Origin of the sequence: Demequina sp. (assembly GCF_047975725.1) — a bacterium.
Taxonomy (GTDB): Bacteria; Actinomycetota; Actinomycetes; order Actinomycetales; family Demequinaceae; genus Demequina.
Genome location: NZ_JBKEED010000003.1, coordinates 1 through 57,671 on the forward strand (window position 1 = coordinate 1; position 57,671 = coordinate 57,671).

The 57,671-nt window shown below is 67.8% G+C and carries 44 protein-coding genes and 1 pseudogene (1 of these 45 running past the window's edge); 34 read left to right on the plus strand and 11 right to left on the minus strand.

Annotated features, from left to right (window positions below):
• The 3 genes and pseudogenes from ACK5NO_RS00190 to nucS form a co-directional block, all read left to right on the plus strand.
• Positions 1 to 647, plus strand: a pseudogene (locus ACK5NO_RS00190) (F0F1 ATP synthase subunit beta); the annotation flags it as partial.
• Between the two features lie 2 nt (positions 648 to 649).
• Positions 650 to 919, plus strand: a complete 270-nt coding sequence (locus ACK5NO_RS00195) for a F0F1 ATP synthase subunit epsilon (RefSeq protein ID WP_416810643.1) — start codon at positions 650 to 652, stop codon at positions 917 to 919.
• Positions 920 to 922: 3 nt separating this feature from the next.
• Positions 923 to 1,618, plus strand: coding sequence for an endonuclease NucS (gene nucS, locus ACK5NO_RS00200; protein WP_416810644.1), 696 nt, complete (start codon positions 923 to 925; stop codon positions 1,616 to 1,618).
• Between the two features lie 147 nt (positions 1,619 to 1,765).
• Here nucS and ACK5NO_RS00205 read toward each other — a convergent pair whose 3' ends face one another.
• Positions 1,766 to 2,530 (minus strand): alpha/beta hydrolase, encoded by a 765-nt coding sequence (locus ACK5NO_RS00205; RefSeq protein WP_416810645.1) that lies wholly within the window; start codon positions 2,528 to 2,530, stop codon positions 1,766 to 1,768.
• 185 nt (positions 2,531 to 2,715) lie between these two features.
• On the opposite strand from ACK5NO_RS00205, the gene ACK5NO_RS00210 reads away from it, so the two are divergent.
• The 4 genes from ACK5NO_RS00210 to ACK5NO_RS00225 all read left to right on the plus strand — a co-directional run bounded on the left by ACK5NO_RS00210 (position 2,716) and on the right by ACK5NO_RS00225 (position 6,145).
• Positions 2,716 to 4,182 (plus strand): GH1 family beta-glucosidase, encoded by a 1,467-nt coding sequence (locus ACK5NO_RS00210; RefSeq protein ID WP_416810646.1) that lies wholly within the window; start codon positions 2,716 to 2,718, stop codon positions 4,180 to 4,182.
• 89 nt (positions 4,183 to 4,271) lie between these two features.
• Positions 4,272 to 4,583 (plus strand): hypothetical protein, encoded by a 312-nt coding sequence (locus ACK5NO_RS00215; RefSeq protein WP_416810647.1) that lies wholly within the window; start codon positions 4,272 to 4,274, stop codon positions 4,581 to 4,583.
• A gap of 1 nt (position 4,584) precedes the next feature.
• On the plus strand, positions 4,585 to 5,310 hold the full coding sequence (locus tag ACK5NO_RS00220) for an alpha/beta hydrolase (protein ID WP_416810739.1): 726 nt from the start codon (positions 4,585 to 4,587) through the stop codon (positions 5,308 to 5,310).
• A gap of 37 nt (positions 5,311 to 5,347) precedes the next feature.
• Positions 5,348 to 6,145 (plus strand): alpha/beta fold hydrolase, encoded by a 798-nt coding sequence (locus ACK5NO_RS00225; RefSeq protein ID WP_416810648.1) that lies wholly within the window; start codon positions 5,348 to 5,350, stop codon positions 6,143 to 6,145.
• Between the two features lie 11 nt (positions 6,146 to 6,156).
• Here the strand turns inward: ACK5NO_RS00225 and ACK5NO_RS00230 are convergent, their stop codons facing one another.
• Entirely contained in the window at positions 6,157 to 6,561 is a 405-nt protein-coding gene (locus tag ACK5NO_RS00230; protein WP_416810649.1) for a hypothetical protein, read from the minus strand.
• Between the two features lie 20 nt (positions 6,562 to 6,581).
• Positions 6,582 to 9,407 (minus strand): hypothetical protein, encoded by a 2,826-nt coding sequence (locus tag ACK5NO_RS00235; protein WP_416810650.1) that lies wholly within the window; start codon positions 9,405 to 9,407, stop codon positions 6,582 to 6,584.
• Between the two features lie 139 nt (positions 9,408 to 9,546).
• Here ACK5NO_RS00235 and ACK5NO_RS00240 point away from each other — a divergent pair, with 139 nt between their 5' ends.
• The 3 genes from ACK5NO_RS00240 to ACK5NO_RS00250 are packed head-to-tail and all read left to right on the plus strand — an operon-like array spanning position 9,547 to position 12,557.
• Positions 9,547 to 10,632, plus strand: a complete 1,086-nt coding sequence (locus ACK5NO_RS00240) for a hypothetical protein (RefSeq protein ID WP_416810651.1) — start codon at positions 9,547 to 9,549, stop codon at positions 10,630 to 10,632.
• Complete coding sequence (locus ACK5NO_RS00245) at positions 10,629 to 11,615, plus strand: hypothetical protein (protein WP_416810652.1); 987 nt, start codon at positions 10,629 to 10,631, stop codon at positions 11,613 to 11,615. Before ACK5NO_RS00240 ends, ACK5NO_RS00245 begins: the two co-directional genes overlap by 4 nt.
• A gap of 6 nt (positions 11,616 to 11,621) precedes the next feature.
• Positions 11,622 to 12,557, plus strand: a complete 936-nt coding sequence (locus tag ACK5NO_RS00250) for a tetratricopeptide repeat protein (protein WP_416810653.1) — start codon at positions 11,622 to 11,624, stop codon at positions 12,555 to 12,557.
• A gap of 77 nt (positions 12,558 to 12,634) precedes the next feature.
• Here ACK5NO_RS00250 and glgB read toward each other — a convergent pair whose 3' ends face one another.
• The 3 genes from glgB to ACK5NO_RS00265 form a co-directional block, all read right to left on the minus strand.
• The gene (glgB, locus tag ACK5NO_RS00255) at positions 12,635 to 14,800 is read right to left on the minus strand and encodes a 1,4-alpha-glucan branching protein GlgB (protein WP_416810654.1); all 2,166 of its coding nucleotides are present in this window, start codon (positions 14,798 to 14,800) and stop codon (positions 12,635 to 12,637) included.
• Between the two features lie 180 nt (positions 14,801 to 14,980).
• The gene (locus ACK5NO_RS00260; RefSeq protein ID WP_416810655.1) at positions 14,981 to 16,981 is read right to left on the minus strand and encodes an alpha-1,4-glucan--maltose-1-phosphate maltosyltransferase; all 2,001 of its coding nucleotides are present in this window, start codon (positions 16,979 to 16,981) and stop codon (positions 14,981 to 14,983) included.
• 74 nt (positions 16,982 to 17,055) lie between these two features.
• Positions 17,056 to 18,069, minus strand: coding sequence for a LacI family DNA-binding transcriptional regulator (locus tag ACK5NO_RS00265; RefSeq protein WP_416810740.1), 1,014 nt, complete (start codon positions 18,067 to 18,069; stop codon positions 17,056 to 17,058).
• 386 nt (positions 18,070 to 18,455) lie between these two features.
• Here ACK5NO_RS00265 and ACK5NO_RS00270 point away from each other — a divergent pair, with 386 nt between their 5' ends.
• From ACK5NO_RS00270 to ACK5NO_RS00295, 6 genes are all read left to right on the plus strand, one after another.
• Positions 18,456 to 20,480, plus strand: coding sequence for a beta-galactosidase (locus ACK5NO_RS00270; RefSeq protein WP_416810656.1), 2,025 nt, complete (start codon positions 18,456 to 18,458; stop codon positions 20,478 to 20,480).
• Positions 20,481 to 20,634: 154 nt separating this feature from the next.
• Entirely contained in the window at positions 20,635 to 21,906 is a 1,272-nt protein-coding gene (locus ACK5NO_RS00275) for a sugar ABC transporter substrate-binding protein (protein ID WP_416810657.1), read from the plus strand.
• A 102-nt stretch (positions 21,907 to 22,008) separates the two neighbouring features.
• On the plus strand, positions 22,009 to 23,613 hold the full coding sequence (locus ACK5NO_RS00280) for an ABC transporter permease subunit (RefSeq protein WP_416810658.1): 1,605 nt from the start codon (positions 22,009 to 22,011) through the stop codon (positions 23,611 to 23,613).
• Positions 23,614 to 23,615: 2 nt separating this feature from the next.
• A complete protein-coding gene (locus tag ACK5NO_RS00285) occupies positions 23,616 to 24,503 on the plus strand; it encodes a sugar ABC transporter permease (protein ID WP_416810659.1) in 888 nt (295 codons plus the stop codon).
• A 17-nt stretch (positions 24,504 to 24,520) separates the two neighbouring features.
• A complete protein-coding gene (locus tag ACK5NO_RS00290; RefSeq protein ID WP_416810660.1) occupies positions 24,521 to 26,467 on the plus strand; it encodes a glycosyl hydrolase 53 family protein in 1,947 nt (648 codons plus the stop codon).
• 79 nt (positions 26,468 to 26,546) lie between these two features.
• Positions 26,547 to 30,104, plus strand: a complete 3,558-nt coding sequence (locus tag ACK5NO_RS00295) for a glycosyl hydrolase 53 family protein (RefSeq protein ID WP_416810661.1) — start codon at positions 26,547 to 26,549, stop codon at positions 30,102 to 30,104.
• A 115-nt stretch (positions 30,105 to 30,219) separates the two neighbouring features.
• Here ACK5NO_RS00295 and glgX read toward each other — a convergent pair whose 3' ends face one another.
• Positions 30,220 to 32,343, minus strand: coding sequence for a glycogen debranching protein GlgX (glgX, locus tag ACK5NO_RS00300; RefSeq protein WP_416810662.1), 2,124 nt, complete (start codon positions 32,341 to 32,343; stop codon positions 30,220 to 30,222).
• 79 nt (positions 32,344 to 32,422) lie between these two features.
• Entirely contained in the window at positions 32,423 to 33,058 is a 636-nt protein-coding gene (locus tag ACK5NO_RS00305) for a DUF5701 family protein (RefSeq protein WP_416810663.1), read from the minus strand.
• A gap of 218 nt (positions 33,059 to 33,276) precedes the next feature.
• Here ACK5NO_RS00305 and ACK5NO_RS00310 point away from each other — a divergent pair, with 218 nt between their 5' ends.
• Genes ACK5NO_RS00310 through ACK5NO_RS00345 form a run of 8 tightly spaced genes read left to right on the plus strand, consistent with a single transcriptional unit; the run spans position 33,277 to position 41,424 of the window.
• Entirely contained in the window at positions 33,277 to 36,252 is a 2,976-nt protein-coding gene (locus tag ACK5NO_RS00310) for a Na+/H+ antiporter subunit A (RefSeq protein WP_416810664.1), read from the plus strand.
• Positions 36,249 to 36,818, plus strand: a complete 570-nt coding sequence (locus tag ACK5NO_RS00315) for a Na(+)/H(+) antiporter subunit C (RefSeq protein ID WP_416810665.1) — start codon at positions 36,249 to 36,251, stop codon at positions 36,816 to 36,818. Before ACK5NO_RS00310 ends, ACK5NO_RS00315 begins: the two co-directional genes overlap by 4 nt.
• Complete coding sequence (locus ACK5NO_RS00320; RefSeq protein ID WP_416810666.1) at positions 36,815 to 38,401, plus strand: Na+/H+ antiporter subunit D; 1,587 nt, start codon at positions 36,815 to 36,817, stop codon at positions 38,399 to 38,401. The genes ACK5NO_RS00315 and ACK5NO_RS00320 overlap by 4 nt, the downstream gene beginning before the upstream one ends.
• A complete protein-coding gene (locus ACK5NO_RS00325) occupies positions 38,394 to 38,981 on the plus strand; it encodes a Na+/H+ antiporter subunit E (RefSeq protein ID WP_416810667.1) in 588 nt (195 codons plus the stop codon). Before ACK5NO_RS00320 ends, ACK5NO_RS00325 begins: the two co-directional genes overlap by 8 nt.
• Positions 38,978 to 39,241, plus strand: coding sequence for a monovalent cation/H+ antiporter complex subunit F (locus ACK5NO_RS00330; protein WP_416810668.1), 264 nt, complete (start codon positions 38,978 to 38,980; stop codon positions 39,239 to 39,241). Before ACK5NO_RS00325 ends, ACK5NO_RS00330 begins: the two co-directional genes overlap by 4 nt.
• On the plus strand, positions 39,241 to 39,645 hold the full coding sequence (gene mnhG, locus ACK5NO_RS00335) for a monovalent cation/H(+) antiporter subunit G (protein WP_416810669.1): 405 nt from the start codon (positions 39,241 to 39,243) through the stop codon (positions 39,643 to 39,645). The genes ACK5NO_RS00330 and mnhG overlap by 1 nt, the downstream gene beginning before the upstream one ends.
• Before the next feature lie 43 nt (positions 39,646 to 39,688).
• The gene (locus ACK5NO_RS00340; RefSeq protein ID WP_416810670.1) at positions 39,689 to 40,477 is read left to right on the plus strand and encodes an electron transfer flavoprotein subunit beta/FixA family protein; all 789 of its coding nucleotides are present in this window, start codon (positions 39,689 to 39,691) and stop codon (positions 40,475 to 40,477) included.
• On the plus strand, positions 40,474 to 41,424 hold the full coding sequence (locus ACK5NO_RS00345) for an electron transfer flavoprotein subunit alpha/FixB family protein (protein ID WP_416810671.1): 951 nt from the start codon (positions 40,474 to 40,476) through the stop codon (positions 41,422 to 41,424). Before ACK5NO_RS00340 ends, ACK5NO_RS00345 begins: the two co-directional genes overlap by 4 nt.
• A 21-nt stretch (positions 41,425 to 41,445) precedes the next feature.
• Here the strand turns inward: ACK5NO_RS00345 and ACK5NO_RS00350 are convergent, their stop codons facing one another.
• Positions 41,446 to 42,276: an oxidoreductase gene (locus ACK5NO_RS00350; protein ID WP_416810672.1), complete on the minus strand. Its 831-nt coding sequence runs from the start codon at positions 42,274 to 42,276 to the stop codon at positions 41,446 to 41,448.
• Between the two features lie 151 nt (positions 42,277 to 42,427).
• Between ACK5NO_RS00350 and ACK5NO_RS00355 the strand changes: the two genes are divergently transcribed.
• The 8 genes from ACK5NO_RS00355 (at position 42,428) to ACK5NO_RS00390 (ending at position 53,281) form a co-directional block, all read left to right on the plus strand.
• The gene (locus ACK5NO_RS00355; protein WP_416810673.1) at positions 42,428 to 45,460 is read left to right on the plus strand and encodes an ExeM/NucH family extracellular endonuclease; all 3,033 of its coding nucleotides are present in this window, start codon (positions 42,428 to 42,430) and stop codon (positions 45,458 to 45,460) included.
• 109 nt (positions 45,461 to 45,569) lie between these two features.
• On the plus strand, positions 45,570 to 46,766 hold the full coding sequence (locus ACK5NO_RS00360; RefSeq protein ID WP_416810674.1) for a cysteine desulfurase family protein: 1,197 nt from the start codon (positions 45,570 to 45,572) through the stop codon (positions 46,764 to 46,766).
• A 48-nt stretch (positions 46,767 to 46,814) separates the two neighbouring features.
• Positions 46,815 to 47,525, plus strand: coding sequence for a tyrosine-protein phosphatase (locus tag ACK5NO_RS00365; RefSeq protein WP_416810675.1), 711 nt, complete (start codon positions 46,815 to 46,817; stop codon positions 47,523 to 47,525).
• Positions 47,526 to 47,589: 64 nt separating this feature from the next.
• The gene (gene mnmA, locus ACK5NO_RS00370; protein ID WP_416810676.1) at positions 47,590 to 48,675 is read left to right on the plus strand and encodes a tRNA 2-thiouridine(34) synthase MnmA; all 1,086 of its coding nucleotides are present in this window, start codon (positions 47,590 to 47,592) and stop codon (positions 48,673 to 48,675) included.
• A gap of 266 nt (positions 48,676 to 48,941) precedes the next feature.
• Positions 48,942 to 50,291, plus strand: coding sequence for an extracellular solute-binding protein (locus ACK5NO_RS00375; protein ID WP_416810677.1), 1,350 nt, complete (start codon positions 48,942 to 48,944; stop codon positions 50,289 to 50,291).
• An 84-nt stretch (positions 50,292 to 50,375) separates the two neighbouring features.
• Positions 50,376 to 51,335: a carbohydrate ABC transporter permease gene (locus ACK5NO_RS00380; protein WP_416810678.1), complete on the plus strand. Its 960-nt coding sequence runs from the start codon at positions 50,376 to 50,378 to the stop codon at positions 51,333 to 51,335.
• Entirely contained in the window at positions 51,335 to 52,186 is an 852-nt protein-coding gene (locus ACK5NO_RS00385) for a carbohydrate ABC transporter permease (RefSeq protein WP_416810679.1), read from the plus strand. Before ACK5NO_RS00380 ends, ACK5NO_RS00385 begins: the two co-directional genes overlap by 1 nt.
• 3 nt (positions 52,187 to 52,189) lie before the next feature.
• Positions 52,190 to 53,281, plus strand: a complete 1,092-nt coding sequence (locus ACK5NO_RS00390; protein WP_416810680.1) for a LacI family DNA-binding transcriptional regulator — start codon at positions 52,190 to 52,192, stop codon at positions 53,279 to 53,281.
• Positions 53,282 to 53,442: 161 nt separating this feature from the next.
• Here the strand turns inward: ACK5NO_RS00390 and ACK5NO_RS00395 are convergent, their stop codons facing one another.
• A complete protein-coding gene (locus tag ACK5NO_RS00395; RefSeq protein WP_416810681.1) occupies positions 53,443 to 54,009 on the minus strand; it encodes a TetR/AcrR family transcriptional regulator in 567 nt (188 codons plus the stop codon).
• Positions 54,010 to 54,071: 62 nt separating this feature from the next.
• Between ACK5NO_RS00395 and ACK5NO_RS00400 the strand changes: the two genes are divergently transcribed.
• On the plus strand, positions 54,072 to 55,724 hold the full coding sequence (locus ACK5NO_RS00400) for an FAD-binding protein (protein WP_416810682.1): 1,653 nt from the start codon (positions 54,072 to 54,074) through the stop codon (positions 55,722 to 55,724).
• A gap of 21 nt (positions 55,725 to 55,745) precedes the next feature.
• Complete coding sequence (locus ACK5NO_RS00405; RefSeq protein WP_416810683.1) at positions 55,746 to 56,894, plus strand: SDR family NAD(P)-dependent oxidoreductase; 1,149 nt, start codon at positions 55,746 to 55,748, stop codon at positions 56,892 to 56,894.
• 98 nt (positions 56,895 to 56,992) lie between these two features.
• Here the strand turns inward: ACK5NO_RS00405 and ACK5NO_RS00410 are convergent, their stop codons facing one another.
• A protein-coding gene (locus ACK5NO_RS00410) for a YoaK family protein (RefSeq protein WP_416810684.1) crosses the window boundary here: on the minus strand, positions 56,993 to 57,671 show its 3' portion. 23 nt of this gene lie beyond the right edge of the window; only the last 679 of its 702 coding nucleotides appear in the window; the start codon falls outside the window, past its right edge — the gene reads right to left on this strand; the stop codon is at positions 56,993 to 56,995.

The window sequence follows — 57,671 nt, forward strand, 5'->3', positions numbered from 1 at the left end:
CGGGCTCCGAGGCGTCGACGCTGCTGGGCCGTATGCCCTCGGCCGGGGGCTACCAGCCCCACCTCGCGGACGAGAGGGGTCAGCTCCAGGCGCGCATCCCGTCGACCCGCGGCCACTCGAACACCTCGCTGCAGGCGCTCTACGTCCCCGCGGACGACTACCCCGACCCGGCGCCGGCCACGACATTTGCGCACCTCGACGCGACCACCGAGCTGTCGCGTGAGATCGCTTCGCGTGGTCTGTACCCCGCGATCGACCCGCTGGCCTCGACGTCGCGCATCCTGGACCCGCGCTACGTGGGTGCCAAGCACTACTCGACCGCCAACGACGTGAAGTCGATCCTCCAGCGCAACAAGGAGCTGCAGGACATCATCGCGATCCTCGGTGTCGACGAGCTGTCCGAAGAGGACAAGATCATCGTCGCCCGTGCTCGCAAGATCCAGCAGTTCCTGTCGCAGAACACCTACATGGCGACCCAGTTCACCGGTGTTCCCGGTTCGACGGTTCCCATGGACGAGACCATCGACGCGTTCGCTGGCCTGGTGGACGGCAAGTACGACCACATCTCGGAGCAGGCGTTCTTCAACATCGGTGGTCTTGAGGACCTCGAGAAGAACTGGGCCCGCATCCAGAAGGAGATCGGCTGATCATGGCCGGCGCTCTGACTGTCGACATCGTCGCCCCGGACCGCATTCTGTGGTCCGGGACGGCGGAGCGCGTGATCGCTCCCTCCGTCGAGGGTGAGATCGGGCTGCTCGCCAACCACGAGCCGGTGCTCGCACTGCTCAAGGCGGGCACCGTGCGGGTGCGTCCCGACGCGCAGGAGACCCTCGAGTTCCCCATCAAGCGCGGATTCGTGTCGTTCGACCACAACACCATCACGATCGTCGCGGAGCCGGCAGAGCCGTCCGAGGACTGATACGTGCGCGTTGTGATTGCGCGCTGCGCCGCCCGGTATTCCGGGCGGCTCAGCGCGCATCTTCCTTTGGCCACCAGGGCCATCATGGTCAAGGCCGACGGCTCCGTGCTGCTTCACTCCGACGGAGGCTCGTACAAGCCCCTCAACTGGATGAGCCCTCCGTGTACCTCGCGCGAGGTTGAGCCCAGCACCGAGCAGGCCGATGCGGGTGTCACCCAGGTGTGGACCGTTCAGCACGACAAGACGGACGACCGACTCGAGATAGAGCTCTACGAGATCCTGTCCGACACCTCGCACGAGTTGGGCGTCGACCCCGGCCTGATCAAGGACGGCGTGGAGGCTCACCTGCAGGAGCTGCTCGCCGAGCAGATCGCCTTGTTGGGCGACGGGCACACCCTCGTGCGGCGCGAGTACATGACGGCCATCGGGCCCGTCGACATTCTTGCGCGCACCTCCGCTGGCGCCTCCGTGGCGGTGGAGATCAAGCGTCGCGGCGAGATCGACGGCGTCGAGCAGCTCACCCGCTACCTCGAACTGATGAACCGCGACCCGCTGCTCGCTCCCGTCCAGGGCGTGTTTGCGGCGCAGGAGATCAAACCTCAAGCGCGCGTGCTGGCCGAGGATCGCGGCATTCGCTGCCTGATACTCGACTACGACGCCATGCGTGGTGCCGACGACCCCACCACCCGGCTGTTCTAGCGGGACTGGGCCCGCGCATCGGCCGGGATGCGCCTTCCTCACTGACGCTCTCTGGATCGTCAGTAGGGCCGATGCGCACGTGCCCTCCGTACTGACGCGACGGCGATCCGTGGGCAGGGACGGCACCGCGGAGCCAAGAGCCCGCGACTAGCGAGCCAGCGGAAGCCAGTCCAGCAGGCGGGGGATGTGCTCGTCCCACGCGGGCCAGTCGTGGGCGCCGGGGGACTCGGAGTACTCGAGGGGGACACCCGCGCTCGCGCACGCGTCGCGGAACGTCCGGCTCTCCTGGAGGAGGAAGTCCTCGGTGCCGCACCAGGCCCACAGCCGCGGCAGCGTCGCGGGGTCGCTCTGGCGCACCATCTCGATGACGTCCTCGTGTGCTGCGCGCGAGGTTTCGGGCGAGCCGAACGTGCGTCGCCACTCCTCGGGGTACGAATTGGGCTTGGCCGTGACATCGAGCCCGCCGGACAGGCTCGCGGCGGCCGCGAAGCGGTCCGGGCGGCGCAACGCGGCCTTCATCGCTCCGTAGCCGCCCATGGACAGGCCCGCGATGAACGTGTCCTCGCGGCGCTGTGACAAGGGGAAGAAGCTCGCCATGATGTGCGGCAACTCGTCGGCGAGGTGGTCAAAGTACCGGTAGCCGTCGGCCTGGTTGGCGTAGTAGGACCGATGCACGGCGGGCATGACGACGGCCATGGGCCTGTGCGCGACGTACCTTTCGAGCGCCGTATGACGCGTCCAGCTCGCGTCGTCCTGGGACAGCCCGTGGAGCAGATACAGGACCGGCAGGCGGTCGGGGAGTGCGTCGACGCCGGGGACCCCGGCCTCGTGCTGGACCTGGGGCAAGATCACGGTCGCGGTGGTCGACAGCCCGAGCACGTCGGAGAAGTAGCGGCACGTCAGATGGGCCATGTCGCACACAGTAGGGGTCAAGCGCGTCGAGACGGGTATCAGGCACGCGGGCACGCCGCAGATCCCGTCGAGACGGGTATCAACCGGGTGGGCGAGAGTCCGGGGGAGGCGTCGGTGCCGCCGGGCGCCAACTAACCTGACCGAGTGGTAGAAAATGTCGAAACGTTCCGTCTACACTGGAGGGCATGACAACGACGCCTCAGAAGTTCCCCGACGGCTTCCTGCTGGGAGCCGCCACCGCCTCCTATCAGATCGAGGGCGGGGTGAACGAGGGCGGCCGGGGCCGATCCATCTGGGACACCTTCTGCGCCACGCCCGACAAGGTGGTCGGCGGCGACAACGGCGACGTCGCGTGCGACCACTTCCACCGTTGGCAAGAGGACGTCGACATGATGGAAGAGATGGGCCTGGACGCCTACCGCTTCTCCATCGCGTGGCCTCGCGTCCAGCCGGGCGGCACCGGCGAGTTCAATGCCGAGGGCATCGACTTCTATCGCGGCCTGATCGACCGTCTCAAGGCCAAGGGCATCACGCCGCTCATCACGCTGTACCACTGGGACCTGCCGCAGGAGCTTGAGGACGAGGGCGGCTGGCTGAGCCGCGACACCGTCGACGCGTTCGTCACCTACGCGGTGCGCATGGTCGAGGAGTTCGGCGCCGACGTGCTCACCTGGACCACCTTCAACGAGCCGTGGGTGAGTTCGTTCGTGGGCTACGGCGCCGGCGCGCACGCCCCCGGCCGCGCGGACGCCGTCGAGGCGCTGATCGCGGCCCACCACCTCAACCTCGCCCACGGGCGGGCGTATCAGGCGATGAAGGCGGTCAACCCCGACATCCAGATCGGCCTGGTCAACAACTGCCACACGCCGCGCCCCTGGGACCCGTCCAACCCCAAAGACCGCGAGGCCTCGGCCCACATCGACGCGCTTGCGAACACCATGTTCCACGAGCCCTTCATCGAGGGCACCTACCCGGCGATCCTGAAGCCCAACACCGCGCACCTGACGGACTGGAGCTTTGTCCACGAGGGCGACCTGGACGAGATGAAGGGGCGCGTGGACTGGTTCGGCGTCAACTACTACGCCTCGCACCTGGTGCGCTTCAACGCCCACAAGGGCACGCCTGAGTCCGAGGTGGCGACCCTCGCGGACGGTCACAAGGCCGGCGCGGGCACCGCGTGGCCGGGCGATGAGCAGATCGAGTTCATGATGCCCCCCGGCAAGCTCACGGCCATGGGCTGGAACATCGACCCCTCGGCGCTGCACGCGCACCTGCTGAAGATCCACCGCGAGACCGGCAAGCCCATCTACGTCACCGAAAACGGCTCCGCCTGGGATGACGTCGTGGACGCAGACGGCCGCGTGCGCGACGCAGACCGCGTGGCCTACCTCGAGGCCCACCTCAAGGCCGTCATCAATGCTGCTGAGGAGGGTGCCGACGTCCGCGGCTACCTCGCGTGGTCGCTGATGGACAACTTCGAGTGGGCGCAGGGCTACGCCAAGCGCTTTGGCATCGTGCGGGTCGACTACGACACGCTCGAGCGCCGGTGGAAGGACTCCGCGTACTTCTACCGCGAGGTGCTGCGCACCCGCGCCGTTCCCAGCGCCGATGCGGTGGACGAGTTCGCCGACACCCCTCCCCGGACCTTCTGACGCCTGTCCTACTCGCCCAGCCCACGCATCGGCCGGGCGAGCAGGGCGGCAGGGCCGGTGCGGCCCGAGCCGAACCGTAGACTTGCCGCATGCCCTCCAAGCGCCGGTCGTCCAAGCGCCCCTACGGGCAGCCGCACCCGGAACTGGACGTCGACCGCTTGGCGAACGCCACGGGAGGGCGCCGTGAAAGCGGCCCGGGAGGCGAGGAGTACATCGTCGTCACGCCCCGGCCGTCGGAGAAGACCTACGTGTGCCCCGGCTGCGGGCAAGACATCCCCGGCGACGTGACCCACCTGGTCGCGTGGCCGTCCGACGGGCTGTTCGGCGCGGACGCCGCCGCCGCGACCCGCCGCCACTGGCACACGAACTGCTGGAACACGTTTGGGAGGACGCGTGCCTGACATGACCGAGATCCGTTCGATGACGGTGTTGCCCGCGATTCGCGAGGACATCGTGTTGACCACGGAGGACGGGCTCGAACTCGTCGGCGAACTGGCGCTACCCGAGGGCCGCCCGCCCGTCGCGACGCTCATCACGCTGCACCCGCTGCCCACGCACGGCGGCTTCATGGACTCGCACGTGTACCGCAAGGCGGCGTGGCGCCTACCGCATCTTGCTGACGTTGCGGTGCTGCGCTTCAACACCCGCGGTACGTCGTCTCCGCGTGGCACGAGCGAGGGCACGTTCGACGAAGGAGTGGGCGAGAGCGCCGATGTGCGGGCCGCCGTGGACTTCGCCGTCACCAGGGGCCTGCCTCATCGCTGGCTCGTGGGCTGGAGCTTCGGCACCGAACTCACCCTCATGCACGGCGCGGACCTGGACGTCGAGGGCGCGATCCTGCTGTCGCCGCCGCTGCACCGCGCGAAGGACGCCGACCTCGAGCGCTGGGCCGCGACGGACAAGCCCGTGACGGCGCTCGTGCCCGAGCACGACGACTTCTTGAAGCCCGAGGAGGCGCGCGAGCGCTTTGCGCTGCTCACCCAGCTCGAACTGCTGCCCATCGAGGGCGCCAAGCACCTGTGGGTGGGGGAGCAGTACGTGCGGATCGTGCTCGACACGATCGTCGAGCGCGTAGCGCCCGGACGCGCGCCGCTGCCCGCCGAGGTGCCCACCGACGTGGTGCAATAGACACGACCGGCCGCCCCACACCCCCTAGGGAGCACACGTGAGTGACACCGACACCCAGGACGCCGACGCCACCCTTCCTGACGTCCCGACGCCCGCGGCTGCACCCATCGTGCTGCTCAATGCGTTCCCCCTGGACAGGGCGCAATGGGAGCCGTTGATCGCCTCGTGGCCCGAGGCCCGCGATCGCGACATCATCACCTTTGACATGCCGGGCATCGGCGAGATGCCGCTGACCGACGAGGAACCCGGGCTCGACCTCATCGCGGATGCTGCGGTGCTGGCGATGCGAGAGGCGACGGGCGCATCGGCCGCCGTGTGGGTGGGCTGCTCGATGGGTGGCTACGTGGCGCTCGCGGTCGCACAGCGATGGCCCGATGCGGTGGCCGGGTTGGGGCTCGTGTGCACCAAGGCTGCGGCGGACGACGAGGAACAGCTCGAGCGTCGCCGTGCGGCCGCCGAGGCCGCGGAGCGGGCCGGGGGAGTGCCCGACCCACGGGCCGCCGCCGAGTCGCTCATCGGCACCCAGGGACCAGCCCGCGAGGAACTCGTCGAATGGGCCGCACTGAACCTGTCGCGCCAGCGAGGAGACGGGGTCGCGTGGGGCCAGCGCGCGATGGCTGCCCGCCCCGACCGCACCGAGGTGCTGCGCTCCGTCGACGCCCCCGTGGTGGTGGTGCTGGGCGAACTCGACTCGGTCGTGCGCCGCACCGAAGGTGCGGCGATGGCGCAGGCCGCTGGCGTCGAGCCCGTCACGCTTGCGGGAGTGGGGCACATCGCGGCCCTTGAGGCGCCCGTCGAGGTGGCGAAGGCGCTAGCGCCGCTGCTCGCGTCGTGACTTTCTAGCCGTCAGCGGGGCCAGTCCAGGCGCTGGGCGAGCGCCTGCGCCATGGGCATGGACTCACCATCGCGACCGCCCTTGCCCAGTTCCAGTGGGGGGTCCGAGGGCTCGAGGTGCGCACCCGTGAACCGGGCACGCCAACTGCGCGGCACCGACATGACGTAGAACAGTCCATCGGTGCCCACACCGACGCTCTGGTCGCGCTTGAGGTACCAGCCCTCGACGTCCGTGCGATACCGAGAGCCACCATCGTATGGCCGCGCCGTGAAGCGCACGGGCGGGAGGCCTGCGGCCTGCGCGTCAGCCGCGAACTGGCGCACCAGTTCGCCCGCCTGGCGGCTCTCCGCCTGACGCGCCCGCTCGAGTGCCTGCGCGCGGCGCAGGTGCGGCGAGACGGGCGGTTCAGCGGTCATCGGTCACGGTCTCGGTGGCGTCAGTTCTTAGGGGTGGTGCCGGGCGCAGACGCCGCCACGGGAGAGGCAGCGGTGGGCGGCGACAGAGCCGCCGCGCGCTGGAGGCCGGACACCGGGTCCGTGCCCAGCAGGCCGCGCAGATCGTCGAGGTAGCCCGTGATGGACTCCTGCTGACGGTGCAGGTCCTCGACCTCGCGGGCGGCGTTGGTGCGCTCGCGCTCGGCGTCCGACACCGCCTCCGAGATGATCGATTCCGCGTGCTCACGTGCCTCAGTGACGATTTCGTCGGCGTTGTTGCGGGCGTTGGACAGCAAGGTCTGCGAGTGCACCTCGGCCTCGCGGCGCACGGTCTCGGCACGCTCGAGGGCGGCACTCAGGCGGTCCTCTGCCTCGTCGGCGCGCTTGCGGGCGTCCGCGACCATCTGTGCGGTTTCTGCCTGCGCCTCTTCGTGGTGGCGGCTGAGCTCGCGCTCGGCGTTCTCGCGGCGCTGAGCGACCTCGACCTGCAGGTCCTCGCGGGTGCGACGGGCCTCCTCGGTCGCGGCCTCGACGTCCTGGTGTGCGGTCGCCAACGCTGCCTGCGCCTCGCGGGTGGCCTGGGCGATGATCGCCTTGGCCTCCTGCTGGGCGTCTGCCAGGCGCTGCTCGGCGGCGTCCTGTGCGGCCTGTGCGGCACGCGTGGCGTCGCGATCGGCGCCCTCGCGGGTCTGCGTCGAATAGGCGTCTGCCTCGCGGCGCGCGCCCTCGACGTAAGCCGTGGTCTCGTTGCGCTGGTGCGCGTCGAAGTCCTCGGCCTCGCGGCGCACACGCGCGGCGTGGTCGTCGGCCTCGCGGCGCGTGGTCTGGGCGTACTCCTCGGCGTCGCGGCGGGCGTTGGCGTCGTATGCGTCCGCCTCCTTGCGCACGCCGCGTGCGTAGGACTCGCCTGCGGCGCGGGTGGCACCCGCGTACTCGTCGGCCGTCGTGCGGGTCGAGGCGTCGTAGGACTCGGCATCGGCGGTCACCTTGGCCGCGTGGGCCTCGCCATCGGCGCGCGTCTGGGCGTCGTAGGCCTCGGCGGCCGCACGCACCTGCGTATCGTGGTCGGCGGCCTCGGCACGCACCCGAGCGTCGTAGGCGTCGACGGCCGCGCGCACCTGCGCATCGTGCTCAGCCGCGGTGGCCTGGACCTCAGCGAGGTGCTGCGCGGCCTGTGCGCGGGTGGCGGCGTCGTACTCGTCGGCAGCCGATCGCACGGACTCGTCGTGCGCGGCGGCCTCTGCGGCGAGCACCGCCGCTGCCTGCGCGGCCTGTGCGCGCACGGAGGCGGCAAACTCGTCGGCATCCGCACGCACGGTCCGGTTGAGCTCGTTGGCCTCCATGCGGATCCTGGCCAGGTGCTCGTCCGCGCCACTGCGGGTGGCGACGTCATAGGAATCGGCCGATGCGCGGGTCGAGGCTGCGTAGTCGTCCGCCTGAGCACGGGTGGAGGCCGAGTAGTCATCCGCCTGCGTGCCGGTCGCCGCCGAGTACTCGTCGGCCTGGGTCCTGGTCGTGGTCGAGTAGTCGTCGGCCTTGGAGCGCGTCGACACGCTGTACTCGTCGGCTCCGCCGCGGGTGTCACGGTCGTACGCGTCGGTGCTCTCCCGCAGCGCGGTGGTGTCAGCATCTGCCTGCGCACGCTGCGCGGCGTCGTACTCGTCGGCGCTCGCGCGCACCGCGGCAGCGGCGGCCTCGGCAGCAGCGGTGAGAGCCGCCGCAGTGTCGCGGGCTTCGGTCTCGGTAGCGGCGCGGTAGTCGTCGGCGGCCTGGCGCTCGGTGCCCGCGTAGGCGTCGGTTTCCTTGCGGGTCGCGGTCGCGTAGTCCTCCGCGTCGGAACGGGTGAGGTCGTCGTACTCGTCGGTCTCGGTGCGCAGGGCCTGGGACTCGCGCTGGGCCTCCGCACGCATATCGCGGGCGTCGGTGTGCGCCTCCGCGCGCACCGTCTCGGCGTCGCGGTTGGCCTGAGTCAGGAAGGTCTGGGCCTCGTTGCGCATGGTGGCGGCATCGGCCTCAGCGGTCGTGCGCACGTCGGAGGCCTCCGCCTCAGCGTTCGCCTTCGCCTCCGCGGCCTCGGCCGCCAGTCGCTTGGCCTCTTCGCGCGCGGCGCCCAGAGCTTCTTCGGCCTGCAGGCCCAGGGACTCGCGCTCATCGCGGGCGGAGGCGAGCAGGGCTTCCGCTTCAGACCGGGCCGCCTCAAGGGCCTCGGTCGCTTCGCGTTGGGAGGCGACGCGCATCTCCGTGCTCTCGCGCTCGGCAACGGCGCGGGTGGTGTGCGCCTCGCGCTCGGCGGTGGCGCGCAACTCCGCGGCCTGGGCCTCGAGAGCGGAGACTTCGCGTTGAGCATCACGGCGGGCGCGCTCAAGGATCTCGCCCGACTGGCGCTGGGCGGAATCCTTGGCGTTGGTGGCATCCGACTCCGCCGCGGTGCGGATCTCGTCGGCTTCGCGGCGGCTCTGCGCGAGAATCTCGGCGACCTCGTTGTCCGCACGCGCGCGCAACTGCTGGGCCGCGACAGTCGCGCGAGCCACGGTGTCTTGGGCGTGCGTGTTGGCCCGCTGGACCACGTCGGAGGACTGCTCCTCGGCCGACCGCAACAACTGCTCGACGCGCGCGCCAAGGCCCTTGTACGTGGGCTGATCCGCCTCGCGCAGAGTCCTCTGGGCCTCATCGAGCTTGCTCTTGGTCTGGGCTGCCTCGTCCTCAGCGCGCTGCGCCGCAGCCTTCGACGAACGCAGGGCGTCCTCGAGCTGGGCCACGTGTGCGGCCACCGCTTCACGGTCGTAGCCGCGCATCGCTACTGGAAACGGAAGGGTGTCTTCGGGCATGCTAGGTCTCCTTTGGCGGCCCCACGCGGGGACGCTCGATCCGTCCACCAGGGTAATGCGCGCACGGAGCGCAGACAAAGCGCCCTGTGCGCTCTCACATGCGCATCTCCTAGAGTGGATGGGAGCAAAGGGAGGAAATGTGAGTCTGAGGACCACCGCGCTGGTTGCCGGCGCGATCGGTGTACTGCTGCTTGCCGTCGGGTTGATTGCCGATGCGCAGCGTCCACCGCGAGAGGTTCAGCCCGACGCCACAGTCGACACTGCCGTGGTGGTGTACGAGCCCGAGATGATTGCCTTCGCGGGTGACAACCGGTTGGGCTTCAGTGGCGATGGCGCGATCGTGGGCCTGACCGCTCGCCCTGCCGATGCTGAGGCTTGGCTTGCCGCCTATGACGTCACCTATGTCACGGGCCTTCCCGACTGGGAGCGGCTCTCTACTGACACCGCGCAACCCCAGCCGACAGTGTCGCCGAGCCCGTCGACCTCGCCGAGCGCGAGCGAGCCCGCCACAGAACCTTCCCCCACGGTGTCGCCTTCGGCCGAGGCCGAGCAGCCCACTGTTGACCTGCTTGCCCAAGGCTCGCAGGACCACTGGCGCGAGGAGTTCCGTGGCAGCAAGCGGCTGTCGATCGTGGCGAGCGACGTGCCTGAGGGCGAGGTACTGGTAGTCGTGAGCCGCGACGGGACCCCGCTGACCTCCGTCGACATGACCCAGACCCGTGACGTGCAGGATGGGTGGATCACTCCGCTGATCTGGTGGGGCGCGTTCCTCACTGTCGTCGGCATCATCGCGCTCATCTTGCGCTTCATTGACCTGCGTCCCGCGCAGGCCAAGGGCGAGGAATGGATGGCCAAGCGCCAGAAGGTCACCGACGAAGCCGATCCCGAGCCTGGGACCCGGCGCGCACGCCGGGCCAATGGTGAGCATCTGCCGGAGGCGAGCCTGCGGGACGACGACGACCTTCCGCCCGCGCCCGTAGTGACGTCGCCACGACGCGCGGCGACGGCCGCCTCCGCGGCTTCCGCACCCCATGCCGAGTCCGCTGCCGAGGACGCGGCAGCGTTCGGTGAGGCTGGTACGCAAGCGGCCCCCGCATCGGCCCTCAGCCCCACGGAGCCCGCGACGCCAGCCACGCCCGTAACGCCTGCCGAGCCGAGCGAGCCCTCGTCCCCATCTTCGCCCTGGCACCCAGTCACGCCCCCCGAGGGACAGGAGCGACCATGAGCACCAGGATTGTCCGCACCATGGCCGTGGCATCGCTCGGCGCGCTCGCGCTCGCGGGCTGTGTCGCCGAGGTCCCTGCGCCCGTCACGTCGGCCCCGCCGATGGCGGCCTCGGGTGCCTTGCTCGATACCCAATCCACCCGCATCGTTGACGAGACCATGGCCGAACTCGCCGCCGCAGATGCGGCCAAGGACACGTCGCTCCTGACCGACCGTGTGGGCGGGGGCGTGATCACCGTGCGTGGCGCCGAGTACACGCTCGCCAAGGCGGAAGACGGGCCCGCGCCCACGGTGCTGCCGTCGACCATGCAGGCGGTGTACGTTTCCGCCGCCGAGGACTGGCCGCGCACCATGGTGACGGTCTCCGAGCAGCCCTCGGAGGACGAGACGCCCGTGGTCATGCTGTGGGTGCAAGAGGACATCGACACGGACTATCAGTTCCGCGAGTGGGGTCATATGATCCCTGGCGCGACGCTGCCGGCGATGCCCGGCCCGTCGACCGGCGCAGCACAGTTGGCGCTCGACGACACCTCGGTAGGCACGAGTCCGCAGCAAGCGGTCGAGCAGTACATGGACCTCCTTCGCACTGGCTCGGGCTCCGACCTCAACGAGGCCTTTGCCGCGGACACCTATCGTGAGCGGCTTTTTGCGGCACGCAAGACGCACTCCGATGCGGCCAAGGAGGCCGGCGGGGAGTACGTCGAGAAGATCCAGCCCGCGCTCGACAAGACGTACGCGATGGCAACCGCCGATGGTGGGGCGCTCGTCTTTGTTCCGCTGAGAATCACCTCGTCGTTTACCGTCGAGGACGCGACCGTGTCGATTGCCGACGAGGACAAGCCCCTGCTGAGCGGCGAACTCGACGATACGGTGACGCACACGTACCGCGACTTCATCGTGATCCACCTTCCCGCTGAGGGCACGGACGCGTTGCCCGCCGTGGTGGCCGCCGAGCACAACCTCATCAAGGTCTCCGACAGTTAGGCGAACATGACCTCCCAGAACCACGAGGCGCCGCTGCGCGGCTCCGTCGACCTGTCCCAGCTCTTGGGGACCGCACAGGCTCCGGCCGCTCCGGTGAGCGACGGCACTGGCGGCGCCACCGCCCTCCCGGCCCCCATCGTGGTGACCGAGCAGGGCCTGCAGGATCTCGCCCAGCAGTCGACTCAGGTCCCGATCCTCATCGTGTTCCTGTCCTCGGCCTCTCCCGCGTCCAAGGACTTGGTCGAACGCATGCGGGCCGTCGTGGCACGCTACGACGGTGCCTTCGTGCTCGGCACGTGCGACATCGACACCCAGGCCGGGCTCGCTCAGGCCTTCCAGATCACGGCGGTGCCGACTGTCATGGCGCTGATCGCTCAGCGTCCCGCCCCGCTGTTCCAGGGCAATGCCGACGACGAGCAGATCGCGGGCATCCTTGACCAGGTGCTCGAGGTGGCGCGCCAGAACGGGGTCACCGGGCGTGTGGGCGGGGCTGATGGCGAGGCTGCCGCCGAGCCAGAGCCCGAGCCGCTGCCCCCGCTGCACCAAGAGGCCTACGACGCGATCGAGCGCGAGGACTTCGCTGCGGCCATCGACGCGTACGACCGTGCACTGCGGGAGAACCCCAAGGACGCCGAGGCGCGCGCAGGACGCGCCCAGGTGGGGCTCATGGAGCGCTCGCGGCTTGCGGACCTGGACGCGGTACGCAAGGCCGCGGCCGACGCTCCCGACGACGTGGACGCGCAGCTCGCCGTCGCCGACCTCGACCTCATGGGCGGCAAAGTCGAGGACGCCTTTGGGCGTCTCATCGACCTCGTGCGTCGCACGGCAGGGGACGACCGTGAGCGTATCCGTACGCGCCTCGTGGACCTGTTCGAGGTGGTGGGTTCCGCCGATCCTCGCGTGGGGGCTGCCAGGGCAGCCCTCGCATCGGCCCTGTTCTAGCCCCTCTTCCGTCAAATGGATCCATTTTCATCGTGGGGCGTTCGCCCCTACTGATGAAAATGGATCCATTTGACGGTTTAGGCGGGGCGGAAGACCACCACGCCGAGCGGAGGTAGGCGCACCTGGGCGCTGAAGTCCCAGGAGCCAGCAGCACGCTTGGTCGCGACCACCTGGCCAAGGTTGCCCACGCCCGAGCCGCCGTAGGTCTCGGAATCCGTGTTGAGAACCTCGTCCCAGGCGCCCTCGGTGGGTAGCGCGAGGCGGTAACCCTCGTGCGGCACGCCAGCGAAGTTGATCGCCACCGCCACCGGCTCGCCCTGGCTGTCCCAGCGCAGGAACGTCAGCACGTTGCGAGCAGCATCGTCCGCGTCGATCCACGCGAAGCCCTGGGGGTCAGCGTCGCGCTCCCACAGGGCCGGCGTCGACACGTACAGCGCGTTGAGGTCGCGCACCATGTCCTTGAGGCCAGCGTGCAGGGTGTCGTCGAGGTGCCACCAGTCCAGCGAGCGGCCCTCGGACCACTCGGCCTCCTGGCCCAGTTCGCCGCCCATGAACAGCAGCTTCTTGCCGGGGTGCATCCACTGGTAGGCGAGCAAGGCACGCACGCCTGCGACGCGCTGCCAATGGTCGCCCGGCATGCGGGCCAAGAGCGAGCCCTTGCCGTGGACGACCTCGTCGTGACTCAGCGGCAGCATGAACTGCTCGGAGAAGGCGTACATCATCGAGAACGTCACGGTGTGGTGGTGGTGGGAGCGGTTGACCGGTGCCTCGCGCAGATAGCGCAGGGTGTCGTTCATCCAGCCCATGTTCCACTTGAGTCCAAACCCGAGCCCGCCCGCGTTCGTGGGAGCGGTGACGCCCGGCCACGCCGTCGACTCCTCGGCGATCATCACGATGCCGGGGCAGTTGCGGTAGGCGGTCGCGTTGGCTTCTTGCAAGAACGCGATGGCGTCAAGGTTCTCGCGGCCGCCATGCACGTTGGGTCGCCACTGACCGGCCTGGCGCGAGTAGTCCAGGTAGAGCATCGACGCGACGGCGTCCACGCGCAGGCCATCGGCGTGGAACTCCTTGAGCCAATAGATCGCGTTGGCTACCAGGAAGTTGCGCACCTCGCGGCGCCCAAAGTCGAAGATGAACGTGCCCCAGTCGGGCTGTTCGCCGCGCAGGGGGTCGGGGTGCTCGTACAGCGGCGTGCCGTCGAAGCGGCCCAGCGCCCACTCGTCCTTGGGGAAGTGACCAGGCACCCAGTCGAGGAGTACACCAATGCCGGCCTGGTGGAGCGTGTCGATCAGCAGGCGCAGGTCATCGGGCGTGCCAAAGCGCGAGGTCGGTGCGTAGTACGACGTCACCTGGTAGCCCCAGGAGCCGCCGAACGGGTGCTCCATCACGGGCATCAACTCGACGTGGGTGAAGCCCATCTCCTTGACGTAGTCGACAAGCTCCTTGGCCAAGTCGACGTAGGACAGCCCTTGGCGCCACGAGCCCAGGTGCACCTCGTAGACCGACATGGGGGAGCGGTGGGGCTCGGCGGACTCGCGCCGGGTCATCCATTCGATGTCGTTCCACTCGTAGCCGCTCTCCGTGACGACCGATGCGGTTTGCGGCGGCACCTCCGTGCGCCGAGCCATCGGGTCGGCCTTCTGCTTCCAGTGGCCGTCCTTGCCGAGGATCTCGTACTTGTAAGCGGCACCATCGCCGACGCCCGGAACGAACAGTTCCCACACGCCCGACGAGCCCAGCGAACGCATCGCGTGGGTCGCGCCCTGCCAGTGATTGAAGTCACCGACGACGCGCACGGCGCGTGCGTTGGGCGCCCACACCGCGAAGGCCGTGCCGGAGACATCTCCCAACACGGACGGGTAGCGGTGGACGTTGGCGCCCAGCACGTCCCAGAGCTTTTCGTGCCGACCCTCGCGGATCAGATGCAGATCCAGCTCGCCCAAGGTGGGCAGGAACCGGTACGGGTCGTCCTGGACGTGCGGGTCACCTTCGTAGGTCACGTGCACCCGGTAGTCCGGGGCGTCGCCGCCGGGCACCTCGAGACGCCATATCCCCGCGTGCTCATGCTCGGCCTCGAAGGTGCCGTCGAGCGTCTCGATGGACACTGCTGCGGCCGCGGGGCGCAGCACACGGATGGTCACAGAGCCGCCGTCAGCATGCGGGCCGAGGACCGCGTGGGGCTCGTGATGGGTGCCGGCGGCCACATCCGCCAACACGCTCAGGTCAAACTCCTTGAGTGCCACTGCTCACCGCCTATGAATCGGGCCTGATGGCACGCACACGGGAGGGCAAGCCCGCTCGTGCGCACCGCGAAAAGACGTATGCCCTGACCCTAGCGTGCCCACCCCGAGGACGGTCCACCACCTTGGTCCCTCGACCAGCGCATCGTCCCTGATGAGACAGGCCAATGCAGCGCGGGCGCGTCATAGTGCGCGCACCCCCGCCACGTGCGCCATGGTGACGTGGGGGTCGAAGCGCACGTAGAACTCGCGGCCCCAGGTGTAGGTCGCGTCGGTGAGGGCGTCGTCCACCACCAGGCGCGCGTCGTCGGCGAGCCCGATGGCTTCCATGTCGAGAGTGATGATCGCGTCATGGACCACGTGGGGGTTGAGGCTGACCGCGACAATGACGGTGTCGGCGCGGCCGGTCGGCGACTCTTCGGCCGGGACGTGGCGCGAGAAGCACAGGATGTGTTCGTTGGAACTGCGGTGGACCTTGAGGCCACGTAGACGTCGCAGAGCGACGTGGCGAGCGCGGGCGGCGTTGAGTCGCTCAAGGATGTCCTTGACGCCGTAGAGCTCGGTCTGGGACCAGTCGCGGGCCTTGAACTCGTACTTTTCGTTGTCGATGTGTTCCTCGACGCCCGGGCGGGGAACGTTCTCGACGAGCTCGTAGCCCGTGTAGATGCCGTAGGACGGCGACCCGGTCGCGGCGATCACCGCGCGCGCCTGGTGTAGGGCGGCGCCGCCTGCCTGCATGTCGGGCGTGAGGATGTCGTGCGTGGTGGGCCAGAAGTTGGGACGCATGTAGAAGCTCGACTCGCCAGCGAGTTCCTCGAGGTATTCGCCCATCTCCTCGGCGTTCTGGCGCCACGTGAAGTAGGTGTAGGACTGGTGAAAGCCGATGCGCGCAAGGGTGTGCATCATCGCCGGCCTGGTGAAGGCCTCCGACAAGAAGATGACGTCGGGGTGGGTGCGCGCGACGTCCGCGAGCAGGCGCTCCCAGAACGTCAGCGGCTTGGTGTGGGGGTTGTCGACACGGAACAGGGTCACGCCTGCGTCGATCCACACCTGGAGCATGTCCCGGATGGCGTGGTAGATGCCCTCCGGGTCGTTGTCGAAGTTCAGGGGGTAAATGTCCTGGTACTTCTTGGGCGGGTTCTCCGCGTAGGCGATGGTGCCGTCGGCGCGCTGCGTGAACCACTCGGGGTGCTCGGTGACCCAGGGGTGGTCGGGGGAGCACTGCAGCGCGATGTCGAGCGCGACCTCGAGGCCCTCTTCGCGAGCGTGTGCCACGAAGTTCTTGAACTGGCGCATGGTGCCCAGCTCAGGGTGGATGGCGTCGTGCCCTCCCTCGTCCGCGCCGATGGCGTAGGGACTGCCGGGGTCGCCCGGCTCGGCCTTGAGCGAGTTGTTGCGGCCCTTGCGGTGCGTCACACCGATGGGGTGGATCGGCGTGAGGTACACCACGTCGAAGCCCATGGCGGCGATCGCCGGCAGGCGCTTGGCTGCGGTGGTGAAGGTGCCCGTGCGCCATTCACCCGTCTTCTTATTGAAGCGTGCGCCCTCGGAGCGGGGGAAGATCTCGTACCAGGCGGACACGAGGGCCTTCTCGCGCTGGATCAGCAGCGGGTACTCGCGAGAGGGGCTCACCCATTCGCGCAGGGGACGTTCGGTCATCTCCTCGTGAACGGCCTCGCCGATCGCGGGGGCGAGCCGTGCCAGCGGCGCGAGGTCCACATTGCGCAGCGAGGCGATGGCCTGCTCCAGGAGCTCCTTGCGCGCGGCCTTGCGGCGTACCTCCTTGACCGCGCGGCTCAGTACCATCACGCCCTCGTCGAGCATGAGTTGGACGTCGACGCCGGCCTTGACCTTGACCTCGGCGGCGTGTGCCCACGTGGAATAGGGGTCCGACCACGCCTCGACGCGGAAGGTGTGAGGGCCCTCGACGCGGGGAATGTACGCGACCTCGTACAGGGAGTTGCCCCAGTCCTTGCACGGCATGGGCAACACGTCGTGCTTGCCATCAGGCCTGGTCACCACCACCGTGGCACCTTCGGAATCGTGGCCCTCGCGGAAGATGGTCGCCCAGATGGGCACCGCCTCTCCCACCACGGCACGGGCCGACCAACGGCCCTCTTCGAGCGATGGCCCCACGCCTACGACGGGGATGCGGCCGACGGACAGCTCACCAGGGAACGCCATGGGTTGAACTTACCCGGGATTACTCGCGTGCGGTGCCACCGGGCTGCCTTCTGGGGGCCGATGCGCGTGTCGGCTTAGGCGGTGGCGCGCCTCACGAGTTGGGCCGGGAGAGTGCGAGAAGCGACCTGCTGCCCGTCGACGATGCGGTCGAGGAGCTCGACCATTTGCTCGCTGATCTCGTCGAATGGCTGGCGCATGGTGGTCAGTGGAGGGTCCATCGTCTCTGCGAGGCCTGAGTCGTCGAACCCGACCACGGCGACGTCTTCTGGCACCGACTTGCCGCGCCTGCGCAACGCGAGGATGGCGCCGGCGGCCATGCGGTCCGAGGCGGCAAAGACGGCGTCAATGTCTGGGGCGCGGTCGAGGAGGCGGTCCATCGCCGCAGTTCCTGAGGCAGTCGAGTAGTCACCCTGGTCGATGAGCGACTCGTCGAGTCGGTTGCCGAGCTCCTCGCGGTAGCCGACGAGGCGGAACTTTCCGCCCGGCAGATCAGGGGGACCGGCGATCATCGCGATGCGCTGACGCCCGGTGTTGGCCAGATGCGCGATGGCCGCACGGGCGCCGCCGACTTCATCGACGGAGACGGTCACGACGTCGTGTCGTGGCTCGACGGGAAGGCCACACGCGACCGTGGGGATGCCTGCAGAGGTCAGCGCGTCGACCATGGGGTCGTCGCCGTGCGACGAGATCAGCAGGACGCCGTCAACGTGGCCCCCGCGCACGAATTGGGTGACGGTCTCTCGCTCCTCGTGGGTGCCCGCCATGAGCAAGACGAGCGTGCGGTGGCGCTTGGCAGCCGCCTCTGCAGCCCCGCGCAGCAAGATCGAAAACGTGGGGTCGTCGAAGAGCAGCTGGGTGGGCTCGGTCAGCAGGAACGCGATCGAATTGGCGCGGCCAGTCGCGAGGGATCGGGCGTGGTGGTTGGCGTAGTAGCCGGTTTCCTCGATGGCACGCTCGACGGCTTCGCGCGCACTAGGGGAGACCCAGTGACCCCCATTGATCACACGCGACACGGTGCCGCGCGACACTCCCGCCGCGGCGGCAACGTCGCGGATGGTCGGCTTGCGCCGTGCATTTGCTTCGGTGATCACGACTGCCAGCGTAGCCTTTGCGCCACCTCGGCAGGGCTCACCGGCACGCCGGACTGTGCCCGGTCACAGCGCGGGTGGTCTCCGGTGGGCCGCGGAGTCCGCCCTGGCGGGGGTAGGAGGCTCACGGAGTTGGACGCACGAACGGAAAGTAAACGGTTCCATTTTTGAGGCCGTTGTGCGCGACACGAGGTCCAGGCTATGCTGGCCAGAACGATGTAAACGTTTCCATTCACCCCCAAGGAGGAGGGTCACAGTTGGGTCACGATGTGCGCCGAGGGTTTGCAAAGCGGCCCGTCGGGGCGTAACACTGGGACCGGTCACAGTCCCCGAATCATGTGACGAGAAGTCGCGGCTCTCAGCGCCGCCTGATCCAATGGAGTGTCATGACGGCAGATGCCTGGCCCGCTCTCGACGGCATGGTCTACGGCGGGGATTACAACCCCGAGCAGTGGCCCCGCGAGGTGTGGGACGAGGACGTACGGCTTATGCGTGAAGCCGGCGTCAACTTGGTGTCCGTCGGAATCTTCTCCTGGGCCATGCTTGAGCCCAAGGAAGGCATGTACGATTTCGCCTGGCTCGACGACTTGCTCGACCTGCTGCACGCCAACGGCATCAGCGCTGACCTGGGTACGCCCTCGGTGTCGCCGCCGGCCTGGTTCTTCCACGCCTACCCCGACTCGCGGGTGACGCTCAAGGACGGCACCGTGATGGGCTTCGGCTCGCGCGGCATGGCCTCCCACGCCTCTACCGAGTACCGCGCCGCGATCGCCCGCATGGCGACCGAGCTGGCAAAGCGCTACGCGAGCCACCCGGCCGTCGTGCTGTGGCACGTCCACAACGAGTACGGCGTGCCGGTGGCCGAGGACTTTGGGCCGCGCGCTGTGGCCTCGTGGCGTCGCTGGCTCCAGGGCCGCTACGAGACCCTCGAGGGCCTCAACTACGCGTGGGGCACCGCGTTCTGGGGTCAGCGCTACGACGACTGGGAGCACGTGGTGGCCCCCGCCGCGACCCCGACCATCGCGAACCCGGCGATGAAGCTCGACTGGGCCCGCTTCACCGACGACCAGCTGCGCGAGTGCTTCCGAATTGAGCGCGATGTGCTCCGGGCGCACTCCTCGCAGCCCATCACCACCAACTTCATGGCGCACCAGTCCTGGAACGCGGACCTGTGGAAGTGGGGCCAGGAAGTTGACGTCGTCGCGGACGACCACTACCTGTGGGCTCCCGACGAGAACGCCCACGTGGGTCTCGCCCTGTCGGCAGACCTCACGCGTTCTGTCGCACACGGCAACCCCTGGATGCTGCTCGAGCACTCCACGTCGGCTGTGAACTGGCAGGGCCACAACGTCGCCAAGCGACCGGGGGAGATGCGCCGCAATGCGCTGACGCACGTCGGTCGTGGCGCAGACGCGATCATGTTCTTCCAGTGGCGCGCCTCGCGCTCTGGCGCGGAGAAGTTCCACTCGGCGATGATCCCTCACGCCGGCACGAACTCGCGGGTGTTCCGCGAGGTCACCGAGTTGGGTGCTCACCTCAAGGACATCGCCGAGGTCAAGGGCTCTCGCGTGGTCGCCGATGTGGCCGTGCTCTACGACTGGGAGTCGATGTGGGCACACGAGCTTGAGTGGCGTCCCTCCGACGACCTGCAGTTCCGTGAGCGCATGCGCGCCTACTACGAGCGCCTGTGGCGCGATGGCATCACCATCGACTTCGCGCACCCCGAGGCGGACCTGAGCCAGTACAAGCTCGTGGTGGCTCCCTCGTCCTACTTGCTCACGGAGCAGGCAGGACGCAACCTCACGGAGTACGTGGCCCAGGGCGGAACTCTGCTCGTGGGCTGCTTCTCCGGCATCGTCGACGAGAATGAGCGGGTCCACGAGGGTGGCTTCGGTGCGCCGCTCAAGGACGCCCTTGGCCTCACGATCGAGGAGTTCCTACCGCTGCGCGAGGGCCGCACGCAGACCGTTGAGTTCGATGGCGAGCACCTCACGGCGGATGTGTGGGCTGAGGACATCGCTCTTGCCGGTGCCAAGGTGTGCGGCACCTTTGTCGACGGCCCCGGAGCGGGCAAGCCCGCGATCACGCGCCACGTCCACGGCCAGGGGGCGGGCTGGTACATCGGCACGCGGCTGTCGGTGGGCGAACTCTCCGCCGTCATGTCCGGCGTCTACGCCGATGCGGGGGTGAGCCCCTCGGGGCACCCCGAGACCCTTGAGGTGCTCACGCGCCACGGGGACGAACACGACTTCGTCATCGTCGTCAACCACGACGACGCTGATGCAGAGCTGGAGATCACGGGTACCGATCTGTTGACGGGTACTGAGATCGAAGGAACGCTCGAACTGGCGGGAGGCGACGTTGCCGTCGTGCGCACCGCTCAGGCTCGGCAGGCAGGGTATCGAAGTTGATCACCTGTCAGGCGGTTTGGCCGTCAATGCAACGAAACCATCACAACCCGACGCAAGACCTTTTTGCCGCCTAGGCTGAAAGGACCACTCGGTCGCAACGCCGCGATCTCATCTGAGACGCGTGGGGTGACCACCTCTCTGGAAGGAAGAGAAGATGCGCAAGCAGATTGGTATGGGGGCCGCCTTGGTGGCGACCGCCGCGCTCCTCGCCGCGTGCAGCAGCGACCCGGAGCCCGCTGAGACGAACACCAACACGGCTACCCCCGAGCAGACCACCGAGGCTCCCTCGGGTGAGGGCCAGACCCTGACCATTTGGACCGACGCTGAGCGCGAGGGCGCTCTCGCTGCGGCGGCTGAGCAGTTCGAGGCCGACACCGGCGCGACCGTCGAGCTCGTTCAGAAGAACTTCGAGGACCTGCGCAACGACTTCGTGGCTCAGGTTCCCACGGGCGAGGGCCCCGACATCACGGTCGGCGCCCACGACTGGCTGGGTGCGCTCATCGAGGCCGGCGTGGTTGATTCGGTCGACCTGGGCGATGTCGCTGACGACTTCGAGCAGGTTGCGGTGGACGCGTTCACCTACGACGGCCAGCTCTACGGCCTGCCCTACTCGACCGAGGCGATCGCCCTCATCCAGAACGTGGACCTCGTCGGCGACGTGGCCCCCACCTCCTGGGAAGAGATGATCCAGATGTCGGTTGACGCTGGCTTCGAGGACCGTCCGTTCCTGCTGTACACGAACGGCACCGGCGGCGACGGCTACAGCGCCTACCCGCTGCAGACCTCGTTCGGCGCCCCCGTGTTCGTCCAGGACGAGACCGGTTCGTACACCAGCGAGGTCGGCATGGGCGGCGAGGCTGGCGAGGCCTTCGCGCAGTTCCTTTACGACAACGGTCAGGCCGGCACCGGCTACTTCAGCGACACCATCGACTACGACACCTCGAACGAGCTGTTCGCGTCGGGTGAGGTGCCCTTCATCCTGCAGGGTCCCTGGATGCCGTTCTTCGACAGCGGTGACATGAACCTCATGGTGTCGCCGATGGTCTCGGCCGGTGGCGAAGAGGCTGCTCCGTTCGTGGGTGTGCAGGGCTTCTACGTGAGCTCGCAGTCCGAGAACGCTCTGCTGGCCCAGGACTTCCTGGTCAACTACATGGCTACCGAGGACGCTCAGCGCATCCTGTACGAAGCCGACCCCCGTGTTCCCGCCCTGACCTCGCTTGCCGAGGAGGTCTCCAGCGACCCGATCACCGCCGGCTTCGTTGCCTCTGCTTCGCAGGGTGTGCCCATGCCGTCGATCCCCGAGATGGGCAACGTGTGGGACCTGTGGAACGCCGCTGAGATCCAGATCATCACCGGTGTGACCGACGACCCCGTCGGTACCTGGAACGAGATGGTCGCCGCACTTGAGGCGAGCATCGGCGGCTAAGACCGCCTACGAACCGACTGCGGGGGCGAGCACTCGCCCCCGCAGTCGGTAAGTCCCCTTCACCTTTGAGTTACACCACATGACCGCGGGACAGGAGAACTGATGTCGGTCGACACGGGTACCACGCAAGGCGCACTGAAGCCCAACGAGTCCCACGCGCGCCAATGGCGCGGTTTCGGCGTGGGCTTCGTTGTGAAGCTCATCCTGATGGGCCTGGTCAATGCGCTCGGCGTCTCCATCATCCTGTCGGCCTGGAACGTCGAGGCCTGGGGCGTCCTCGCTGCCTCGACGGCCCTGCTCGTCGTTGCTGACATCATCTACTTCACGCGGCGCATGCTGCCGCTGAAGTACATCTACCCCGGACTGGTCTTCCTGCTGGTCTTCCAGATCTTCACCCTGGGTTACACGGCCTATGTGGCCTTCACGAATTACGGCACCGGCCACGCGGGCTCCATGCAGCAGGCCGTCGATGCCGCCCTGATTCAGGACGAACGTCGTGTTGAGGACTTGCCGTCGTACCCCCTCGCCATTGTCGACAACGGCAGCGAGATCGGCTTCGCCGTGACCGACGCCGACGGCATCGTGCAGGTGGGCACCGCGGAGGAGCCGCTCGCCCCTGTCGATGGTGCCACTGTCGATGAGGACACCCGTCCCACCGAGGTGCCCGGCTGGGAGATCGTGCCTCGGTCCGAACTGTTCGCCGACCCTGACCTCCAGGAGGCAGTGACCGAGCTGCGCGTGCCTGTCTCGGACGATGCGGAGGATGGCTCGCTGCGCACCCGCGACGGCTCGAGCGCCGCTGTCTACGGTTCCTCGCTCGAATGGGACCCCGAGACCGCGACGCTGACTAACACCGAGACCGGCGTGGTCTACCACGCGACTGAGACGGGCAACTTCGTGGCCGACGATGGCACGCGCCTGCCCACCGGCTGGGTGGTGACTGTCGGCTTCGACAACTTCGTGCGTGCGGTGACGGACTCGACGCTCGCCCAGCCTCTGCTCAAGGTGACGGCGTGGACCTTTGCCTTTGCGATCCTGACGGTGCTCACGAGCTTTGGACTCGGACTCCTGTTCGCGATCATCTACAACGACCCGCGAATCCGCGCGCGCCGCACCCTGCGCACGTTGTTCATCCTGCCGTATGCCTTCCCAGCGTTCATGTCCGCGCTGCTGTGGCAGGGCATGCTGAACCGCGAGTTCGGCATCATCAACGACTGGTTCTTCTTTGGTGCGGACATCAACTGGCTGGGTGACCCGTTCCTGGCGAAGGTCGCGATCCTGTGGGTGAATCTGTGGCTGAGTTATCCGTATTGGTTCCTGGTGTGCACCGGCGCGCTGCAGTCGCTGCCCGGCGAGACCATGGAGGCCGCGCGCATTGACGGCGCGGGCCGCTGGCGCCAGTTCCGGTCCATCACCTTGCCGTTGCTGATGATCTCGACCGCGCCGCTTGCCATTGCGTCGTTTGCCTTCAACTTCAACAACTTCACGATCATCTACATGCTGACGGAGGGTGGGCCGCCGTTCGCGGGCACCAGTGGGCTGGGATCGACGGACATCCTCATCTCCGCGATCTACAACATCTCCGGTGTCTCCGGCGGTGCGGCCGACTATGGCCTCGCCTCCGCGCTGTCCATCGTCGTGTTCGTCGTGGTCGGAGTGATCTCCGCGATCGCCTTCCGCCAGACCCGCAAGCTTGAGGAGATCTAGCCATGGCCACGCAGAGCATCAGGATTCACCGCAAGGCTCCCACCCGCCGTTCGCGCTGGTGGGGCGAGGTGGGGTGGAAGTACCCCGTCGCCGCCGTGATCATCTTCTACTCGGTCTTCCCGCTCGTGTACGTGCTGTCCTCGTCGCTGTCGAGCGCGGGCACGCTGTCGAGCACCACGTCGCTGTTCAGCAACATGTCGCTGTCGAACTACGCCGCGCTGGGTGACACGTCCTACTGGACCTGGGTGGGCAACACGCTGATCGTGGGCCTCGCGTCGTCGTTCGGTGCGGTGCTCATGGGTGCTGCCGCCGCGTACGCATTCTCGCGATTCCGCTTCAAGGGCCGCAGGCCCGGCCTCACCACGCTGCTCATCATCCAGATGTTCCCGCAGACCGTGGCGTTCATCTCGGTCTTCCTGCTGCTGACCGCGCTCGGCAACGTGGCGCCCGCGCTGGGCATCAACTCGAAGATTGCCCTCATCTGCGTGTACCTGGGCGGTGCGCTGGGTGCGAATACGTTCCTCATGTACGGCTTCTTCAACTCGATTCCCGTGGAGATCGACGAGGCCGCCAAGATTGACGGTGCCACGCACTCGCAGATCTACTGGCGCCTGATCATGCCGCTGGTCACCCCGATCCTCGCGGTCGTGGGCCTGCTCGCGTTCATCTCGGCCTTTGGTGACTTCATCCTCGCCAGGATCGTGCTGGTCTCTCAGGACCAGTGGACGCTGGCAGTGGGCATGTACCAGTGGGTGTCGAACCAACTCAGCGCCAATTGGGGCCTGTTCTCGGCCGGCGCCGTGATCGCCTCGATCCCCGTGCTCATCCTGTTCCTGTCGCTCCAGAAGTACATCGTGGGCGGCCTGTCGGCCGGTTCGGTCAAGGGTTAGCGGGAGCGCGTAGTCCCATGCAACGTCAACGTCGACGGATTCCTGCGATCGCTCTCCTGGGAGCGGTCACAGCGGCGAGCCTCGTCGCCTGCACCGCCGACGAGCCCGATGGCCCGTACGAGGCGCAGGTGGTCGTCGACGCGGTCGAGGGCCTCGCAGAGGACTTCCAACTCGGCGTCGACGTGTCCTCGGTTCTCGCGCTCGAGGACTCGGGCGTGGTGTTCCGCGACGAGCAGGGTGATCCCGGCGACCTCTTCGAGATCCTGGCCGACTCGGGCGTCACCGACGTGCGCGTGCGCGTGTGGAACGACCCCTACGACGCGGAGGGCAACGGCTACGGCGGCGGCACTGTCGATGTCGAGCGGGCCATCGAGATCGGCCAGCGCGCGACCCAGGCGGGCATGGGCGTGCTGGTTGACTTCCACTACTCGGACTTTTGGGCTGACCCAGCCAAGCAGCAAGCCCCCAAGGCGTGGGAAGGCCTGTCGGACGACGAGCGAGCAACGGCGGCGGGAGACTTTACCGCAGACGCACTGACGGCCTTCAAGGAGGCCGAGGTTGATGTCATTGGCGTCCAGGTGGGCAACGAGACCAACAACGGCGTGGCCGGGATGACGGCGTGGCCGTCGATGGCGGCGCTGTTCTCAGCCGGCGCATCGGCCGTGCGGGAGGTGTTCCCCGAGGCCTACGTTGCTGTGCACTTCACCAACCCTGAGAGCGAAGGGGCCTACGACCGCTTTGCCTCGATCCTCGACAACTTCGAGGTGGACTACGACGTGTTCGCGAGCTCGTACTACCCGTTTTGGCACGGCACGCTCGACAACCTCACCGCCGTGCTCAGCGACATCGCGACCACCTATGACAAGCAGGTCATGGTGGCGGAAACCTCGTGGGCGTTCACGCTCGATGACCTGGACGGCTCCTCGAACGTCATCGATGAGGCCGCTGAGGCCACCGCCTATCCGGTCAGCGCGCAGGGTCAGGCCACGGCGTTCCGTGATGTCGTCCAGGCCGTTGCGGATGTGGGCGAGGCTGGGGTCGGGGTCTACTACTGGGAGCCCGCGTGGCTCCCCGTGGGGCCCGCGAGCGCACTCGACGCCAACACCGCGCTGTGGGAGCGAGACGGGTCCGGCTGGGCGACGAGCTTCGCAGGCCAGTACGACCCCGAGGACGCGGGCCAGTACTGGGGCGGCTCGGGGTGGGACAACCAGGCGCTGTTCGACGAAACGGGGCAGCCGTTGGCCTCCCTGAGGATGTTTGAGTACGTGCGCCACGGCGCGACCGCGCCGCTCGCCGTCTCCCAGATCATCTCGCCCACCATCGACGTCCAGGTGGGGGAGCAGATCGTGCTACCCGACACGGTCGAGGTGGTCTACAACGACGGCTCGAGCAAGCACGTGCCCGTGACGTGGGATGAGCTGGCGATGCCCGACAGCGACCAACCGGGAACCTACGAAGTGACCGGCGGTGCCCAAGAAGGTGCAGTGGGAGCCGTGGTGACGGTGCGAGAGGCAAACGACCTGGTCGCGGGCGGTTTTGAGGAAGGCGACCTGAGCGCGTGGGTGTTGGAGTCAGATGCCTCGACGTTCGCGGTCGTCGACGACAACCCGCAGGCGGCGCGCGACGCTCACGTGCTGAACTTCTGGTCGGATTCCGACTTCACGTTCACCGCATCCCAAGCCGTCGAGGGGCTCGAGCCCGGGCGGTATGTCGCGCGCGCGGACGCCCACGGTGAGGACTTTGGTGGGAACGGCTACGAGCTTGAGCTCGTTGTCTCGACCTCGGAAGGTCAGTGGCAGGCACCGCTCGAACTGAACGGATGGCAAGCCTGGTTCACGGCAGTAGTAGCCGATGCGCAAGTCGGCTCTGATGGCAAGGCGACAGTCACAGTCGTGGGCACCATGGGTGCCGAGGACTGGGGCTTCATTGATGAGGTAGTGCTCACGCCGAGTGAGCGCGAATAGAGATAGCAATCGTGGGGCGACGGCCCCGCACCATCGGGGCACCCGGGCGCCGATCAACGAGGATCGAAGGGAACAACGCATGATCATGCGACGCAAACTGGGAGCGGTCACAGCCGCGAGCGCCTTGGGCGCGCTCGCCGCCGGCACGCTCGCCACGAGTGCCTATGCGGCCGACGACGGGCCGGTCGAGGCCGGCATCACCGTCGAGAAGGTCGAAGGCCTCACGGATGACTTCATCATGGGAGCCGATGTCAGCTCGGTGCTGGCGCTCGAGGAATCTGGCGTGGTATTCCGTGACGAGTCAGGCGAACCCGCAGATCTGTTCGAGGTCATTGCCGACCACGGCGTCAACTGGGTGCGTCTGCGGGTGTGGAACGACCCCTACAACTCCGACACCGGCGAGGGCTACGGCGGCGGCACGGTCGACGTCGAGCGCGCGGGAATCATGGCCAAGCGGGCGACCGACGCCGGCCTTGACGTCCTCATCGACTTTCACTATTCGGACTTCTGGGCCCACCCGGGCCAGCAGTCCTCGCCCAAGGCGTGGGAGGGTATGGACGTCGCCACCCGTGCGCAGGCGCTGAGCGACTTCACCGTCGACGCTCTCACGGAGATCACGGCCACCGGCGCCGACATCGACATGGTGCAGATCGGCAACGAGACCAACTCTGGCCAGATTGCGGGCGAGTCCGGCTGGGCCAACACGGGTCCGTTGTTCAAGGCAGGCGCCGATGCGGTGGCTGAGGTGCTGCCCGAGGCCAAGATCGCCGTGCACTGGGCCAACCCCAATAGCCAGAACTTTGTCGGTGCCGCTCAGCAGTTGGAGGATGCGGGTGTCGACTACGACGTCTTCTCCAGTTCCTACTACCCGTTCTGGCACGGCACGCTGAGCAACCTCACGTCCAAGCTCTCGGCCGTGGCCGACGGCTTTGACAAGGAGGTCATGGTGGCCGAGACCTCGTGGGCCTACACCCTCGAGGACGGCGACGGACACGAGAACACTGTTCGCGTGGGCGCCAACGACACCGGACAGCCGTACGCCTTCTCCGAGCAGGGGCAGGCGAACGAGGTGCGCGACGTCATCCAGGCCGTGGCCGACGTGGGCGACGCGGGCATCGGCGTCTTCTACTGGGAGCCCGCATGGCTGCCCGTGGGCGAGCCCGGTGACGCGGGCAACGAGGCCAAGTGGGAGAACGATGGATCCGGCTGGGCCGCCTCTCACGCGGGCGAGTACGACGCGAACGCCGCCGCTTGGTACGGCGGTAGCGCCGTCGACAACCAGGCGCTGTTCGACTTCGACGGCAACCCTCTCGAGTCGCTGCACGTGTTCGAGTACGTGCGCACAGGCTCCGTCGCTCCGCTCGAGATGACGGGCGTCGAAAGCCCCTCGGTGACCTTTGCCGATGGCGACACGATCGCGTTGCCGACCACGGTGACCGTGACCTACAACGACTCCTCGACTGAGGAGCAGCCGGTGACGTGGGACTCCGCGGCCGACTACATCAGCGGCCCCGGCACCTACGTGATCGACGGCACCACCGAGGCTGGCTACGCCACCACGGTGACCGTGACCGTCGAGCCCGCCAATTTGCTCGTCAACGGCGACTTCGAGACCGGCGACGACACCGGCTGGAGCATCGGTGCCGACACCTGGCCCAGCGAATGGTGGGTGCGCACCAGCGCCAACGACGTCCACGGCTCGTGGGCACTCGGTGCCTGGCAGGGCAACGCCGCCGAGAGCAGCCTGTCCGCCTCGCAGACCGTGACCGGGCTCGAGCCCGGCACCTACACGCTGCAGGCCAGCGGTCACGGCAACGCCGACGGCAGCAACGCGCTCAGCGTGAACCTGGTCGCCTCGGACGGCACCGATGAGTGGACGGCTGCATTGCCTTTCGCAGGTTGGGCCAATTGGCAGACGCCGGTCATTGACGACATCACGATCGCGGAAGGCGAAACCCTCACGGTGGGCATGACTGGCGCCGTGGGTGAGAAATCGTGGTTCTGGCTCGACGACTTTGTGCTCACGCACACCGTCGACGCTGCAGACACGACCGCTCTGGAGGCGCTCGTCGACCGCGGCGAAGGCATCGACCGGGACGTCTACACCGAGGACTCCCTCGCAGTGCTCGACGCGGCGCTCAGGCGTGCGGAGGTCGTTCTGGCAGCATCGGCGCCCACCGAAGAGGCCGTCGCGGGCGCAGAAGAGGCGCTCACCGCAGCCCTCGCTGGGCTTGAGGTCGACGGCGAGATCCCGGCTCCGACCGTGGTGCCCGTGACTCTGACCGTGGAGGAAGGCGACGCGATTGAGTTGCCTGCCACCGTTCAGCTCAAGGCGTTCGACGGCACCATCACGACCGAGGCTGTGACCTGGTCTGGGGCACAGGACGCGATCCAGAGCGCAGGCACGTTCACCGTGACGGGTGTCACCGCATCCGGCTACGACGCGGTCGCGACGGTGACCGTGACGCCTCGCAACTGGCTGACCAACGGCTCGTTCGAGGACGAGACCTCCGACCCCTGGGTCTTCGAGACGACGGGCTCCGAGGAGGGCAACTTCATCGGTGCTACGGGGGATGCCTCTGACGGCGACAAGGCGCTCGTGTGGTTCGACGACGCTGAATTCACGATCGACCTGTCGCAGACCGTGACGGGCTTGCCGGCGGGCACCTACGAGTTGACAGCGACGGGTCAGGGCACGGCCGCATCGTCCGACCCGACCATCTCGTCGGACTCGATTGGCATTGTGCTGGCGGGCGAGTCGGACACTGACACCTCCTACCTGAGCCTCAAGGGCTGGCACGGCAACGCCGGTGCGGGCTTTGTAACGGGCACGGCGGGCCCCATCTCCGTGGCCGAGGGTGAGACCATCACCGTGGGCGCGCAGATGGAGCTGCTGGCAGGTTCGTGGGGCACGCTCGACGACTTCCGCCTGGTGCGCGTCGCCGACGCTGACCTCGTGTGGACGGCTCTCGACGACGCCCTGGCCGCAGCCGAGGGCGTCGATCGCGACGCATTCACCGCCGAGTCTCTCGCGGCGCTCGACCTTGCGGTCGAGCGGGGCGAGATCGTCAAGGCCTCGGTGGCGACCCAGTCTCAGGTCGACGCCGCAGCGGCCGCCATCACGGATGCGATCGACGCGCTGGTCGCGCTCGATGGCGGTGACGGTGGTGACGGCGACGGTGGCGACGGCGACGGCGACGGTGACGGTTCCGGTGACGGCGACGGCTCTGGCGACGGCGACGGCTCCTCTGCGGACGTCACCATGACGGTCAGCGACTCCACCGTGCGTCCCGGCGACCTGGTGACCGTGAAGGTGGCAGGTGTCGAGGGCAACACCGTCGAGATCGGCATCCGCAGCGTGTACCAGCAGCTCGCGGTGGTGCCCGTGGTCGACGGCGTCGCGACGGCGACGGTGACGATTCCGGCCGACACCGAGGTGGGTACGCATCACCTCGTGGCGCTCGACGCCGACGATGAGGTGCTCGCTGAGGCGGAGATCACCGTGCTGGCGGCAGACGGTGACGATCTGGCCACCACTGGCGCTGACGTTGCGGCACCGCTGTTCATCGCAATCGCGTTGCTCACCCTCGGCGGCGCCCTGGCGCTGGGCTCGAGGCAGCGCAACCACCTCGCCTAAGTGATGGTGCGGTGCGGCACCTGGCCTGCACAGGTGTCGCACCGCGCTCAGGCGAACAGACAGACGTCGGCGGGCCAGCGCATCGGCCCGCCGACGTCGTCATGTCACGCGGGGGTCAACTCAAGTACAGCTGGATGGAGGTGGGCTCGATCGCGGTGGTCTCGCCCGGGCGCAGCACTTCTTCCTCGACGCCCGCGGGGGTCTCCCACGAGGAGTCCCACACCAGGCGCCACGGCGCCCCGTCGTCCGTAGGCAAGGACAGCTCGACCTCGGTGCGAGAACCGTTGATGACCATCAGCGCATCGGCCTCGGCTTCGCCCAGCGAGCGCATGAACTGCACGACCCTCGTGCCGGGATCCTCCCACCAGTCCTCTGTCTCGGGCGCGCCAGAGGCCGTGAACCACGCGGAGTCCGCGCGGGGGTTGCCGTCGCGCAGGTCGTGGTCGCGACCGTCATAGAACTCGCTCGGACGCAGCACCCTGTGCTCGCGGCGCAGGTGCACCAGGTGCGCGACCGTCGCACGCAGCTGGTCCTTCCATTCGGCCTGGGACCAGTCGACCCAACCAATCTCGTTGTCCTGGCAGTAGGCGTTGTTGTTGCCGCCCTGGGAGTTGCCGTACTCGTCGCCTGACAGCAGCATGGGCGTTCCCGCGGCCAGCAGCGTGGTGCCCAACAGGTTGCGGATCGAGCGCCGACGCAGCGCCAGGATCTCGGGCTCGTCCGTCATGCCCTCGTAGCCGTGGTTCCACGACCGGTTGTTGTCAGTGCCGTCGCGGTTGTCCTCGCCGTTGGCCTCGTTGTGCTTGCCGTTGTAGGCGGTGAGGTCGTAGGCGGTGAAGCCGTCGTGGGCCGTGACGAAGTTGACCGATGCGACTGGCCCGCGTACCAGTGGCGGCTCGGTGTGCCCGAACAGGTCGCTCGAGCCTGCCAAGCGGGTGGCGAGCTCTGGCGCCGTGGGGTGGTGGCGTCCGCCACGGGCGGTGTCGGTGAGCCAGAAGGACCGGATACGGTCGCGAAAGCGGTCGTTCCATTCGGCCATCGGAGCAGGGAAGTTGCCCACCTGCCAGCCGCCCATGCCCACATCCCACGGCTCCGCGATGAGCTTCACGCCGCCGAGCATGGGGTCCATGGTGATGCCCACGAAGAAGGGGTGGCGGGTGGAGAAGCCGTGGCCGGTGCGGCCAAGCGTGACGGCCAAGTCAAAGCGGAAGCCGTCGACGCCCACCTCCTCGGTCCAGTACCGCAGCGAGTCCATCGCGAGCTGGACCACGCGGGGGTGCGCGAAGTCCAGGGTGTTGCCCGTGCCGGTGGTGTCGTCGTAGTGCCCGGGGGAGTTGGCCTGGTGTCGGTAGTAGGAGCGGTTGTCGAGGCCGCGGAAGTTCAGCACCCTGTCGCCCCATCCGGCCTCCGCCGTGTGGTTGTAGACCACGTCGAGGATGACCTCGAGCCCCGCCTGGTGCAGCAGGTCGACCATGCCCACGAACTCGTCGAGCACGCCCTGGGCGCCCTTGTCGCGCGCCGCCTGCGTCGCGTAGGGCGCGTGGGGAGCGAAGAACCCCATGGTCGAGTAGCCCCAGTAATTCGAGAGCCCGCCGTGGTCGAGGTGCGGCTCCGAGGCGAACGCGTGCACGGGCAGCAGTTCGATCGTCGTCACGCCCAGGCTGGTGAGGTACTCGATCGCTGCGGGGTGGGCGAGCCCGGCGTAGGTACCGCGTAGCTCGGGCGGCACGCCCTCCATCTGTTGGGTAAAGCCCTTGACGTGCATCTCGTAGATGACGGTGTCTTCCCACGGGATGCGCGGGTGGGGGGTCTGCCACGAGCCGCCGGGCTCGGCGGTGACCACCGAGCGCGGCATCATCGGCGCCGTGTCGGTGCCGTCGCGGTTGGACAGCAGCGACTGTGCGCCGGGTGCGTTCATCGGTGTGACGTCGCCCTCGATGCCGCGCGTGTATGGGTCCATGAGCAGCTTGGCGGGGTTGTAGCGGTGGCCCTTCTTGGGCTGCCACGGCCCGGAGGCACGGAAGCCGTACTTCTGTCCCTCCTGGATGCCCGGAACGAACGCGTGCCACACGCCGGCCTTGGGCCCGATCAGCGGGACGCGGGTCTCGACGTCGTCGGCGTCGAACAGACACAGGTCGACTGCCGTGGCATGGCCCGCGTAGACGCCCACGACGGCGCCTCCATCGACAAGGTGGACTCCCAGTCGGTGAGGAGTGGGAGAGGGGGTAACTCCATCCATCGGCATTCTCCTATTGTGCCCGGCGTGTGTGTGCGCACCAGTGCAACCACGCAGGGGCCGTGAGCGTTCCCAGGTGTCGCTACGCGCCGAGGCGCCGTGCGGCGGAGGCCACTCCCAGCCACGAGTGCGGCACGCCGTCAAAGCACCATCCGAGCTTGGGTGCCCGCTGCGAGATCCAGATGGCGGGCACGCGCTTGTTGCCGCGAGTCGAGCCACTGAGCATGAAGCAGTGGTTCTTATGCAAGAACTCAGGGTGAGCGGCCATGATCGACAGACCTTCGGCGATGGTCAGGGGGCTGCGCTCGCGGCCTGCGATGACCGGGGCGGCGTCGCGCGGTGCGACGTTGCGGAACTCGTCGCCACGCTCGACATCGACGAGGAGGTAGACGGGGGAGTCGGGCACCCCGAGTTCTGGACGGGCGCGGTAGGGTGCGAGGCCCTCCTCGCCGTGGTTGCGATCGAGAATTCCCTCGCGCGACGAGGTTGTCAACCGCATGCCTGGCACGCGTGCCGCGGGATCGATGAGCCGATCCGTCACGACGGCGACGTATGGCAGGCGCCCCTCATGCGCATCGGCCTCATGGGACAGGGCCGATGCGCTGGCTCGCAACGGCGCGAAGAGGTCGGCGAATCGGGGCTCGTCGAGCCCTGCCAAGGCGGGCAGGCCCGCCGCGAGGAAGGCATCGATCTGGTGGTCAAGCAGGGTGGCGGTCATGGCGGCTCCTTGCGTTGTCGGCCCATCATGAACGCCCGGGTGCGTGCCGTTGTTCCTCGGTTGCTTCTCGTGGTCAGTGGCGCGGCGATCGCCCTCTAGACTATGGGCACGCCGGGACTGAGGTCCTAGCCCATGTGAGCGCCCCAAGGTGGGTGCACGCAGCCGTCTCGGAGGCGAGCTTCTCGCCCTGTCCACCGTCCCGGCCCGCGAGGAGTGATGTGATCGTCCTACTCGCACTCTTTGGAGCCCTGGCACTGGTGACGCCGCTCCTGGTCCGCCGCTGGGGCCGGTGGACCTTTGTCGCTCTCGCCCTGCTCCCCGCCGCTGGTGCGGTGTGGACCGCGCTGCAAGCGCCGCGCGCGCTGGGGGACAGCCCGCCGGCAACGGCGGTCGAGTGGATCCCCACGCTCGGGATGAGCCTGTCGTTCCGTATGGACGCGCTCAGTTGGGTCATGGCGCTGCTGGTTCTCGTGGTCGGCGCGCTCGTGCTGCTGTATTGCGCCTGGTACTTCACGGATGATGAGCCTGCGCTCGGCCGCTTCGCCGCCCTGCTGCTGGCCTTTGCTGGCGTGATGTTTGGGCTCGTGACCAGCAACGACATCATCGTGATGTTCATCTTCTGGGAAGCCACGAGCGTGTTGTCGTATCTGCTGATTGGGCACTACACGGGGCGGCGTGAGAGTCGCGGCGCCGCGTTGCAAGCCCTCCTGGTCACCACGACCGGTGGGCTGGCCATGTTCGTGGGGATCATTGTGCTGGTGGTGCACAGCGGCACCACCTCGATCGCCGCCATTGTCGCCGCGCCGCCGTCGCTCACCGACCCGCTCATCATCACGGCAGTGGTGTTGATCCTGATAGGCGCGATCTCCAAGAGCGCGCTCGTGCCGTTCCACTTCTGGTTGCCTGCCGCGATGGCCGCCCCCACCCCGGTGAGCGCCTACCTGCATGCCGCCGCGATGGTGAAGGCGGGCATCTACCTGATCGCGCGCCTCGCACCCGGGTACGCGGACATGCCGGGCTGGCGCGGTCTGCTCGTGACCGTGGGCGTGGCAACCATGCTCGTGGGCGGCTGGCGCTCGCTGCGCCAGACCGACCTCAAACTGCTGTTGGCCTACGGCACCGTGAGCCAGTTGGGCTTCCTGACGCTGGTCTTGGCGTTCGGCGAGCCCAACATCGCGCTCGCGGGACTCACCCTGCTCGTGGGCCACGCCGCGTTCAAGGCGACGCTATTCCTCGTGGTCGGCATCGTCGACCACGACACGGGCACCAGGGATATCCGCGAACTGTCGGGGCTTGGCCGGGCCAGGCCGGTGCTCGCTGGCGTCGCGGTGCTCGCCGCAGCCTCGATGGCTGGCCTTCCTCCACTGCTGGGCTTTGTCGCCAAGGAAGCGGTGTTCGCGACTCTCATTGAGCAGATTGCCTTGACACCCACATGGGCGTGGATCGCTCTCGTCGGAGCGGTGGTCGGTTCGATCTTCACGGTCGCCTACACCGCGCGATTCGTGTGGGGCGCCTTCGCGGCCAAGCCCGACATGGAGCCCACGGAGGTTCACTCCTCGGGCGCGGGGATGCTCGTTGCGCCCGCGCTGCTGAGCGGCTTTGGTGTGCTCACAGGGATCGCCCCCCAACTGCTCGAGCCGTATCTCGAGCCGTACGCGGACAGTTACGGGGAGGAACCCGACTATCACCTCGCGCTGTGGCACGGCCTCGAGCCTGCACTGGCCTTGACCGTCGTCGTCCTGGCTGTCGGTGGCGTGCTGTTCTGGCGCCGGGCCTCGGTGCTGCGCATGCAGGGCTACTTCCCCCGCGTGCCAGACGCCTCGCGCTCGTACAACTCCGTGGTGCGCGCCGTGAACTGGGCCGGTTTGGTCACCTCCCGCGCGCTCCAGCGTCGCGGCCTGCCCGGCTACCTGACCATGATCTTCGCGGTGTTCATCGCCTCCGTCGCGGCCTCCGCGATCGCCGGAGCAGACCTCGTCGGCTCGGTCATCGCGTGGGACTACCCGACCCAAGCGGTAGTGGCCGCGTTCATGATCGTCGCGGCCATCGCATCGGCCCTCGTGCGGCAGCGGTTTACCGCGGTGCTGCTGGTGGGCATGGTCGGCTACGGAATGGTGGCACTGTTCGGCATGCACGGTGCGCCCGACCTTGCGCTGACTCAGGCCCTCGTCGAGACCGTGACGCTGGTGGTGTTTGTGCTCGTGCTGCGACGCCTGCCGCACCGTATCGCCGAGCACAACGTGCCGCGCCACCGCCTGCTGCGCGCCGCGATCGGCATTGCTGTTGGCGTCGCGATGTCCGTCGTCGCGGTGGTCGCGCTGGGCTCGCGCACGTCCGAGCCCATCTCGAACGAACTGCCCGAGATGGCGCTCGTCGAGGGCCACGGACAAAACGTGGTCAACGTGCTGCTGGTGGACATTCGCGCCTGGGACACCATGGGTGAGATCGCCATGCTCGTCGCCGTGGCGACCGGTGTGGCCAGCCTGCTGTTTGTGACGGGCAGGGAAGGCTCAGAGCCGCGCCTGTCGCGGCCGTCCGAGGGCCTGTCTGTGCGCAGGCGCGGCGCGACCGCCAGCGCCGTCACCGAGCCCGCGATCACCGGGGCGATCACGACGATCGAGCCCGAGTCGTTCACCGCGGCGGGGGAGGAGCCACTCGACTTCTCCGCGGGAGACGACGAGGCCCCCACCCGCCGGTCGTGGTTGCTTGCCGGCCGCACGCTGTCGGCCGCCAACCGGTCGATTCTGCTCGAGGTGCTGGTGCGTTTCCTGTTCCATCCCGCGATGGTGGTCTCGGTGTACTTGCTGTTCGCGGGCCACAACGCGCCGGGCGGCGGCTTTGCCGGCGGCCTGCTCGCGGGGCTGGCGCTGCTCGCGCGCTACCTCGCCGGCGGGCGCTACGAGTTGGCCGAGGCCGCGCCCGTCGATGCTGGGCGCCTGCTCGGAGGAGGCATCCTGCTGGCTGCGGGCACGGCCGCTGGAGCCTTGCTCTTTGGCCAACAGGTGCTCGAGTCCACCTGGTTCGAGTACTCGTGGGGGCCGCTGTCGCTCAGCGCCGGCACCTCGACCCTGTTTGACATTGGCGTGTACCTGGTGGTTCTGGGCGTCTCGCTCGACATTCTGCGCAGCCTGGGCGCCCAGGTGGACCGCCACCAGCAGGACATTGCCGACGCCCGTGAGGAGGCCCGCTCATGAGCGCCTCGCTCTCGCTGATCCTGGTCATGGCAGTGCTGTATGCCACGGGTGTGTACGTGCTGCTTGAACGCAGCCTCACCCGCGTGCTCATTGGCTTCCTGCTGATCGGCAACGCGACCAACTTGCTGATCCTCATCATGAGCGGCCGGTCGGGTACGGCACCGTTCATGACTGAGGGAGCCGACCCCTCGACGTTCGCCGACCCTTTGCCGCAGGCGCTGATCCTCACGGCGATCGTCATCAACTTTGGTGTCACGGCCTTCCTCTTGGCCCTCATTTATCGCTCGTGGTGGCTGGCACGGCTGGGTGACCGCGGTGACACGGTGGTCACCGAGCACCAGGACGACCAGGACCTCGCGCAAGAGGTCTTCTCGACCACGAGCGAGGACGATGCGGCGCTCGCCCAGGCGCTCGGCGCCGGCCAGGAGGAGCTGGGGTCGGGTAGCGCCGATGCTGGGGCGGCCTCGGCGCCGGCCTCGGCGCCGGCCCCGGCGCCTGCCGAGGTGGCCCCAGCCCCTGCCGAGGTGACGCCGCGCGATGCCGACGACGAGGAGGACCGCTCATGACCGATGCGCTCGTGCCCCTCGTGGTGCTGTTGCCGCTCCTTGGTGCTGCGCTCGCGCTCGTCACCGGGCGCTTCCCTCGCCTTCAGGTGGTGATCAGTACGGGCACGCTCGTGGTGGTGACCGGGGTGGCGATCGCGTTGCTGCTCGTGGTCGATGCAGGCGGTCCAGCCGTGATCGAAGTGGGGGCCTGGCCTGCGCCGTGGGGCATCGTGCTCATGGTGGACCGCCTGAGCGCGATCATGCTCGTGGTGTCGTCTGTGGTGCTGCTCGCGGTGCTGTTGTACGCGGTGGGACAGGGTATTGCCGACGGAGACGGCGAGACCCCGGTGACGATCTTCCACCCCACGTACCTGATGCTCGCCGCGGGCTTGTCGGTCGCCTTCGTCGCGGGCGACCTGTTCAACCTGTACGTGGGCTTCGAGATTCTGCTGGGAGCGAGCTACGTGTTGCTCACGATCGGTGGCACCGGCGTGCGCATCCGCGCTGGCGTCACGTACATCGTCGTGAGCCTCGTGTCCTCGGTGTTCTTCCTTGCGGCGATTGGCCTGGTCTACGGCGCCACGGGCACCGTCAACATGGCGCACGTCGCGGTGAGGCTCGAGACCATCCCCGAGTCCACGGCCCTCATGCTCCACGTGATGCTGCTCCTCGCCTTCGGCATCAAGGCGGCGCTGTTCCCCATGTCGTTCTGGCTGCCCGACTCGTACCCCACCGCGCCAGCGCCGGTCACCGCCGTCTTCGCAGGTTTGCTGACCAAGGTGGGTGTGTACGCCATCATTCGCCTGGAGACCTTGCTGTTCCCGGACGAGGGCCCAGGCGGGGACCTCACCACGGCGTTGCTGTGGATAGGCCTGCTCACGATGATCATCGGCATTCTCGGTGCCGCCGTTCAGGCCGACATCAAGCGCCTGTTGTCGTTCACGCTTGTGAGCCACATCGGTTACATGGTGTTTGGCATCGGGCTCAGTTCGCAGTTGGGGCTCGCCGCCACCGTGTACTACATCGTCCACCACATCACCGTGCAGACCACCCTGTTCCTCGCGGTGGGCCTCATGGAACGCGTGGGTGACTCGACCTCCATTTCGCGCCTGTCGGGCATGCTCAAGGCCGCGCCGGTCATCGCGGTGCTGTTCTTCATCCCGGCCCTCAACCTGGGTGGCATCCCGCCGTTCTCGGGCTTCCTGGGAAAGACGGGGCTCTTGCTCGCGGGCGCCGAGGTGGGCGGCTGGGTCGTGTGGGTCGTGATCGGGGGAGCGGTCGCGACCTCGCTCATCACGCTCTACGCGCTCATGCGGGTGTGGAACCTCGCCTTCTGGCGGCCCAGCGGCGAGGTTGAGGAGGGTTACCGCTCGCACCTGACCGCCGCGCTGGTCGAGAGCCCGGAGATCGACGTCGCCTCCACGACCGCGAGCGAAACCCCGCGCCTGATGGTGGGAGTGACGACGGTGATGGTCGCCATCACCGTCGCGCTGACGCTGTTCGCCGGACCCCTGTTTGCGCTGAGCGACCGCACCGCCCAGGGAATCGGACAGCGCGAGCTGCTCATCTCCGCGGTGCTGCCACAGGAGGCCCGCGATGGCTAAGCGTGAGCGCCTCAAGGCAGTGCGTCAGGCACGCCGCTATCAGATCCCACTGCAGATCTCGCTCGTGGCACTGTGGATCTTCCTGTGGGGCACCTTCGACGTCACGACGTTGGTGTCTGGCGTGCTGCTCGCCGTGCTCGTGCCCCTCGTGTTCTACTTGCCGCCCATTGAGGCCAGCGGCCGGATCCATGTGGGCTGGCTGGCGTGGTTCATCGTCGTGCTGATGTGGGACATCACGCGATCATCTGTCATTGTCGCCGGCCAGGCACTCGGCATCGGCTATTCGCCCAAGGAGGCGATCATCGGGGTGCGCCTGCGCTCTCGCAGCGACCTCATCATGACGGCGACTGCCCAGGCGTCGACTCTGGTGCCCGGCACTCTCGTCATCGATGTCGACCGGGCGCGAGCCGAACTGTTCGTCCACGTGTTCTGCGTGACGTCCGACGAGGGCATCGACAAGGCTCGGCGGGAGGTGCTCGCCACCGAGGAGCGGCTCATCATGGCGATCGGTACGCGGGCCGAGGTGCGCAAGGTCCAACGTGACAGGGCCCGTGAGTCTCGCAGGAAGGTGACGCCATGACGGTGGTGCTGATGGCGACAGGCGCGATGTTCGCCTTCGCGGTGTTCGCCTCGCTGGTGAGGATCGTCCGTGGGCCCACCACGCTCGACCGGGTCATCGCGGCCGATGTGCTGACCGCTGCTCTCGTGTGCTGGCTGGGCGTGTGGATGGTCGCGAACAAGGACACGACGCTGATCCCTGTGCTGATTGCTCTGGCACTGTTTGCCGTGGTGGGCTCGGTGAGCACCGCACGGTTCATGGCGGGCAAGGAGGACAGCTAATGCTCGTGTGGACCGAGGGCGCTGGCCCCTTCACTGACCTGCTGGCCGCCGCGTTGATCTTGTTGGCGGGAGTGATGTCCCTTGCCGCCGGGGTGGGACTGCTGCGGTTTCCCGACACCATGCAGCGCCTGCACGCAGGCGCCAAGCCGCAGGTGCTCGGGGTAATCGTGATCTGCATCGCCATCGTGCTGCGCTCGCCCAGTTGGCCCACCGTCGCGCTGGCCTCGCTCGTGGTGGTCTTCCAGATGCTCACGCAGCCCATCGCGGCGCACATGGTGGGCCGCGCCGCGTATCGCGACACTGGGCTGGACCGCACTCACCTGGTACTCGACGAGATGGCCGAGGACGTCCGCGAGGCGGACCGTGCCGCTGAGCGCGGCCAGCGGCGACGTGGTCGGGCCTAGCGTCGCGCCTTGAGCGTCGGTCGCTCCCGCTAGGCTGGCCCACATGCGCATCCTGGTTACCGTCAAGCACACGCCAGACCTCCAGTCCCAGCGCTCGTTCACGGAAGGCCGCGTCACCCGCTCGGCGGAGGACGGCACCATGAACGAGCTCGACGAGCACGCCGTTGAGGCGGCGCTTCAGCTTGTCGAGGCCGCTGGTGAGGGAGAGGTCGTTGCCCTGACCGTGGGCGGCCCCGACGCCGTCGCGGCCGTGCGCAAGGCCCTTCAACTCGGCGCCCACCGTGCGCTGCACGTCAGCGACGAGGCGATCGGTGGTTCCGACGTGTTCGCGACCGCGAAGGTCATCGCGGCCGCCGTGCGCAAGGTGCATGAGGAGGCCCCGCTGGACCTCGTCATCACCGGTATGGCAGCGCTCGACGGTCTGACCTCGATGCTGCCGACGGCGCTCGCGGCCGAACTCGACTGGTCGCAGCTCACTCTCGCCTCTGGCCTCACCGTCGCCGACGGTCAGGCGAGCATCGTGCGCCACCTGCCCGACGCCCGCGAGACCGTCTCGGCGCCGCTGCCCGCCGTCGTGTCCGTGACGGACGAGGCGAACAAGCCTCGCTACCCCAACTTCAAGCTCATCATGGCCGCGCGCAAGGCCGAGATCCCCGTGTGGACCCTCGCGGACCTGGGCGTCGACGCCTCCGTCGTGGGCGCATTGGCCTCGCGTACGAGCGTCGTGGATGCCTCGCCGCGCCCTCCGCGCGAGAACCGAGTGAAAGTGACCGACACGGGAGACGCGGGCACGCAGTTGGCCGACTTCCTGATCGAGAAGGGGCTCGTATGAGCGTCGCAGTGCTGATTGACCACCGCGCAGGCGAGGTCACCCGTCCGTCCCTTGAGGCGCTCACGCTCGCCCGTGGGCTGGGAACTCCCATCGCCGTCTGGTTGGGTGCTACCCCGAGCGCCGATGCGGTGGCGGTGCTGGGCGAGTACGGCGCCAGTGAGGTGCGGGTCGCCGACATCGGCGACGATGCTCGTCACGTCGCCAAGGCGGCCGCCGCGATCGCCGCGGCCACCGAGGACGCCCCCGTGCTGATCGTCATCTCGACGTTCGTGACCAAGGAGATCGCGACCCGGTTGGCGTTGCTGACTGGCGCCGGTGTGGTGGTCGACGCGGCAGGTGCGGAACTGGTCGACGGGCACGTCGAGACCGTTCAGACCGTCTTCGCCGCGACCTGGAACGTCCGCACCCGGATCGAGTCCGAGCGCGCGATCGTGGGAGTGCGACCCAACACCACCATCGCGTCACCCGCGGCCGAGTCCGTGGTGCCAGCGGTGGTGACTGTCGAGGTGGACCTGCCCGAGGCCCGCGAGAGCATCGTCTCAGTCGCACCGATTGTCCAGAACGGCGGCGTCCCGCTGTCCGAGGCGCCGGTGGTCGTGTCAGGCGGTCGCGGCACGGGCGGCGACTACACGCTCGTGGCCGAGTTCGCCGAGCTGCTCGGCGGCGCCGTGGGTGCCTCGCGCGACGCGACCGACGAGGGCTGGATCAGCCACGAGCACATGGTGGGCCAGACCGGCACCACGGTGACGCCCGCGCTGTATGTCGCGGCAGGCATCTCCGGCGCAGTGCACCACCGCGGCGGAATGCAGGCCTCCGGCACCATCGTGTGCATCAACATGGACCCCGAGGCGCCGATCTTCGAGATCAGCGACTTTGGCGTGGTGGGCTCGCTTTTCGACGTGATTCCGCAGGCCATCGAGCGCATCAAGGAGCACCGCGGCGCCTGATCCGGCGCGGTGGGGCCGGAGCTACCGGTTCCTGGTGTCGATCGATGCCCCGAGCTCTTCCCACGCGTCGATCTCGCTCGCGAGAGCGGCGGCCTTGGCGCGTCCCTGGGTGATCGCGTGGCGGCCGGCGAGCAGGTGCAGCGGGGGAGTCTCGAGCGTGGTGAGCGCGACCATGGCCTGAGCGAGCGCATCGGGATCACCGGGCTGATTGCCCGGTAGGGCGTCGATGCGTTCCCAGTAGGGGTCCATGACCTCGGCGTAGTCGGGGTGACCGTCGTGCACCTTGGCCCCTGAGGGGATCCACTGGGACAGTACGGGGCCCGGCTCGATGATGCTCACCTTGATGCCCAGATGCGCGACCTCTTTGGCCAGCGATTCCATGAAGCCGGACGCTGCCCACTTGGACGCGCAGTAGTAGCCCATGCCTGCTGAGCCGCGCACGCCCGCGATCGACGAGACCGTGATGATGTGGCCCGAGCGGCGCTCACGCAGGTGAGGCAAGAAGGCGTGCGTGACGTGCGCGACGCCCCAGAAGTTCGCGTCGATGACGGCGCGTGCCTGGGCAGGGTCGGACTCCTCGATGGTTGCGAAGTAGCCGATCCCCGCGTTGTTGACCACGACGTCGACTCCGCCCGTGAGGCGTTCGGCGACCTCCGCTGCGGTGCGGACCGCGTCGGGATCCGTGACGTCCAAGGCGAGCGCGATGACCTTGCCGTCCGAGGAGGCGACGAGGTCCTCGAGCGTCTCGGGGCGGCGAGCGGTGGCGACCACCGTGTGACCCGCAGCCGCGGCGGCAGCGGCGGTGGCACGCCCAATTCCCGTCGAGCATCCGGTGATGAACCACGTGGCCATGTTTCCTCCTCGATCGACCTTCCGTCACGGTAACGCGTGGACCATGCAACACGGGCGACACGCAGGTTTCACCCAGAGTTTTCCTCGCTCCTGATGCGGGTGTCGGTCCCCGGCCCTAGCGTGGGATCAACCGGACAACCAGGGAGAATCCATGCGCCGTCGCACCGCCGCGTCCACCGTCCTGATCGCGTTGGGGGTGAGCGCACTGACGGCGCTCCCCGCCTCGGCCGCAGATCCGGGAGACCTGCTCATCTCGGAGTACATCGAGGGCTCGAGCAACAACAAGGCCGTCGAGATCTACAACGGCACGGGTGCTGCCGTGGATCTCGCGCCGTACACCCTGACGCAGCATTCGAACGGGTCGGCGAATACGTCGGTGACGTTCTCCCTTGATGGGACGCTCGCGGCCGGCGACACGTACGTGGTCGCGCACGCGGCCGCAGCGGCCCCGATTCTTGAGGTCGCTGACGAGACCACTGGCTCCGGCCTGTTCAATGGCGACGATGCGCTGGTGCTGCGCAACGGTGGCGCGGTGGTGGATTCCTTCGGTCAGGTGGGCGTCGATCCCGGGACTGAATGGCCTGGTGGAGGTCTCGACGACACGTTGCGCCGTCGGGCGAGCGTGTGCGCGGGAGACACCGAGCCCACGGATGCGTTTGACGCTTCACTCGAGTGGGACGCACTGGCACGGGACACCTTCGATGGCCTTGGCGTGCACGAGACGTCGTGCGACGGCGGGCCGGTCGTGGACGTCGCCCCGGCGGTGGCGTCGATAGCGCCCGCCGACGGTGCCGTGGGCGTGGGGGCCGATGCGGTGGTGGAGGTGGTCTTCACCGAACCCGTCGCGCTCGCTCCAGGCGCGATCACAGTGACGTGCTCCGCATCGGGAGTGCTGGACGGCACGGTTGCAGGCGGGCCGACCTCCTTCTCGTTTGTGCCGGCCTCACCTCTCGCGGCAGGCGAGGAATGTGCGGTGGCCGTGAGCGCATCGGCCGTGACGGATCTCGACGCCAACGACCCGCCGGACGCCATGGAGGGTGACGCGAGCGCGAGCTTCACGGTCGCTGCGGCGGGCGTCACGCGCATCGGCGATCTCCAAGGCACGGGTGACACGTCGCCTTACGTGGGCCAGACCGTCACCATCGAGGGCGTGGTGGTCGGCGACTACGAGGGTCCGGCGCCAACGCTGCGCGGGTTCTACGTGCAGTCGCGCGACGGCGACGTCGATGGCGACCCAGCGACGTCCGAGGGAGTCTTCGTCTACCAGGGAAGTCGCGACACGGTCGCGCTTGGAGACGTGGTCTCGGTGACCGGGCCGGTGGAGGAGTATCAGGGACAGACGCAGATGGGCTACACGACTGCCGTCGAGGTGCTCGAGTCGGGCGCGAGTGTGACGCCTGCGCCGGTGAGCCTGCCGTTCGAGGATGCCGCCCAGGCCGAACGCTACGAGGGCATGTCCGTGGTGTTCGAGCAGGAACTGTTCGTGACCGAGTTCTACCTGCTGGGAAGGTTTGGCGAGATCACGCTGTCCGGCGGTGACCGGCTGGACCAGCCCACCGCGGTGGTGGAGCCGGGCGCTCAAGCGAACGCGCTCCAGGCGGCCAACGATCTCAACCGCATCAAGCTCGACGACCTGTCCAACGCCCAGAACCCCGACCCGATCCTCTACGGGGGAGGAGCCGGCCCGCTGAGCGCCGACAACCCCCTGCGAGGCGGGGACTCGGTGACGGGGCTGACCGGCGTGATGACGTACACGTGGGCGGGCAACGCGGCCTCCGGCAATGCGTGGCGCGTGCGTCCCGCTGCTCCGGAGGCGGAGCTGCCGGTCTTCGAGTCGCACAACCCGCGGCCTGTGAGTGCGCCTGAGGTGGGCGGCTCGGTGAAGGTCGCGAGTTTCAACGTGCTCAACTACTTCCTGTCGATCGACGGGGTCGCCGATGCGTGTGGGCCCGTCGGATTTGAGCAGGACTGCCGCGGCGCGAACACGCCGTACGAGCCGCTGGGCCTGCCAGAGGACATCGAGCTGACGCGGCAAACCGACAAGCTGGTCGCGGCGCTGCTGGAGCTCGACGCTGACGTCATCGGCATCATGGAGATGGAGAACACCCCTGGTGTCGAGCCGCTCGCCGCGCTTGCCGAGCGGCTCAATGCCGCCGAGGGCACCGACACCTGGTCCTTCGTGGACACCGGCGTGGTGGGTACCGACGTGATCCGTGTGGGCGTGCTGTACGACTCCGCGGTGGTGTCGCCCGAGGGCGCGCACGCGGTGCTCGACGCGAGCACCTTCCCCGGTTTTGACGACGACAACAACCGGCCCTCGGTGGCGCAGTCGTTCTCGGAGGTCGCGACGGGGGAGACGTTCACGGTGGTGGTCAACCACTGGAAGTCCAAGGGCTGCGGCGATGCCACAGGGCTCGACGCCGACCAAGGTGATGGGGCCTCGTGCTGGAACGAGACGAGGACGGGGGCCGCGACGTCGCTCGTCGAGTGGCTCGCGACCTCGCCCACGGGCGTGGAGGACCCCGACGTGATGATCATCGGCGACCTCAACTCCTACGCGCAGGAGGACCCGATCGACGTGCTGCGCGAGGCCGGATACGTCGAGATGGGCGGCGGGGACTACTCGTACGTGTTCGACGGCCAGTGGGGCTCCCTCGACTACGTGTTCGCCTCCGCCTCACTTGCGGAACAGGTGACGGGCTCGGCCCACGTCCACATCAACGCGGACGAGGCGTCGGTACTCGACTACAACACCGACTTCAAGTCCGCCGCGCAGATCGAGTCGCTGTATGCGGCCGACTGGTACCGCACCTCGGACCACGACCCGGTGCTCGTGGGGCTCGACCTTGCCTCCGAGGTCGAGGTAGCGCCGTGCGCCGTGGACTACACGATTCACGGCCAGTGGCCGGGAGGGTTCATCTCGCAGGTGTGGCTCACCAATACCGGTGGTGAGCCGCTCAGCGCCTGGGAATTGGGATGGGAGTTCGCAGGTGACGAGCGCATCGTCAACCTGTGGAGCGGCAGCGGGTCCCAGGACGGGGCCTCCGTCACGGTCGGCAGCCTGCCGTGGAACGCGGTGGTGCAGCCGGGCGGGTCGGTGACGTTCGGCTTCGTGGGCGTGACGACGGCGGGTGCGCTGCCGGTCGACTCGTTCACGCTAGGGGGAGTGCCCTGCGGCGGCTGACCCCCCATCGCGTCCCCCGCTCCTTCCCCGTCAAATGGATCCATTTTCATCGTGAACGGGCGCCACTTCCGCGCCAAATGGATCCATTTGACGGGCTAGGGTGAGGAATATGTCCCCCCACTACCTCGACCACGCCGCGACCACGCCGATGCTCGAGAGCGCACGCATGGCGTACGTCGAGGAGCTCAGCAGAGTGGGGAACCCGTCGGCGCTGCACAAGTCCGGCAGGCTCGCGCGCTCGATCGTCGAGGACGCGCGCGAGCGCATGGCCGCGGCACTCGGCGCCCACGCCACCGAGGTGATCTGGACCTCCGGAGGCACGGAGGCGGACAACATTGCGATCAAGGGCCTGTACTGGGCGCGTCACCAGGCCGACCCACGGCGCACGCGGATTGTGACCACCGCGATCGAGCACCACGCGGGACTCGACCCGGCGCACTGGCTCGAGGCGGAGCACGGAGCGACCACAGTCGTGCTGCCGGTCAGCCGCGAGGGGATCGTCGATCTCGACGCCCTGCGTGCGGAGGTCGCGGAGAACTTTGACCAGATCGCGCTGATCTCCGTGATGTGGGCCAACAACGAGGTGGGCGCTCTTCAGCCCATCCGCGACATCGTCAATATCGCGACGGAGCACGACATCCCCGTTCACGCCGATGCGGTCCAGGCCGTGGGCCACGTGCCGGTTGACTTCCGCGCGTCCGGGCTCGCGACCATGGCGGTGAGTGCTCACAAGCTGGGCGGTCCCGTGGGTGTCGGCGTGCTCGTCGCACGTCGTGACCTCGCCATCACCCCGCTCACTCACGGAGGCGGGCAGGAGAGGAAGATCCGCTCGGGCACGCTCAACGCGGCGGGCTTCCACGCAGCATCGGTCGCCGCCCAAGAGGCGGTGGACACGCTCGAGAAGGAAGCCCAGCGCTTGGGCGCTCTCCAGCGTCAACTCGTCGACCGGGTGCGCCACGCAGTGCCCGACGCAGTGCTGTCCGGTCCCGAGCCGGGCCCCGAGCGTCTCCCGGGCAACGTGCACTTTGTGTTCCCCGGCTGCGCGGCTGAGGCGATGATGTTTGTGCTCGACTCACACGGCGTCGAGGCCTCCAACGGTTCGGCGTGCACGGCCGGCGTCGCGCAGGCCAGCCACGTCTTGATTGCGATGGGGCGCTCCGAGCGCGACGCGGCATCGACCATGCGCTTCTCGCTGGGCCACACCACCACGCAGGACGACATCGACGCGCTTGTCGAAGTGCTACCCGAAGCCGTCGCCCGTGCCCGCAGGGTCGCGGGGACCTTCGATTCGAGCGTCTTCGGCTGACCCGCGCGGCGGCCTGGCGACGGCGGGTCAATCTGCGAGCATCGGAGCATGGACAAGCCACTGGACCGACTCGCCAACATCCGAGACCTTGCCGATGCGGCGCCAGGGCTGCGAGCAGGCGTCGCCTATCGCTCTGACGCCCCGCTCGCAGGGGACGCCGTTCCCACGGGCCTTGAGGTGTGGCCCCCGAGGACGGTGCTCGACCTGCGCGGTCGCGGTGAGAAGCACCCCGAGCACCCGCTCGGCGGCGACGCGACGGTCATCGACATCGACATCCTCGCGGCCGCCAACCTCGTGGGCGAGGCCGCGCGGACCACGCTGTCGTCCCTCGCCGAGCTGTACTCCATGATGATTGGGCCGCAGACCGCTCCCGGGCTGGTGCGCGTGGTCCGCGAGGTGGCCACCGACGACGGCCCAGTGTTGTTCCACTGCTCCGCGGGTAAGGACCGCACGGGGGTCTCCGCGGCGCTGATGCTGCGGCTGCTCGACGTCGACCGCGATCGCGTGGTGGCCGACTACGCGCGCACCCAGGCGAACATGCCCGGAGTGATCGGCCGGATGCTGGGCGGCATGCCGGACAAGGTCGCCGACACACCGCTGGCGGCGGTGCCGCGCGAGGTACTCGAGGCGCCGGCCGAGGCCATCCAGGCGGTCCTCGACGTGTGGGACGAGCACGACGGCGGTGTCGAGGGCTGGTATCTCGCCAACGGAGGAGACCGCGAGACTCTCGATGCGCTGCGGGCCAGGCTCCTCGCCTAAGCCCGGGGAGGGGCGAGATCGCGGGAGCCGCGTACCATAGACGGGTTCCCGGGAGAGGTGGCCTATGCGCGTGCTAGCGGCACTATCCGGCGGAGTCGACTCCGCCGTGGCGGCTGCGCGCGCCCTTGACGCGGGTCACGACGTGGTCGGCGTGCACATGGCGCTCAGCCGCAACCGTGATGAGTTCCGCTCTGGCTCGCGCGGGTGCTGCTCGATCGAAGACAGCAACGACGCCCGGCGCGCAGCCGACAAGCTCGGCATCCCGTACTACGTGTGGGACCTGTCCGACGAGTTCCATGACACGGTCGTCAAGGACTTCCTCGACGAGTACGCGGCCGGGCGCACCCCCAACCCGTGCGTGCGCTGTAATGAGCACATCAAGTTCGACACGCTGCTCGAGCGCGCGCAGGCCCTGGGCTTCGACGCGGTCTGCACCGGTCACTACGCGCGGATCGAGCTGCGCGACGACGGTGTGCGAGAGCTCCACCGAGCGGCAGACCCCGACAAGGACCAGTCATACGTGCTGGCCGTCATGGGCCCCGACAAGCTCGCGCGCTCGATGTTCCCGCTCGGCACGGCACAGTCCAAGTCGCAGGTGCGTGCGGAGGCAGCGGCTCGCGGCCTCGGTGTGAGCACCAAGCCGGACTCCTACGACATCTGCTTTGTGGCCGACGGCGACACCAAGGGCTTCTTGCAGCGCTCGCTCGGCGCGCAGCCAGGCGACATCGTCGACGAAAGTGGCGTGACGGTCGGCCAGCACGACGGCGCCTACGCCTACACGGTGGGTCAGCGCCGCGGACTCGGCATTGGCCGGCCTGCTCCCGACGGCGCGCCGCGCTACGTCACCGAGGTGGACACCACCCGCAACGTCGTGACGGTCGGTCCCGAGACCCTGCTGTCCGTGACGCGCCTGGTGGGGGAGAGGGCCGTGTGGCTCGCCCCCGACGTCCCTGCCACCGAGCCGGTCCGATGCGCCGCGCAGGTCCGTGCGCACGGCACCCCTGTCGACGCGACCGTCGTGCGCAACGGCGACACCTTCGAGGTGGTGCTCGACGAGCCGATGCGCGGGGTGGCCGCCGGGCAATCTCTCGTCGTGTACTCGGGCACCAGGGTGCTCGGCCAGGCGACCATCGCCGCACGGCGCACCTGACAGCGGTACCCGGCCCGCGCATCGGCCCGATGCGCCCCTGGCCACTGGCGTGAATCCTGGGTGACCGAGCGGCCCTCGCACGAGGCTGATCGTAACGTTTTGACCCCGACATGTAACGGTTCGGTATCGAAACGTTTTGAATGGCCGTTTTCGATTGACACCCCCGGCGCCCGGGCATAGTTTGATGGCGATTCGTGGGAGCGCTCTCACGCAGGGGAGAGCGCTCTCGCGAATTGAAAGCAGACCCTTATCACAAAGGAGTGGACGTGAGCTTGACGCGACGTAAGAAGGCGCTAGCACTCACCGCAGGTGCAGCGATCTTCGCCCTGACCCTGGCCGGCTGTTCGGATGACGCCGAGGCCCCCGGCGACGACCCGACGACCGAGAACACCGCGGACGGCGGTGAGACGGCCGATGCTGAGCCCGTCTCGCTGACCATCGCGACGTTCAACACGCCGGGCCTGTCGGACTCGGAGAACGACGCCGACTACCAGTACGACCTCATCGAGGAGTACATGGAACTCAACCCCCACGTGACGATCACCTACAACCGCGCTGCGGAGTCCGGTGACGCCCGTGAGAACTTCTTCACCAAGCTCGGCCCCGGCGGACTCGCCGACATCGAGATGGTGGAGGTTGACTGGATGCCCGAGGTGATGCAGTACTCGGACCTCCTCGCTGACCTGTCCAGCGCTGACGTCGAGGGCCGCTGGCTCGAGTACGTCGAGGCTGCTGCCACCGACGCCGACGGCCGCCTCATTGGCTACGGCACCGACATTGGCCCTCAGGGCGTGTGCTACCGCGAGTCGCTGTTCGAAGAGGCCGGTCTGCCGACCGACCCCGAAGAGGTCGCGGCGCTGCTTGACGGCGACTGGGCCAACTTCTTCTCGGTCGGCGACGACTACGTTGAGGGCTCGGGCGGCAAGGCATTCTTCGACTCTGCCTCCGGTGTGTGGCAGGGCATGGTCAACCAGCTCGGAGTGGCCTACGAAGACGAGGCCTCCGGCGAGATCGTTGCGCTCGACAACGCTGACGTGAAGGCGGCCTACGACCAGCTCACGGCTGCGTCGCAGACGCAGTCCTCGCACTTCGGCCAGTGGTCCGAGGACTGGTTCGCCGGTCTGTCCAACGGTGCCTACGCGACCATGCTGTGCCCGCCGTGGATGCTCGGTGTGATCGAGGGCAACGCCCCCGACACCACCGACTGGAACCTCGCCAACGTCTACCCGAACGGTGGCGGTAACTGGGGTGGTTCGTGGCTGACGGTGCCCGCCAACGGCGCCAACGTCGAAGAGGCAACCAAGCTGGCCGCATGGCTGACTGCCCCCGAGCAGCAGGCCAAGGCCTTCGCCAACGCAGGCACCTACCCCTCGCAGGTCGACGCTTACGACCTGCCTGAGGTCTCCGGCGCCGTCAACGCGTTCTTCAACGACGCTCCCATCGGCGAGATCTTCGCCGACCGCGCCGAGGCAGTGGTTCCCTCCCCGTTCAAGGGCGAGTTCTACTTCCAGGTGAACGACGCGATCAACAACGCACTGACCCGCGTGGAGGACGGCACGGATGACCCGGCCGCCTCGTGGGACAAGGCCGTCGCCGACATTGAGGCGATCGGCTAACACCGATGCATGAGGTCCGGGCCGCCTCCACCTGGGGGCGGCCCGGACACTCGCATCCCTGCGACTGATCCGCGAAGGAAACTCATGGCATCGACAACCGACATCGAAACCCCCGCTCGCGCCGAGTACACCTGGCGACAGCGGCTGGGGCGCTGGGACGTCAAGTACTCCCCGTATCTCTACATCGCGCCCTTCTTCATCATCTTTGCGCTCACGGGCCTGTTCCCGATCATCTACACCGCAGTGATCTCGGTGATGGACTGGGACACCATCCGTAACTCCGGTGAGTACATCGGCTTCGAGAACTTCGAGTTCGTGCTGAACGACCGAAAGTTCTGGGTGTCATTGCGCAACACCTTCTCCATCTTCTTGCTGTCCTCGATCCCTCAGCTGATCCTCGCGACGTTCATCGCCGCGATGCTCGACCATCACCTCAAGGCAAAGACGTTCTGGCGCATGGGTGTCCTGCTGCCGTACGTCGTGATGCCGGTCGCCGTCGCGCTGATCTTCTCGCAGCTGTTCGCGGACGAGTACGGATTGTTCAACCACTGGCTTGGCTACATCGGTATTGAACCCATCCAGTGGCACAAGGAAGTTCTGCCGTCGCACTGGGCGATCGCCACGATGGTCAATTTCAGGTGGACGGGCTACAACGCCCTGATCCTGCTCGCGGCCATGCAGGCCATTCCGAACGAGTTGTACGAAGCTTCCGCTCTCGACGGCGCAGGCAAGATGCGCCGGTTCTTCTCGATCACGCTTCCCCAGATTCGCCCCACCGCGATCTTCGTGATCATCACGTCGACCATCGGTGGACTTCAGATCTTCGACGAGCCACGCATGTTCGACTCTGCCGGCAACGGCGGAGCGGACCAACAGTGGCTCACGATCACCATGTACATGTACAACACGGGATGGGGTGAGCTGAACTTTGGGCGTGCATCTGCCATCGCGTGGCTGCTGTTCCTCATCATCGTCGTCTTCGGTCTGCTGAACTTCTGGCTGACGCGACGCCTCATCTCGTCCGACTCTTCTGGGGGCAAGTAATGGCGCTCCGTACTAAGGCCTCTGTCCAGCTCAACCGCCCAGGGTGGTTCGTCTACACCTCGCTCGTGATTGTGCTGGTGGCGTCGCTGTTCCCGTTCTACTGGTCATTCCTGATCGGCTCCGGTGACGCGAGCACCATTCGCGACCCCAACATGTCGTGGTGGCCAGGCGGCAACTTCATCGAGAACGCGCAGACCGTCATCAACAACCCTGCGGTCAACTTCTGGAAGGCGTTGTCGAACTCGGTCATCGTCTCGGTCACGGTCTCGACCACCACCGTGGTGCTGTCGATGCTCGCCGGCTTCGCCTTCGCCAAGCTGCGCTTCAAGGGCAACGGCGTGCTGTTCGTGGCGGTCATCGCCACGATGGCGGTGCCCGTGCAGTTGGGCGTGGTCCCGCTGTACATCCTGATGTCGCAGTACGGGTGGACGGGCACCCTTGGGGCCGTCATCATCCCCGCGTTGGTCACGGCGTTTGGCGTGTTCTGGATGACGCAGTACCTCCAGCAGTCGCTTCCCTCGGAACTCATCGAGGCGGCGCGTGTGGACGGGTGCAACATGCTGCGCACGTTCTGGCACGTGGGCGTCCCCGCCGCTCGCCCGGCAGCGGCCATGCTGTTCCTGTTCACCTTCGTGGCGAGCTGGAACAACTTCTTCTGGCCGTTCATCGTGCTCGACCAGTCCAACCCCACCCTTCCCGTGGCGCTGTCGATGCTCCAGGCGAACTACTTCGTGGACTACTCGTTGGTCCTGGCAGGAGTCCTCTTGGCGACGGTTCCGCTGCTGATACTGTTCATTTTCACCGGCCGCCAGCTCGTGTCGGGCATTATGCAGGGCGCAGTGAAGGGGTAACGCATGACGCACGTCCCCAGCGTTGATCCAGCGTCGGATCAGCGTGAGTCGCACGCGGCACCCTTTGGGGTGCGCCGCGTCGGCAGGGACGGTTCCCGGGTCGCCCCCACCCTTGAGGCGGTGGCGGCCCGGGCAGGCGTGTCTCGCGCGACCGTGTCGCGCGTGGTCAACGGCTCGCCCAAGGTCCACCCGGATTCGGCGCAGGCCGTTCAGAAGGCCATTGACGAACTCGGCTATGTGCCCAACCGTGCGGCTCGGTCGCTCGCGAGTCAGCAGTCGCACGCCATTGCGCTCGTCGTGCCAGAGGACATCACCCGGTTCCTGGGCGACGTGTACTTCGCGATGATCGTCAAGGGCGTCAACGACCGGCTCGAGCAGTCGGACTACGTGCTGAGCCTCATGGTCGCGTCGCAGGCGCCGGAGGGCAAACTGCTGCGCTACCTCGCAGGAGGCGCCGTTGACGGGGTCGTGGTGGTCTCGCACCACACGAGCAACCACTCGTTGCGCCAGATCGGCAACTTGATGCCGATGGTGTTCGGTGGACGCTCGGCCATCCCTGGCCTCGACGCCTACGTGGTGGACGTCAACAACGTGGCCGGCGGCGCCACAGCGACGCAGCACCTGATCGACCGCGGCTGCCGCAATATCGCGACCATCTCGGGCCCGCTGTCCATGCAAAGTTCGCTCGACCGCGTCGAGGGCTGGAGGCGGACGCTCCACGAGGCGGACCTGCGGCCCGGTCCCGTGATTGACGGCGACTTCTCGATGCTGGGGGGCTCACGCGCCATGCGCGAGTTGCTGGATACGCACCCCGAGGTTGACGGGGTTTTCATCGCCTCTGACCTCATGGCATCCGGAGCGATGCCTGTGGCGCTGGACCGCGGCATTGCGATCCCTGACCAGTTGGCCATTGTCGGCTTCGACGACAGCCCTGCGGGTGCGACCTGCGAGGTCCCGCTCACGACCGTGCGCCAGCCCGCTGAAGACATGGGCCGCGAAATGGTCGACATTCTGCTCGCGGTGCTCGCAGGGGATGCGGACAAGCCGCGCACGACCATCATGCCCACCACGTTGGTCGTGCGGGAGTCCGCCTAGGACTCCCGCGCTCCACCCCCTTCACAAGTCAAATGGATCCATTTGACGCGAACTGAGCCACCCCTTCCCACGCAAATGGATCCATTTGACGGGAAGGAGGGAGCGGGGCGGGGCGGGGCGGGGGCGGGGGTGGGGATGAGCGAGCGGGCCGGAGCCTTGCTTCAGGGGGCCTCGAGGCGACCCAGGCCCGGGCCCAGCAGTCCCCATGCACGCTCGGCTATCTCCGCACGTTGCGCGCGCGGCGCGTGCGACAGGAACATCGCCACCATGCCGAGCGCAAGCATGAGGTCGTCCGAGGTGGTGCCCGGCGCGACGGCACCGGACTCACTGGCCTGAGCCCACTTGTCGGCGAGTACGGCGCGCAGTCGCGCGTCGTACTCCTGAACCCGCGCATCGGCCCTGGCGACGATAATCGTCTCGATGAAGGCCGCCGCGCCTTGTGCCTGGTAGGTGGCGAGGTCAACGACATCGCGCAGGGTTGATCCCGGGCGTGCGGCGAGTGCCTCCAGCTCGACCAGGTTCTCCTCGAAGACCGCCACCGCGAGCGCCGTCCGGTCGGGAAAGTGGCGGTACAGGCTGCCCTGGCCGACGCCGGCCTTGCGGGCGACTGCCGACAGGGGAGCGTCGAGTCCGCGCTCGTCAAAGACCGCCCTCGCGGCCGCGATCAGAGCGGCGCGATTCTCGGGCCCTGCCACGGGGCCGCGGTTGGTCTTCGGGACCTTAGTCACGTGCCTAGACTAGTGACCGGACAAGGTTGTCCGGTCAAAAATGCTTGTTGGGAGGCTTGCAGATGGCACATCAGGAGTGGGACGAGGAAGTCGACCTCCTCGTCGCAGGATCAGGGGCGGCCGCCATCAGCGCCGCCATCGCGGGTGCAGATGAGAAGCTCAGCGTTCTCGTCGTCGAAAGCACCGACAAATGGGGAGGCACTACCGCCATCAGCGGCGGCGGCCTGTGGATGCCGGCCCACCCCGACATGGACAAGTTGGGCAAGCACGACTCACCCGAGAAGGTCCGCGAGTACATGGACGTCACCATCGGCGACGTGGGCCCCGCATCGAGCCCCGAGCGCCGTGAGGCGTACATCGCCAACGTCCCCGTCGTCTACAACGAATGGAAGCGCCTGGGGATCCGCTGGGCCCTGAGCGCCGACTATCCGGACTACTACCCGGACAAGCCGGGCGGCATGGATGGCGGCCGCGCCATCGAGACCGAACCGTTCGACTCCAAGCTGCTCGGCGGCTGGTTCTCCGCCTCGCGCGCGCAACTGCCCGTGCCCATCAAGACCGACGACGTGTGGCTGCTGTCGCGCGCCTGGTCCAGCCGCACCGGCTTTGTGCGTGGCGCGCAGTTCGTGGGCCGCACGCTCAAGGGCGTAGTGGCCGGCAAGAAGTACTACGGCTTTGGCGGCGCCTACATGGGCCACCTCATGAAGACGGCCATCGACCTGGGGGTCGAGGTACGACTGCGCACCCCCATTACCGCGGTCATCAAGGATGACGAGGGACGCGTCATTGGCGCCGAGGTGGCCAGCCCGGCCGGCGTCAAGCGCATCCGTACTCGTGCGGGCGTCATGCTCGGAACCGGCGGCTTCGCTCACCACAAGGAATGGCGCCTCAAGCACCACGGCATCGAGGGATACACCTCGGCGCCCGAGGGTGACACCGGTTCCGGCATTCAAGTGGGCATCGACGCTGGCGCGGACGTGGCGCTCATGGATGACGCCTGGTGGGGCGCCTCGATCCTCATGCCTGGCGGCCACGCGCAGTTCTCCGTGAACGAGCGTTCCGACCCGTACTCGATCATCGTGGATCAGTCGGGCCAGCGCTTTTGCAACGAGTCCGCGAGTTACATCGACGTGGGTCACGCTATCCTCGAGCGCGACAAGACCGTGCCTGCCATCCACTCGTGGATGATCACCGAGCGCCGTCACCACAAGAAGTTCCTTAACAACGCCGCGATCCAGGGCCTGTCGAAGCTCAAGAAGGCCGGCTCCGTGGTCGAGGCCGACACCATCGAGGAACTCGCATGGAAGCTCGGCATGGACGAGGACACCCTCAAGGCCACCGTCGCGCGCTTCAACGGCTTTTGCCGCACCGGCGTGGACGAGGACTTTGAGCGCGGCCGCACCGCCTACGACAACTACTACGGCGACCCGTCACTCAAGAACCCCAACCTCGGTCCCATCGAGAAGGGCCCGTTCCGCGCCTTCAAGATCGTCCCCGGCGACCTGGGGACCAAGGGTGGTTTGCTCACCGACGAGCACGCTCGCGTGCTCGACACCGCGGGCCAGCCCATCGAGGGGCTTTATGCGGCGGGCAACACCACCGCATCGGTCATGGGCCGCACCTACCCGGGTGCCGGCTCGACCATCGGTCCCGCGACCGTCTTCGGATTCGTGGGCGGCAAGCACGCCGCCGCCCGTGTCAACGCCGCCGTCTAGCGCGGCCGGAAGGAACACCTCATGTTTGGCAAGAAGGACAAGAACAGGGCCGATGCGGCAGCTGGCACCCCAGCGGAAGTCACCGGCGCATCGGCTGGCTCGGGCGAAGGCCTGACCGGGCTGAGCGGCGAATCCAAGGTTCAGGAATGGTTGGATCACCCGCAGGGTGGCCCGGTCATGAGGAACCTGCTCGCCGAGGCGGGCCAGAGCGCGGACCAGCTCGCCCCCGTCAAGCGCTTCTCAATGAACCGCTTGATAAAGATCAGTGGTGGGCGTTTCAGTCAGGAGCTGCTCGACCAGATGATCGAGCAGGCTGAGGCTGCCGCGGTGGGGGCCGAGGTCACGGCCACGGTGTCGGCCCCCACGCCCACGCCCGACAACGTCGCGCTGCCCATCCAGAGCATCCCCGAGTGGGACGAGAAGATCACGACGGCGCGCTTCGACGGCCAGACGGTCATCGTGACGGGAGCGGGGTCGGGTATCGGGCGCGCCACCGCCTCTCGGGTCGCTCGCGAAGGTGGGCGCGTGATCGCGGTGGACATTTCCGCGGAGCGCTTGGACGAGTTCAAGGACGCGCACCCCGGGCTCGCCATCGAGACGGTCACGGCCGACGTCACCAAGCAGCAAGACGTCGACCGGGTCATCGAGGTCGCGGGCGACGACATCCATGCCCTGGCAAATGTCGCGGGGATCATGGACAACATGACTCCCATCCACGAGGTGGACGACGCGGTGTGGGAGAGGGTCTTTGCGGTCAACGTCGAGGGCCTCATGCGGCTGTCGCGCGGAGTGATCGCCAAGATGCTCGAGGTGGGCAGGGGTTCCGTGGTGAACATCGCGTCGGAGGCTGGCCTGCGTGGCTCGGCCGCCGGCGTGGCCTACACGGCGTCCAAGCACGCCGTGGTGGGCATCACCAAGTCGTGCTCGTTCATGTACGCGCCGTACGGGTTGCGTGTCAACGCAGTCTCGCCCGGTCCCGTCATCACCAACATTGAGGCGAAGTTCGACTCGCCGCTGGCGCAGGACCGGTTGCACAACGCGATGGCCGTCATGCCCGCGCCGGTGGAGTCCGAGCAGCTCGCGGCCTCGATCACGTTCCTGCTGTCCGATGACTCGGTCAACCTGTCAGGCGTGGTGTTGCCCTCTGACGGTGGGTGGCACGCGATCTAACCACGCGCCTACTTTCCGTCAGATGGATCCATTTGACGGAAAGTAGGCCGCCCCGTCCCACGCAAATGGATCCATTTGACGGGAACCCAGCCGCCCCTTCACGAGTCAAATGGCTCCATTTGACTCGTGAAGGGGCGGCTGTGGTGGCCCGCGAGCGTCACCACGATCGTGATGGCCGCACTGAGCAGCATCCCCGCGCCCAGGTGCCACTGCAGCAGCAACGCCCCCGTGCAGGCACCCGCGCCGATCAGCAGGATCGCGCCCATGCGGCGCTTCCAGAAGTTCACGCCCTCGCCGCCAGCGGCGGAGTCTGCCGCAAGGCCAGTAATGGTCGACGTGACCACCACGGTGGTGACGTCCTTGACCGCGATGTGACGGGCCACCGCGGCCTGCAGACCCATCGCCGCGCCCAGCGCCGTGGTGACGGCGAGCGCGAGCGGCTCAGTGGGGCTCTCGTCCACGAACGCCACGATCGCGCAGGCCACCAAGACGGTGCTGACCAGGCTAAACAGCACCGTGGTCTTGGGCGACCAGCCCGCGTCGAAACTGCGCAGCGTGCGTCCACCGATCGCGGCGCCCGCCATGAAGCCAGCGAGCGCGAGGACGGGGCCCACGACGGGCAGGTCGTCGACTCCGGTCAGACCCATGCCGAGGATCACCACGTTGCCGGTCATGTTGCCGGTGAAGACGCGGTCGAGGCCCAAGTAGCCCACCGCGTCGATGATGCCGGTCGAAAACGTCAGCGCGAGCATCAGTCCCAGGTGGGTGCGCCCCACG

Excerpts from the sequence above, each read along its gene's own strand:
- ACK5NO_RS00195 (WP_416810643.1), top strand. The coding sequence starts at position 650 with ATGGCCGGCGCTCTGACTGTCGACATCGTCGCCCCGGACCGCATTCTG.
- ACK5NO_RS00205 (WP_416810645.1), bottom strand. The coding sequence starts at position 2,530 with ATGGCCCATCTGACGTGCCGCTACTTCTCCGACGTGCTCGGGCTGTCG.
- ACK5NO_RS00210 (WP_416810646.1), top strand. The coding sequence starts at position 2,716 with ATGACAACGACGCCTCAGAAGTTCCCCGACGGCTTCCTGCTGGGAGCC.
- ACK5NO_RS00215 (WP_416810647.1), top strand. The coding sequence starts at position 4,272 with ATGCCCTCCAAGCGCCGGTCGTCCAAGCGCCCCTACGGGCAGCCGCAC.
- ACK5NO_RS00220 (WP_416810739.1), top strand. The coding sequence starts at position 4,585 with ATGACCGAGATCCGTTCGATGACGGTGTTGCCCGCGATTCGCGAGGAC.
- ACK5NO_RS00230 (WP_416810649.1), bottom strand. The coding sequence starts at position 6,561 with ATGACCGCTGAACCGCCCGTCTCGCCGCACCTGCGCCGCGCGCAGGCA.
- ACK5NO_RS00235 (WP_416810650.1), bottom strand. The coding sequence starts at position 9,407 with ATGCCCGAAGACACCCTTCCGTTTCCAGTAGCGATGCGCGGCTACGAC.
- ACK5NO_RS00245 (WP_416810652.1), top strand. The coding sequence starts at position 10,629 with ATGAGCACCAGGATTGTCCGCACCATGGCCGTGGCATCGCTCGGCGCG.
- ACK5NO_RS00250 (WP_416810653.1), top strand. The coding sequence starts at position 11,622 with ATGACCTCCCAGAACCACGAGGCGCCGCTGCGCGGCTCCGTCGACCTG.
- ACK5NO_RS00260 (WP_416810655.1), bottom strand. The coding sequence starts at position 16,981 with ATGGCGTTCCCTGGTGAGCTGTCCGTCGGCCGCATCCCCGTCGTAGGC.
- ACK5NO_RS00270 (WP_416810656.1), top strand. The coding sequence starts at position 18,456 with ATGACGGCAGATGCCTGGCCCGCTCTCGACGGCATGGTCTACGGCGGG.
- ACK5NO_RS00275 (WP_416810657.1), top strand. The coding sequence starts at position 20,635 with ATGCGCAAGCAGATTGGTATGGGGGCCGCCTTGGTGGCGACCGCCGCG.
- ACK5NO_RS00280 (WP_416810658.1), top strand. The coding sequence starts at position 22,009 with ATGTCGGTCGACACGGGTACCACGCAAGGCGCACTGAAGCCCAACGAG.
- ACK5NO_RS00285 (WP_416810659.1), top strand. The coding sequence starts at position 23,616 with ATGGCCACGCAGAGCATCAGGATTCACCGCAAGGCTCCCACCCGCCGT.
- ACK5NO_RS00290 (WP_416810660.1), top strand. The coding sequence starts at position 24,521 with ATGCAACGTCAACGTCGACGGATTCCTGCGATCGCTCTCCTGGGAGCG.
- ACK5NO_RS00295 (WP_416810661.1), top strand. The coding sequence starts at position 26,547 with ATGATCATGCGACGCAAACTGGGAGCGGTCACAGCCGCGAGCGCCTTG.
- glgX (WP_416810662.1), bottom strand. The coding sequence starts at position 32,343 with ATGGATGGAGTTACCCCCTCTCCCACTCCTCACCGACTGGGAGTCCAC.
- ACK5NO_RS00305 (WP_416810663.1), bottom strand. The coding sequence starts at position 33,058 with ATGACCGCCACCCTGCTTGACCACCAGATCGATGCCTTCCTCGCGGCG.
- ACK5NO_RS00315 (WP_416810665.1), top strand. The coding sequence starts at position 36,249 with ATGAGCGCCTCGCTCTCGCTGATCCTGGTCATGGCAGTGCTGTATGCC.
- ACK5NO_RS00320 (WP_416810666.1), top strand. The coding sequence starts at position 36,815 with ATGACCGATGCGCTCGTGCCCCTCGTGGTGCTGTTGCCGCTCCTTGGT.
- ACK5NO_RS00325 (WP_416810667.1), top strand. The coding sequence starts at position 38,394 with ATGGCTAAGCGTGAGCGCCTCAAGGCAGTGCGTCAGGCACGCCGCTAT.
- ACK5NO_RS00330 (WP_416810668.1), top strand. The coding sequence starts at position 38,978 with ATGACGGTGGTGCTGATGGCGACAGGCGCGATGTTCGCCTTCGCGGTG.
- mnhG (WP_416810669.1), top strand. The coding sequence starts at position 39,241 with ATGCTCGTGTGGACCGAGGGCGCTGGCCCCTTCACTGACCTGCTGGCC.
- ACK5NO_RS00340 (WP_416810670.1), top strand. The coding sequence starts at position 39,689 with ATGCGCATCCTGGTTACCGTCAAGCACACGCCAGACCTCCAGTCCCAG.
- ACK5NO_RS00345 (WP_416810671.1), top strand. The coding sequence starts at position 40,474 with ATGAGCGTCGCAGTGCTGATTGACCACCGCGCAGGCGAGGTCACCCGT.
- ACK5NO_RS00350 (WP_416810672.1), bottom strand. The coding sequence starts at position 42,276 with ATGGCCACGTGGTTCATCACCGGATGCTCGACGGGAATTGGGCGTGCC.
- ACK5NO_RS00355 (WP_416810673.1), top strand. The coding sequence starts at position 42,428 with ATGCGCCGTCGCACCGCCGCGTCCACCGTCCTGATCGCGTTGGGGGTG.
- ACK5NO_RS00360 (WP_416810674.1), top strand. The coding sequence starts at position 45,570 with ATGTCCCCCCACTACCTCGACCACGCCGCGACCACGCCGATGCTCGAG.
- ACK5NO_RS00365 (WP_416810675.1), top strand. The coding sequence starts at position 46,815 with ATGGACAAGCCACTGGACCGACTCGCCAACATCCGAGACCTTGCCGAT.
- mnmA (WP_416810676.1), top strand. The coding sequence starts at position 47,590 with ATGCGCGTGCTAGCGGCACTATCCGGCGGAGTCGACTCCGCCGTGGCG.
- ACK5NO_RS00380 (WP_416810678.1), top strand. The coding sequence starts at position 50,376 with ATGGCATCGACAACCGACATCGAAACCCCCGCTCGCGCCGAGTACACC.
- ACK5NO_RS00385 (WP_416810679.1), top strand. The coding sequence starts at position 51,335 with ATGGCGCTCCGTACTAAGGCCTCTGTCCAGCTCAACCGCCCAGGGTGG.
- ACK5NO_RS00390 (WP_416810680.1), top strand. The coding sequence starts at position 52,190 with ATGACGCACGTCCCCAGCGTTGATCCAGCGTCGGATCAGCGTGAGTCG.
- ACK5NO_RS00400 (WP_416810682.1), top strand. The coding sequence starts at position 54,072 with ATGGCACATCAGGAGTGGGACGAGGAAGTCGACCTCCTCGTCGCAGGA.
- ACK5NO_RS00405 (WP_416810683.1), top strand. The coding sequence starts at position 55,746 with ATGTTTGGCAAGAAGGACAAGAACAGGGCCGATGCGGCAGCTGGCACC.